Origin of the sequence: Neobacillus sp. PS2-9 (assembly GCF_030915525.1) — a bacterium.
Taxonomy (GTDB): domain Bacteria; phylum Bacillota; class Bacilli; order Bacillales; family Cytobacillaceae; genus Neobacillus.
In genome coordinates this window covers 2,155,550-2,202,500 of record NZ_CP133269.1, presented here as the reverse complement: position 1 = coordinate 2,202,500, position 46,951 = coordinate 2,155,550, and the positions used below count along the sequence as shown (strand labels likewise).

Annotated in this window: 51 protein-coding genes, 1 rRNA gene and 1 pseudogene (2 of these 53 cut by a window edge); 14 read left to right on the top strand and 39 right to left on the bottom strand. The window is 37.2% G+C overall.

Annotation, left to right across the window (positions count from 1 at the left end; genetic code table 11):
- Positions 1–551 (bottom strand): 16S ribosomal RNA (locus RCG25_RS11065) (it extends 984 nt beyond the left edge of the window).
- 346 nt (positions 552–897) lie between these two features.
- On the opposite strand from RCG25_RS11065, the gene RCG25_RS11060 reads away from it, so the two are divergent.
- Complete coding sequence (locus tag RCG25_RS11060; protein WP_308083719.1) at positions 898–1,035, top strand: hypothetical protein; 138 nt, start codon at positions 898–900, stop codon at positions 1,033–1,035.
- Positions 1,036–1,082: 47 nt separating this feature from the next.
- Here RCG25_RS11060 and RCG25_RS11055 read toward each other — a convergent pair whose 3' ends face one another.
- The 6 genes from RCG25_RS11055 to RCG25_RS11030 all read right to left on the bottom strand — a co-directional run bounded on the left by RCG25_RS11055 (position 1,083) and on the right by RCG25_RS11030 (position 5,951).
- The gene (locus RCG25_RS11055) at positions 1,083–1,853 is read right to left on the bottom strand and encodes a class I SAM-dependent methyltransferase (RefSeq protein ID WP_308083718.1); all 771 of its coding nucleotides are present in this window, start codon (positions 1,851–1,853) and stop codon (positions 1,083–1,085) included.
- A gap of 101 nt (positions 1,854–1,954) precedes the next feature.
- Positions 1,955–2,710: an exodeoxyribonuclease III gene (locus RCG25_RS11050; RefSeq protein WP_308083717.1), complete on the bottom strand. Its 756-nt coding sequence runs from the start codon at positions 2,708–2,710 to the stop codon at positions 1,955–1,957.
- Positions 2,711–2,841: 131 nt separating this feature from the next.
- Positions 2,842–3,630, bottom strand: a complete 789-nt coding sequence (locus RCG25_RS11045) for a divergent polysaccharide deacetylase family protein (protein WP_308083716.1) — start codon at positions 3,628–3,630, stop codon at positions 2,842–2,844.
- A 132-nt stretch (positions 3,631–3,762) separates the two neighbouring features.
- Positions 3,763–4,203 (bottom strand): peptidylprolyl isomerase, encoded by a 441-nt coding sequence (locus tag RCG25_RS11040; protein ID WP_308083715.1) that lies wholly within the window; start codon positions 4,201–4,203, stop codon positions 3,763–3,765.
- 241 nt (positions 4,204–4,444) lie between these two features.
- Positions 4,445–4,897, bottom strand: a complete 453-nt coding sequence (locus RCG25_RS11035) for a CBO0543 family protein (RefSeq protein WP_308083714.1) — start codon at positions 4,895–4,897, stop codon at positions 4,445–4,447.
- Positions 4,824–5,951 carry a DUF2515 family protein gene (locus tag RCG25_RS11030; RefSeq protein ID WP_308083713.1) on the bottom strand — a complete coding sequence of 376 codons (1,128 nt, stop codon included), beginning with the start codon at positions 5,949–5,951 and terminating at the stop codon, positions 4,824–4,826. The genes RCG25_RS11035 and RCG25_RS11030 overlap by 74 nt, the downstream gene beginning before the upstream one ends.
- 81 nt (positions 5,952–6,032) lie before the next feature.
- Between RCG25_RS11030 and RCG25_RS11025 the strand changes: the two genes are divergently transcribed.
- Positions 6,033–7,898: a terpene cyclase/mutase family protein gene (locus RCG25_RS11025; RefSeq protein ID WP_308083712.1), complete on the top strand. Its 1,866-nt coding sequence runs from the start codon at positions 6,033–6,035 to the stop codon at positions 7,896–7,898.
- A 39-nt stretch (positions 7,899–7,937) separates the two neighbouring features.
- Here the strand turns inward: RCG25_RS11025 and RCG25_RS11020 are convergent, their stop codons facing one another.
- Entirely contained in the window at positions 7,938–8,444 is a 507-nt protein-coding gene (locus tag RCG25_RS11020) for a mismatch-specific DNA-glycosylase (protein WP_308083711.1), read from the bottom strand.
- A 137-nt stretch (positions 8,445–8,581) separates the two neighbouring features.
- Here RCG25_RS11020 and RCG25_RS11015 point away from each other — a divergent pair, with 137 nt between their 5' ends.
- From RCG25_RS11015 to RCG25_RS11000, 4 genes are all read left to right on the top strand, one after another.
- Entirely contained in the window at positions 8,582–9,199 is a 618-nt protein-coding gene (locus RCG25_RS11015; RefSeq protein ID WP_308083710.1) for a stalk domain-containing protein, read from the top strand.
- A 14-nt stretch (positions 9,200–9,213) separates the two neighbouring features.
- A complete protein-coding gene (locus tag RCG25_RS11010; protein WP_308083709.1) occupies positions 9,214–9,462 on the top strand; it encodes a hypothetical protein in 249 nt (82 codons plus the stop codon).
- Between the two features lie 88 nt (positions 9,463–9,550).
- A complete protein-coding gene (locus tag RCG25_RS11005) occupies positions 9,551–10,360 on the top strand; it encodes an FAD:protein FMN transferase (protein ID WP_308083708.1) in 810 nt (269 codons plus the stop codon).
- A gap of 14 nt (positions 10,361–10,374) precedes the next feature.
- Entirely contained in the window at positions 10,375–10,818 is a 444-nt protein-coding gene (locus RCG25_RS11000) for a hypothetical protein (protein ID WP_308083707.1), read from the top strand.
- Between the two features lie 143 nt (positions 10,819–10,961).
- Here RCG25_RS11000 and RCG25_RS10995 read toward each other — a convergent pair whose 3' ends face one another.
- The 26 genes and pseudogenes from RCG25_RS10995 to RCG25_RS10870 form a co-directional block, all read right to left on the bottom strand.
- Positions 10,962–11,129, bottom strand: a complete 168-nt coding sequence (locus RCG25_RS10995) for an ATP-binding protein (RefSeq protein WP_308084154.1) — start codon at positions 11,127–11,129, stop codon at positions 10,962–10,964.
- The gene (locus RCG25_RS10990) at positions 11,072–12,184 is read right to left on the bottom strand and encodes a sensor histidine kinase (RefSeq protein ID WP_308083706.1); all 1,113 of its coding nucleotides are present in this window, start codon (positions 12,182–12,184) and stop codon (positions 11,072–11,074) included. The genes RCG25_RS10995 and RCG25_RS10990 overlap by 58 nt, the downstream gene beginning before the upstream one ends.
- Positions 12,177–12,855 (bottom strand): annotated as a pseudogene (locus RCG25_RS10985) (response regulator transcription factor). Before RCG25_RS10985 ends, RCG25_RS10990 begins: the two are co-directional and overlap by 8 nt.
- 125 nt (positions 12,856–12,980) lie before the next feature.
- Positions 12,981–13,559, bottom strand: coding sequence for a YitT family protein (locus tag RCG25_RS10980; RefSeq protein ID WP_308083705.1), 579 nt, complete (start codon positions 13,557–13,559; stop codon positions 12,981–12,983).
- Between the two features lie 115 nt (positions 13,560–13,674).
- Positions 13,675–14,970, bottom strand: coding sequence for a Na+/H+ antiporter NhaC family protein (locus RCG25_RS10975; protein ID WP_308083704.1), 1,296 nt, complete (start codon positions 14,968–14,970; stop codon positions 13,675–13,677).
- Between the two features lie 149 nt (positions 14,971–15,119).
- Positions 15,120–17,000, bottom strand: a complete 1,881-nt coding sequence (gene abc-f, locus RCG25_RS10970) for a ribosomal protection-like ABC-F family protein (protein ID WP_308083703.1) — start codon at positions 16,998–17,000, stop codon at positions 15,120–15,122.
- 345 nt (positions 17,001–17,345) lie between these two features.
- Entirely contained in the window at positions 17,346–17,480 is a 135-nt protein-coding gene (locus RCG25_RS10965; protein ID WP_308083702.1) for an RAxF-45 family protein, read from the bottom strand.
- 96 nt (positions 17,481–17,576) lie between these two features.
- Positions 17,577–17,990 carry a hypothetical protein gene (locus RCG25_RS10960; protein WP_308083701.1) on the bottom strand — a complete coding sequence of 138 codons (414 nt, stop codon included), beginning with the start codon at positions 17,988–17,990 and terminating at the stop codon, positions 17,577–17,579.
- Positions 17,991–18,035: 45 nt separating this feature from the next.
- Positions 18,036–19,484, bottom strand: a complete 1,449-nt coding sequence (locus RCG25_RS10955) for a S1C family serine protease (protein ID WP_308083700.1) — start codon at positions 19,482–19,484, stop codon at positions 18,036–18,038.
- 311 nt (positions 19,485–19,795) lie between these two features.
- Positions 19,796–21,226 carry an ATP-binding protein gene (locus RCG25_RS10950; RefSeq protein ID WP_308083699.1) on the bottom strand — a complete coding sequence of 477 codons (1,431 nt, stop codon included), beginning with the start codon at positions 21,224–21,226 and terminating at the stop codon, positions 19,796–19,798.
- A complete protein-coding gene (locus tag RCG25_RS10945; protein ID WP_308083698.1) occupies positions 21,198–21,899 on the bottom strand; it encodes a winged helix-turn-helix domain-containing protein in 702 nt (233 codons plus the stop codon). The genes RCG25_RS10950 and RCG25_RS10945 overlap by 29 nt, the downstream gene beginning before the upstream one ends.
- Before the next feature lie 424 nt (positions 21,900–22,323).
- Positions 22,324–23,319 (bottom strand): phosphotriesterase family protein, encoded by a 996-nt coding sequence (locus RCG25_RS10940; RefSeq protein WP_308083697.1) that lies wholly within the window; start codon positions 23,317–23,319, stop codon positions 22,324–22,326.
- Positions 23,320–23,399: 80 nt separating this feature from the next.
- Positions 23,400–24,374 (bottom strand): quinone oxidoreductase family protein, encoded by a 975-nt coding sequence (locus RCG25_RS10935; protein ID WP_308083696.1) that lies wholly within the window; start codon positions 24,372–24,374, stop codon positions 23,400–23,402.
- Between the two features lie 12 nt (positions 24,375–24,386).
- The gene (locus tag RCG25_RS10930; protein ID WP_308083695.1) at positions 24,387–25,166 is read right to left on the bottom strand and encodes an enoyl-CoA hydratase/isomerase family protein; all 780 of its coding nucleotides are present in this window, start codon (positions 25,164–25,166) and stop codon (positions 24,387–24,389) included.
- Positions 25,167–25,218: 52 nt separating this feature from the next.
- Positions 25,219–25,992 (bottom strand): SDR family NAD(P)-dependent oxidoreductase, encoded by a 774-nt coding sequence (locus tag RCG25_RS10925; RefSeq protein ID WP_308083694.1) that lies wholly within the window; start codon positions 25,990–25,992, stop codon positions 25,219–25,221.
- A gap of 50 nt (positions 25,993–26,042) precedes the next feature.
- Positions 26,043–26,777 carry a 2-phosphosulfolactate phosphatase gene (locus RCG25_RS10920; protein ID WP_308083693.1) on the bottom strand — a complete coding sequence of 245 codons (735 nt, stop codon included), beginning with the start codon at positions 26,775–26,777 and terminating at the stop codon, positions 26,043–26,045.
- 17 nt (positions 26,778–26,794) lie between these two features.
- Positions 26,795–27,871, bottom strand: a complete 1,077-nt coding sequence (locus RCG25_RS10915; protein WP_308083692.1) for a phosphotransferase family protein — start codon at positions 27,869–27,871, stop codon at positions 26,795–26,797.
- Between the two features lie 55 nt (positions 27,872–27,926).
- The gene (locus RCG25_RS10910; RefSeq protein ID WP_308083691.1) at positions 27,927–28,328 is read right to left on the bottom strand and encodes an acyl-CoA thioesterase; all 402 of its coding nucleotides are present in this window, start codon (positions 28,326–28,328) and stop codon (positions 27,927–27,929) included.
- A 123-nt stretch (positions 28,329–28,451) separates the two neighbouring features.
- The gene (locus tag RCG25_RS10905) at positions 28,452–29,018 is read right to left on the bottom strand and encodes a TetR/AcrR family transcriptional regulator (protein WP_308083690.1); all 567 of its coding nucleotides are present in this window, start codon (positions 29,016–29,018) and stop codon (positions 28,452–28,454) included.
- 125 nt (positions 29,019–29,143) lie between these two features.
- Positions 29,144–30,754 (bottom strand): long-chain-fatty-acid--CoA ligase, encoded by a 1,611-nt coding sequence (locus tag RCG25_RS10900; protein ID WP_308083689.1) that lies wholly within the window; start codon positions 30,752–30,754, stop codon positions 29,144–29,146.
- Positions 30,755–30,785: 31 nt separating this feature from the next.
- Entirely contained in the window at positions 30,786–31,538 is a 753-nt protein-coding gene (locus RCG25_RS10895) for an SDR family NAD(P)-dependent oxidoreductase (RefSeq protein ID WP_308083688.1), read from the bottom strand.
- 45 nt (positions 31,539–31,583) lie between these two features.
- Positions 31,584–32,792, bottom strand: coding sequence for an acyl-CoA dehydrogenase (locus RCG25_RS10890; protein ID WP_308083687.1), 1,209 nt, complete (start codon positions 32,790–32,792; stop codon positions 31,584–31,586).
- Positions 32,793–33,160: 368 nt separating this feature from the next.
- Complete coding sequence (locus tag RCG25_RS10885) at positions 33,161–33,355, bottom strand: hypothetical protein (RefSeq protein WP_308083686.1); 195 nt, start codon at positions 33,353–33,355, stop codon at positions 33,161–33,163.
- A 171-nt stretch (positions 33,356–33,526) separates the two neighbouring features.
- Positions 33,527–34,753, bottom strand: a complete 1,227-nt coding sequence (locus tag RCG25_RS10880) for a cell wall-binding protein (protein WP_308083685.1) — start codon at positions 34,751–34,753, stop codon at positions 33,527–33,529.
- A 145-nt stretch (positions 34,754–34,898) separates the two neighbouring features.
- Positions 34,899–35,876, bottom strand: a complete 978-nt coding sequence (locus RCG25_RS10875; RefSeq protein WP_308083684.1) for an alpha/beta hydrolase — start codon at positions 35,874–35,876, stop codon at positions 34,899–34,901.
- 12 nt (positions 35,877–35,888) lie between these two features.
- Positions 35,889–36,434, bottom strand: a complete 546-nt coding sequence (locus tag RCG25_RS10870; protein WP_308083683.1) for a helix-turn-helix domain-containing protein — start codon at positions 36,432–36,434, stop codon at positions 35,889–35,891.
- Between the two features lie 183 nt (positions 36,435–36,617).
- Here RCG25_RS10870 and RCG25_RS10865 point away from each other — a divergent pair, with 183 nt between their 5' ends.
- Positions 36,618–37,499 carry a VanW family protein gene (locus RCG25_RS10865; RefSeq protein ID WP_308083682.1) on the top strand — a complete coding sequence of 294 codons (882 nt, stop codon included), beginning with the start codon at positions 36,618–36,620 and terminating at the stop codon, positions 37,497–37,499.
- Between the two features lie 37 nt (positions 37,500–37,536).
- Here RCG25_RS10865 and RCG25_RS10860 read toward each other — a convergent pair whose 3' ends face one another.
- On the bottom strand, positions 37,537–37,812 hold the full coding sequence (locus tag RCG25_RS10860) for a hypothetical protein (protein WP_308083681.1): 276 nt from the start codon (positions 37,810–37,812) through the stop codon (positions 37,537–37,539).
- Between the two features lie 187 nt (positions 37,813–37,999).
- Between RCG25_RS10860 and RCG25_RS10855 the strand changes: the two genes are divergently transcribed.
- Positions 38,000–38,710: a class I SAM-dependent methyltransferase gene (locus RCG25_RS10855; RefSeq protein ID WP_308083680.1), complete on the top strand. Its 711-nt coding sequence runs from the start codon at positions 38,000–38,002 to the stop codon at positions 38,708–38,710.
- 124 nt (positions 38,711–38,834) lie between these two features.
- Positions 38,835–39,086: a sigma-G-dependent sporulation-specific acid-soluble spore protein CsgA gene (locus RCG25_RS10850; protein ID WP_308083679.1), complete on the top strand. Its 252-nt coding sequence runs from the start codon at positions 38,835–38,837 to the stop codon at positions 39,084–39,086.
- A 386-nt stretch (positions 39,087–39,472) separates the two neighbouring features.
- Here RCG25_RS10850 and RCG25_RS10845 read toward each other — a convergent pair whose 3' ends face one another.
- Positions 39,473–40,342 (bottom strand): YitT family protein, encoded by an 870-nt coding sequence (locus tag RCG25_RS10845; protein ID WP_374121073.1) that lies wholly within the window; start codon positions 40,340–40,342, stop codon positions 39,473–39,475.
- 1,252 nt (positions 40,343–41,594) lie between these two features.
- Between RCG25_RS10845 and RCG25_RS10840 the strand changes: the two genes are divergently transcribed.
- Both RCG25_RS10840 and RCG25_RS10835 read left to right on the top strand, forming a co-directional pair.
- On the top strand, positions 41,595–42,383 hold the full coding sequence (locus RCG25_RS10840; protein ID WP_308083677.1) for a GNAT family N-acetyltransferase: 789 nt from the start codon (positions 41,595–41,597) through the stop codon (positions 42,381–42,383).
- Positions 42,384–42,495: 112 nt separating this feature from the next.
- Entirely contained in the window at positions 42,496–43,749 is a 1,254-nt protein-coding gene (locus tag RCG25_RS10835) for an erythromycin esterase family protein (protein WP_308083676.1), read from the top strand.
- Between the two features lie 44 nt (positions 43,750–43,793).
- On the opposite strand, the gene RCG25_RS10830 is transcribed toward RCG25_RS10835, so the two are convergent.
- Together RCG25_RS10830 and RCG25_RS10825 are read right to left on the bottom strand one after the other, a co-directional pair.
- Positions 43,794–44,399: a hypothetical protein gene (locus RCG25_RS10830; protein ID WP_308083675.1), complete on the bottom strand. Its 606-nt coding sequence runs from the start codon at positions 44,397–44,399 to the stop codon at positions 43,794–43,796.
- A 119-nt stretch (positions 44,400–44,518) separates the two neighbouring features.
- Positions 44,519–44,857 carry a YmaF family protein gene (locus tag RCG25_RS10825; RefSeq protein WP_308083674.1) on the bottom strand — a complete coding sequence of 113 codons (339 nt, stop codon included), beginning with the start codon at positions 44,855–44,857 and terminating at the stop codon, positions 44,519–44,521.
- Between the two features lie 179 nt (positions 44,858–45,036).
- Between RCG25_RS10825 and RCG25_RS10820 the strand changes: the two genes are divergently transcribed.
- The 3 genes from RCG25_RS10820 (at position 45,037) to RCG25_RS10810 (ending at position 46,392) form a co-directional block, all read left to right on the top strand.
- The gene (locus RCG25_RS10820) at positions 45,037–45,240 is read left to right on the top strand and encodes a DUF1657 domain-containing protein (RefSeq protein WP_308083673.1); all 204 of its coding nucleotides are present in this window, start codon (positions 45,037–45,039) and stop codon (positions 45,238–45,240) included.
- 68 nt (positions 45,241–45,308) lie between these two features.
- On the top strand, positions 45,309–45,515 hold the full coding sequence (locus RCG25_RS10815) for a DUF1657 domain-containing protein (protein ID WP_308083672.1): 207 nt from the start codon (positions 45,309–45,311) through the stop codon (positions 45,513–45,515).
- A 16-nt stretch (positions 45,516–45,531) separates the two neighbouring features.
- Positions 45,532–46,392 (top strand): DUF421 domain-containing protein, encoded by an 861-nt coding sequence (locus RCG25_RS10810; protein WP_308083671.1) that lies wholly within the window; start codon positions 45,532–45,534, stop codon positions 46,390–46,392.
- A gap of 63 nt (positions 46,393–46,455) precedes the next feature.
- Here the strand turns inward: RCG25_RS10810 and RCG25_RS10805 are convergent, their stop codons facing one another.
- A protein-coding gene (locus RCG25_RS10805) for a DMT family transporter (protein WP_308083670.1) crosses the window boundary here: on the bottom strand, positions 46,456–46,951 show its 3' portion. Its footprint extends 473 nt past the window's final position; only the last 496 of its 969 coding nucleotides appear in the window; its start codon lies beyond the right edge, outside the window; the stop codon is at positions 46,456–46,458.

Here is a 46,951-nt window from a genome sequence, read left to right as displayed (position 1 = left end):
CCGGACAACGCTTGCCACCTACGTATTACCGCGGCTGCTGGCACGTAGTTAGCCGTGGCTTTCTGGTTAGGTACCGTCAAGGTACCGGCAGTTACTCCGGTACTTGTTCTTCCCTAACAACAGAGCTTTACGACCCGAAGGCCTTCATCGCTCACGCGGCGTTGCTCCATCAGACTTTCGTCCATTGTGGAAGATTCCCTACTGCTGCCTCCCGTAGGAGTCTGGGCCGTGTCTCAGTCCCAGTGTGGCCGATCACCCTCTCAGGTCGGCTACGCATCGTCGCCTTGGTGAGCCGTTACCTCACCAACTAGCTAATGCGCCGCGGGCCCATCTGTAAGTGACAGCCGAAACCGACTTTCAGCTTTTCCTCATGAGAGAAAAAGGATTATCCGGTATTAGCACCGGTTTCCGGTGTTATCCCAGTCTTACAGGCAGGTTGCCCACGTGTTACTCACCCGTCCGCCGCTAACCACCGAAGTGGTTCGCTCGACTTGCATGTATTAGGCACGCCGCCAGCGTTCGTCCTGAGCCAGGATCAAACTCTCCAAGAAAGTTGATTAGCTCATTTTGTTACGTTGGCTTAGTTTCATAAGAAACTAATAATTTTTGTTTGTTGACGTTTTTGTTTGTTTAGTTTTCAAAGAACAATTTCGCTTTTTCTATTAATCTATCAATCAGCGACATTTGTTATTCTAGCATAACAAATGCTGTAATGTCAACTTCTTTTGAATTGTTTTTTTACCTTTTTTTAAGTAAACTACATCAATTCGTAGCAGCGACAAGATTTATAATACTACCCCAGAGGCATATCGTCAACAATTAATTTCTATCATGGTTAGAAATTAATATATAGGAAAAAATATTTAGTAAATCATGTCGTAAAGGAGTGTTTCTATAATGAGTACGTATTCTCATAAAAAAGAAGAAGAAAGTGGATTTACGAATTCTTCAGACCAAGGTTCATTAGAGAACTCAACTCAAAGTGAAAAGTTACCTGAATTTGATGTAATCGGAACAGCACTTAACGACATTTAACCATTTAAAAGCCATTTGCAAGATCAGAAGCTTGCAAATGGCTTTTTTTATCTTTTAATTGCTTTTAAAACGATTGCTTCCCCTTGAAAAGAAACAACTTGATTTTCTTCAATAACAATTCGAAATTTATCTTTTACTTTCGGATCTGACCCTTGAATGTATTCAGATAGTTTATCTTTTTCATCTTGTGATAAATTCATACGATTGCACCAAGGGTCAAACCGAAATGTTTTTTCAAACCGATGCCATTCATATATTTCAAAACCCGCTAATTCAAGCATACGAAGCCATTCGCTTTTCTTCCAAGCTCTGAAATGGCTGTAATCTCTTCTTTTTTCAATAGCATTATAGAAATGATCAAAGAGATCCTCTTCCGGAACGACATTATCATCGAGTAAAAATTGTCCATTTGGTTTAAGTACACGATACACTTCTTCAATAAACTGATTTACATTTGGAAAATGGTGCGGTGCTATCCGACAGGTTACAATATCAAATGCTTCATTTGAAAATGGAAGGTTCTCCGCATCCGCTTGTAAGAACCGAACATTTTGATGTCCATTTCCCTTTGTAAAATTTTCTGCAGCAACAAGCATCTTTGGTGTCAGATCAACTGCTGTAATATTTTTTACTATCGAAGCAAAGGCATTTGCTGTGTGTCCACCACCTGTTGCCACATCAAGTAATTCTTCTTCTCCTGTGCAGGTCACCATTTGCAATAGTTTTTGCAGGTCTTTGCCCTCTTTGTGAATTGGGCTGCTTACATAAGCGTCGGCACTTTTGCCAAACTGCTGTTGCACATCTCTTTTAGTATCCATTTTTATACCTCCGTCATTTCCTTCTTAAATAGACTATAAAACACATACTCTATAAAGAAAATAACGGTTATTTTATGATTTGCAATAAGAAATTGTTATGATTATTCATGAATTTCTAATACTACGGGACAATGGTCGCTTCCCATAATATCTGAATGAATATCAGCCAGCCTTAATCTCTCTCGCAATGTGTCAGATACGATAAAGTAATCGATTCTCCATCCTATATTCCTTTCACGGACTTTATTCATGTATGACCACCATGTATAAGCCCCCTCTTGGTCGGGATAAAAATGGCGGTAGCTATCTACAAAACCAGCTTGAAGTAATGCAGTCATTTTCCCCCGTTCTTCATCTGTAAATCCAGAGTTACCAATGTTAGATTTTGGATTGCGCAAGTCAATTTCTTGATGAGCAACATTCAAATCCCCACATAAAATAACTGGCTTTACTTCGTTCAATTCCTTCAAATGTTGAAAAATGCGGTCCTCCCAATCTAAACGATAGGAGATTCTCGCAAGATCTCTTTGCGAGTTTGGTGTATATACATTTACCAAGAAGAAGTTATCAAACTCCAATGTAAGTATCCTTCCTTCCCCTTCACCTTCATCAGAACCTACCCCGTATCTTACAGTCAAGGGTTTCATTTTAGTAAACACCGCAGTACCTGAATATCCTTTTTTTATCGCATAATTCCAGTACTGATGGTATCCCTCTAACCCAAGGTCAATTTGACCTTCCTGTAGTTTTGTTTCCTGTACACAGAAGATATCTGCATCTACTTCCTGAAAATAGTCCAAAAATCCCTTTTTTACACAGGCTCTTAACCCGTTCACGTTCCATGAAACTAATTTCATATATAATTCCTTCTCCCTTGCTAGCTTATGTCATTGTAATGTTTGTAGATGTCATTTTACCAGCTTGGGTTGCTTAGGGAAAGAACTACGTATTGAAATATAAATAGGCACCTTTCAAGGGTGCCTTTCAATCATGGTAGAAAATACTGTTCAGTTAATTTACCAGAAAACAACTCAGAGACAGGGACTATTTTTATATTTCGTTTTTTAAATTCCTCAACAGAATTGAAAACACCAACAGAACATACCTTCCCCGTTACCCCAACGTGACCAATGGCAATGCCTTTACCTTGGATTTCGGTAACCCTAGCCAACCGGATCATTTGTTTATGCACATATGAAGATGAAGAAATATCATCTAAAAATACATCTCTTTTTAGAAGTGGTACACCAAGTTCCTTTGCAATCTCTGGAAATTTCGATTTCGGGCTTGTACCGCTATCAATTATATACAGTTTTCTTTCTTTTGCTACTTCAACAATTGCACGGACGATTTCTTCATTTTCAACGGCGAGCGAGCCCATATGATTATTAAGACCTACTGCATACGGTACACTCTTAGCCGCCTCTATTACCCTCTTCCGTACCTCTTTAGGTGAAAGATCGACCGTAATCGGCTTGGGACCAAGCCAAGACCTTTTTCCTCTTTTCGGTTCCATAGGTAAATGAATCATCACTTCAAAACCATTTTTATGAGCCCATTCGGCATGTAGCTTTGAGTTTTCAGTGAAAGGCATGACTGCTGCGGTTATTGGAATCTCTCCTTCTAAGAAATCCCGTACACCACCCGTACCTCCGCCAAAATCGTCAATAATAATTGACGCCTTGAATTGTTTCAGTGGTTCTTTATTTTCTGCTCGGGCATTTGAGTGAAACGTAAGAAATATGGCTGGGATAAGAACTAGAGCAAAATTTTTCATGACAACCCCCAAAAGTAAACTTTGAAGTTAATTTGCCCGTTCCTTTGTCTGCTTACCACAACTTTTGAAATTTTTCATGGTTTGATTTTTAGACAATAAAAAAGGAGGACTTGGATAGTCCCCCCTCATTATTTATTCTTCGTCATATACCTTAACTTCTACCATTTTATCGCCATTTCTCATTGCCTTTGCTGTTTCAAGACCTGTTGTCACTTGACCAAATACTGTATGAACACCATTTAAATGCGGCTGAGATTCATGAACGATGAAGAATTGGCTACCACCTGTATTTCTACCTGCATGAGCCATTGATAAAGAGCCAGGAACATGCTTGTGTGGATTTCCTTCTGTTTCACAGTTGATTGTGTATCCAGGACCACCCATACCAGTACCAGTTGGGTCTCCTCCCTGACTTACAAAACCAGGAATAACTCGGTGAAAGACTACATCATTGTAAAAGCCTTCGTTTGCTAATTTTTCAAAGTTAGCTACTGTGCCAGGAGCTTCGTTCGGGAATAAATCAAATTCAATCTTTTCTCCGTTTTCCATCAATATGTATCCTTTTTTAGCCATTAAAAAACACTCCTTTATGTAAAAATCATTTTTATCATACACTTTTTGAAAAATAAAAGAAAGTTTGGTACCTCATTTTCGCATCGCCTATTTATATTTTCAATTACTTTGTGTTAAAATATCATTACCCCTTCCGAACATTCGCTTGTTGCGGGACACTTAACCACTGTACGGACGGAAGGGGCTGGTGCCACATTTGTCGGCATCACAAAGGCCGGGACAATTGTTCCGGCCTTTGTATTTAATCTTTAGTTTTTTCTATCCAATCATGATAAAAAGAAATTACAGTTAAGAAAAACAAATAACCAAAAAATGTGTAAATGTGTTCCCACCTTGCTGAATGGACGAATAAACCTAATACTTCTGCTAATTTTTCAAATACAGACATCAACAAACTTACAAAAAGAATGATTCCTGCTCTCCCCCATTTATTTACCCGTGAAATAGATCGTAAAAAAATAATAACAAGGATAGGCAAACCAACTAATGTAAATACAATATTGATTGGAAAAATTTCTGGGAATGGTCTTATTGGGAATTTATACAACTGCTTTCCAACAAAATATAAATCCATGTAGGATCCAAGCAAAGAAGCAAACACTATGCATGCAAAATATTGCTTACTCCAAAAAGTGAATCGCTTTTTTGGCAAGAGCTGCAAGCTCGAGCCGTTCAAGTGTTTTACAGTATTCATCTTTAATCTCCCCGTTAATCATTTCATCTTTTTCCGTTAAATAATTTACCACTCGCCAATCAGTAAACCAATCACCCTTTTCCGCTTCATCATGATTTACATTTTTCCACGAATTTTCTAAAGAAGGGCTATAAATTTTCCTCGCCTTCGATTTGAGTTGGCAGGATTTTAAGCGAAGTTGATAGGCAAATCCAGGTATGCCCTCATTTACATTATTAAAGATATGAGGCCAATAATCTTTTCTTGAGCCTGTATGCGGATGATTTTTCGCCCATTCAACTGACTGTTTCAAAGTTTGTTCATTTCTAAAAAGTAAAGTATATAACTTTTTTCCAAGTAAAATCCGCTCATTCAGTGATTCGAACTGATGAAGGGTCTGTCCCAATAAATTTCTTTTTCCATATGGAAAGAGAATGTGGTTAAAGGAAAGCCAGTCCTGTAATAAAAATTCAAGTTTATTTAAAACACTTTTCTGATAGTATGGGTTTTGAACTACTCTTTTTTCTAGATAGCTTTGTTCATTTATTACCATAGCAATAGTAAGTGTCGAGGTTTCTTTTGTTCTCCAAAAATTATTCCAAATCGTTTCCATGAAGATGGAGATATTCAAATAAGAAAATAAATAAAACAATGGCTTATTTTGTTTCAAACCTTCCTCGTAAAGCAAAAATTGCGGATAAGCGTCTTGAAAAATAAGCCAATTCCCCCTTTCTAGAAAATTAAAAAACACATCTCTTTCTCTTTTTTGCATCAACCGAGGTAGAAATTCCCCTTGTAGGTCAGTCATATTCCATCCACCATTACGGGAGACCATGTGACCAAGGAACGCCCAATGTATTTCAGGATATTTAAGGTAAAAGTCAAGATAGGCCTTTGTTCTAGTCAAATTGTTGACATTCATTTCTTGTGTCTTGGTTCTAATTTTTTCTAAAAGGGCTTGATCGCTTTTTATTAGCTTATACGTAGAGTGCGGAAGATGCTTTTTCTTTTTTAATTCTTGGGTTATGCCTTCTATCACCGTTTTCTCTCGATTTCTTGTAAATAAAATATACATTACCTCCCTTACGAATTCTCTTGACAAGATGAGAATATGTATAAATTAGAAAAAATTTAGGGAGAGGAATGTGAATCAGTAATGACTGATATAAGTAAGGGCATAGACTGGATTGTTAGACAGCTTAGACAAGATCAATCTCCCAATGGCTCATGGAATTACCCTTTTGAGACAGGTATTTCAACTGATGCTTATACCATCATTTTATTACGGACACTGTCAATAAATGATGAAGAATTAATTCAGGGTTTGGTTAAGAGAATTATTAACAAACAAGAAAAAAATGGAGCCTGGAAACTTTTTTATGATGAAGGTGACGGGAACCTATCAGCAACGGTTGAAGCCTACTATTCTTTGTTATATTCGGGACTGATTGATAAAGAGGACAAACGGCTAATGACAGCCCAAAAATTCATATTATCTAAAGGCGGTTTAGAAGAAGTTAGTATGTTCACAAAAATAATGCTCGCAATAACGGGACAATACAAGTGGCCTGCCTATTCTCTACTCCCCATTGAAGTAATCCTATTACCCTTAAACTTTCCTATTAATTATTATTCCTTTTCAATTTTCGGAAGGGCTAACCTTACTCCAATCATGATATTAACAGATAAGCAGTTTTCAATAAAAACGCAGTACAGTCCCGACCTATCTCATTTATATTTACAACGAAATAGTAAAAACGAATGGAGCCGCTCACAAGACTATCGTTCTTTATACTCGTTTATTGAGGAAGGTGTGAAAAGTTTACTCGGCTTACCCGAACAGCTTCACCAATTGGCCCTTGATCGAGCGAAAAAGTATATGCTTGACCGAATTGAGCCTGACGGCACCTTTTATAGCTATTACAGCAGTACTTTTTTAATGATTTTTGCTCTATTGTCTCTTGGATACAAAAAGAGCGACCCAATTATTACAAAGGCAATAGCCGGAATTAAGTCGATGCAATGCGAAATTAATGGAAAGCCACATATGCAATATACAACTGCCAATGTGTGGAACACTTCTTTGATAAGCTATAGCTTACAATCAGCGGGGATTACCGTAAGCGACGCGATGGTTCAAAAGGCCAATCAATATCTTCTTGAACGACAGCAAGATAAATTCGGAGATTGGGTGGTCCATAACCCTAGAACCATGCCAGGGGGCTGGGGTTTTTCCGATGTAAATACAATTAATCCTGATGTCGATGATACAACAGCTTCTTTACGATCACTATCTAGAATGGTACCATCCGAAGGAGCGGCCTGGGACCGAGGAATTAATTGGGTCTTGTCCATGCATAATGATGATGGAGGCTGGCCAGCCTTTGAAAGGAACACCAATTCTAAACTACTACAGTTTCTTCCGATAGAGAAAGCAGAGTTTTTGATTGCTGATCCTTCAAGTGCCGATCTCACGGGCCGAACACTTGAATTTTTCGGAAATTATACAACCCTTTCCAACAACCACACTTCTATCAAACAAGGAGTTAACTGGCTGCTACGAAATCAGGGAAAGGATGGCTCTTGGTATGGTAGATGGGGGATTTGTTACATTTACGGAACGTGGGCAGCAGTTACGGGGTTATTATCCGCAGGGGTTCCTTCCAATCATTCTTCTATTGTAAGAGGTGTCACTTGGTTACATGAGATTCAAAATACGGATGGGGGTTGGGGAGAATCATGCCATAGTGATAGTAAGAAGACGTATATCCCATTAAATGCAAGCACATTAACACATACTTCCTGGGCACTAGACGCGTTAATTTCTGCCTCGAAAAAACCAACATCTGATATAAAAAGAGGGATCAACTATTTACTTGAATCACTCGAAAAAGAAGATTGGACTACTTCTTATCCAAAAGGACAAGGAATGGCGGGGGGGTTATATATTCACTACCATAGTTATCGCTATATTTTCCCACTCTTAGCCCTGTCACACTATCATAAAAAATTTGGCACCTAAAAATAAAACATCGACGGTAAACTATTTCCGTCGATGTTTTTATTTAACGATTAATTTAGTCAACTGTTTATAGATCTCTACAATTTCATCCATTTTCATTCTAACTAGTCCGCTCGAAGATGGAGCTACAAAATCAATTGTTCCTGGTACGACACACACCTTTTGAGCGCCCCATGGTACGGCCTTACAACCGCTATACTGCTGGTATACACCCTTTCCAACAAAGCAAACTAGTTTTGGTTTAAGTTGTTCGATTTTCCGTTTTAATATTTTTCTTCCCTCTTCGTACTCATCCTTCGTTATTTCATCCGCTGCTTTCGTTGGTCGTTGGACAATATTGGTTAACCCGTACCCAAATTCTAAAAGGTCTGCATCTTCCTCTGCCTCAAATTTCCGTGGGGTAATCCCCGCTTCGAATAAAATTCTCCAAAACCGGTTATTTGGATTAGCATAGTGGTGCCCTACCTCACTAGAGCGGATACTTGGGTTAAAACCTACAAACAGGATGCTTAATTCTTCCTTTAAGTGGTCACTAACAGGTTTCATTCTACTTCACCTTCGTCTTTTAATTATCTCTTCACTTCATTAAAAAATGGTTGTTTTTTTATTTTACCATACTGTTTTCAGTTTCTTTTCAGAGTCATGGACTAAACTGCAAACAAAGATAGAAGGAGGTATGGAATGTGAAAGAAAAATGGAGACATTTCACAATTTTACTTGCAGTCATACTACCATTACTTTCAATTGGAACAAGTGTCATAGCAGATGATGGCGAAGACCATGACGAGGAGGATAGACAAGAATATTATCAAGAAGAAGATGAAGATGAGGATGATAATAATGAGGATGAATGGGACGTCCCTATAAGTGAAAAACAACAAATAGAATTTTGGAATTTATGGTCAAGGCAACCAAGCAACAATCCTAATAAACCACTTCCTATTTCAGAGCCTACAGAGGTTCCTGTCATCATCAATCAAAACAAAATAGTAATTTATATGATTCCTCAAGATGGACAGATCCTAATTCCAGCAAATGAAATAGCAAAAGCAATTGGAGCAAAGGCTGCATTCTATCCATATAGTGAGATATCCGTTCTATCTAAAGGAAATATTGAGCTGATTGTTAAAGCAGGATCAAACGCAGTTTTTGAAAATAGGTTCAAAACTCCGATGCCAATTCAAGCTGTAGCCTATGAAAATACAGTTTATCTACCAATTTCCGTTGCTGCAAACGCCTTCGGCTATCGTATTAAATGGAACAATACTCAAAAAGTCATGGAATTACAACAAATTCAATAAGGAGCGTGACATAGGTGAATAAATCAAATCAATCAAAATGGGTCCTTGGGATTACCGGGACTGCCCTTTCAGCATTTGTAATCAGTCAAATAAGTGTCAATCAACCGAGTCAGGGGTTGCCAAACTCAGAAACAATCATCTATAAATCGATGAGCAATGAAGAAAAAGAATTTGCACAGCTAGATTGGTCCAATTTTTCAATTAATGGAGCAGTTGTCTCAGAAAGCGTGATGCAAAGTGATAGGAATACACGGAGATCATGAAGGGCTAGAAACATTGTCATTTGATGCTATGAACACAAATTTTTATTTTGCAATCTCTAATTGTAAGATTTCAACTTGGAAGATAGTAATGGAAGAATGGGTCCGCTATGTGGAATATGAATGGTCAAGGTTTCGAAAAGACAATGAATTGGATCGTTTAAACCAATTGAAGGTAGGTGAGGAAATGAGTCTATCTGACCCTCTATTCGACGTCCTAAAACAAGCAGAAGCTTTTCGCAAGAAAACGAGGGGACTCTTTTCTCCCTATCTTTCATTACAGATGCAATATCATGGGTATGAACAATCCTTTCCATTTGATGTAGGCTCCGAACAAAACCAATTATATTCTCTAGTTTCCGAAGAAGAACAGCCACCTTTCCTGATTAATTCGAAAAACCAAACTGTTTTGCGTGTAGCTGAAGGGCAAATAGACCTTGGTGGAATTGGAAAAGGATATACCGTTCAAGCAGCAGCTCAATGGTTAAAAAACATAGGTAGATCAGTAGCTGGAATAGTGGATGGTGGTGGGGATATTACAGTATGGTCTGATGGCAGTAGGGTTTGGAGAATTGGAGTGAGCGATCCCTATCATAATGAGGAGGAATTTGCCCATTTCAATATAAAAAATGGAGGCATCGCTACCTCCAATGTTATTTTTCGAGGCTGGATGCAAGGATCAATACGCAAACACCATATCTTAAATGGACAAACAGGTATACCTGCAGACAACGGTATTATACAAGCGACAGTTATTTCCAATAACCTCCTTGAAGCAGAGGTAGGTGCCAAAGTAAGTCTTATGGTGGATCAAGCTTTAATTAAGAATCATTTACAAAAATTAAATCTAAGCTGTTCTTATCTACTAGTAAGTAATCAAGGAAGAATACTGACTGGATAAAGGAGGACCGGGCAATGAGTGAATATCTCTCGGTTTGGGCGTTGATACGTGCTTCTGGGTTTTTAGCCTTTTATTTTCTTACTCTATCTCTAATAATTGGCTTATTTAGCTCCTATTCTATAATGAAAAAAAAGAAAGCTACTCTGCTATCGTACCATCAAACTAGTGGCTGGTACGGAATGCTAACTATTATTTTTCACATTATCCTAATTTGGCGTGATCAGTATGTTCCTTATTCTTTAAGTGAACTTCTCCTACCTTTTTACGCAAATAACAAACCTTTGTATTCAGCACTTGGAACACTTTCATTTTACCTATTTTTAATAGTATTAGGCTCCTCGGATTTTTTTATAAAAAAATCCGAGGAGCCGAAAATGGAAAAAAATCCATCTCGCAGTAATCCCTGCATGGATATTTATGCTTATGCATGGACTGACAATTGGGACCGATTCTTCTAAAAGCTGGGCATTAGTTATCTACCTAACTTCCAGTTCATTTGTTATCTTGCTTCTATTTATTAGAATCATGGAAGCAATTATGATTAAACAGACTCCTAAAACAAAGGATATGAAAAGATAAGACGGCAGAATTTGGCTGCCGTTTATTTTTTTTCCTCAAATATAACCGTAAACACGCTGCCAACACCCGGAGTACTGTTGGCATAAATTTTTCCGTTATGAGCGTGAACAATCGATTTCGCAATAGAAAGTCCTAACCCAGAGCCTCCCTTTTCTCTTGATAAATCTGCTCGATAAAAACGGTCAAAAATATATGGAGCATCCTCAGATGAAATGCCACTACCTGTATCCTCAACAGAATCCTTTTATTTCCTTCTATTTTTAAGGAAAGAGTAATCATTCCTTCTTTTGTATAACACAAGGCATTATCCAATAAAATGTAAAGCAATTGCTGAATTCGTATTGCATCACAAATGAGATAAACACTATTTTGGATATTTTGCACAAATTGAATTTGAGTAGTTATTTTTCTAGAAAACCTTGTATAAATAGAAAACAATAAATCAGACAAATGAACCCTCTTCATGTCTAAAATCAATTGGTTATTGTCACTTCTAGCTAACTCTAAGAGACTATTAATTAAATTGCTCATTAGGTTTGCTTCTGTTTTAACATCCTGGAGAACTTCTATACCATAGTTGCTTAAGTTTTTCTCTTCCTCTTTTAAAAGCAAATCAATTGAGCTATAAAAAATACTAAGTGGCGTCCTTAACTCGTGCGAGGCATCTGAAACAAATTTTTCTTGCTTCTGAAAGGCACTTTTTATTGGTTTTATGGCTTGTCCAGCAAAATAATAGCCTAGAAAGGCATATAAAAGACTAAACATTAGAGTTAACACAACCAAAGTCCAAGTAATATTTTGTATTAGGTGATTCTCGCTCGTAATATCCATACCAAGTATGATATATCCATAGCTTTCAAGTGGTTCTTTAATAAAAAGTAGGTGACGTTGTTTCCACGTTATTCTTTGAGAAAATGACTCTCCACCTATTCCTTTATTTTGATTAAGCCAATTGGAGAAGGTTTGAATGGTTTCCTCCCCAAATACAAACTCACCCTGTTTATTGTACACATAATAGAAGATTGATCGATTAGGTTCATATTCCAAGCCATGGTGGTCTCTTTCATATAGTTCCTCAATCATTTCTGCTTTCTCTTTGGCATAATAATTGGTAAGGTCTTTTCTTTGTTTTTCATTTATTTCATGTGAAATTAAAAGATATAACAAGCCAATAAACAAAATAAGTATGATGACGAGTGATAACGTATAACTAATGGTTAGTTTTGTTCGAACCTGCTTAAACATCCGAATGTCTCACTTTATATCCGATTCCACGAACGTTTTGGATAAATGAAGGTTTACCAGGCAAATCTATTTTTTTTCGAACTAACTTAACCAAAGCATCTAAAGCATTATCAGACACTTCTGTGTCATACCCCCACAGCTTTTCGAACAAAATTTCTCTTGTCATCACTTGATTTTGATTACGCATTAATAATTCAAGAAGATGGTATTCCTTTTTAGTTAGTTCAATTACGGTGTTACCTCGAATAAGTTCATGGGTATGTAGGTTTAAAGTGAAATCATCCATGGAAACGATCACTTCGAGAGGTTTATTTTTTCTTCGGCTAATCGCCCGAATTCTTGCTATTAACTCATTAAATTCAAAAGGCTTAACAATATAATCATCCGCACCTGAATCTAGACCCGAAACGATATCATTTTTAGCATCTTTAGCCGTAACAAATAAGATTCCACTTTGAACCCCTCTTTCACGCAATCTTTTACATACAGAATGACCATTTTCTCCAGGTAACATCCAGTCGAGAATCACAACATCATAAATCTCCATTCTGGCATGGTCATAAGCGTCTAGGCCATTTTTTTACCCAATCTACACGGTGGAACTCCTTTTTCAGTAAGTGGGACATTAACTTCCCTAGTCGAACATCGTCCTCCGCTAGCAGAATATTCAATACGTCACCCCATTTCGAGATATCCAATTATCTTAATCATATCAAGCTTTTCTGAAAATGGAGTGAAAAAAGCGTGAACAAACTGTATAGACTTATTATTGTCCTTTAGAGTGATTATCTGAATCCTAAAGTATATGAATTCTACGATAGGAAGTAATAATCGTGGCAAAAAGACCTACAATTGTAATGATAATCAACGAATAAAGAAGTCTAGCATTTTGGAGAAGAACAAGCCCAGTTAGAATGATCATGCCATCCATCAATACCATAATGATACCTACATTTACTTTAGACCACTTAGAAATTAATAGTGCAAGTAAATCCATGCCACCTGGACTAATATGGTTTCTTAGCATGACTCCCACACCTATTCCAATGATAATTGACCCAACAATTACACTACTTAAAATGGGTAAATGGAATATTCCATTTAAAGGAAAAAATAATTCAATCATAAATCCAGATAGGATTGCACCCAGTAATCCGTTGAAAAAATACATTCGATCGGATTTATAAGCAAACATATAAACAGGGATATTTAGAAGAATAAAAATAATTCCCGCTTTAAAACCAAATAAATACTTTATTAACAGGCTTACACCAAAGAGTCCTCCATTAATTAAATGAAAAGGAAGAATAAAACCATTAATACCTATTCCTAGCATAGTACTGCCGAATCCGATAATAGCCAATTTATTAATCATATAATCATTCCTTGTCCAAATTCTTTATTATCACTTATATGATAGGAACAGGGAAATCATTCAATCGGATTGAGACCTTTGATTAACAAAAAAACGAAGCCAATATGACCTCGTTTTAAATAGTTACAGCATTTTTTCCTTTACGTAAAAGGACTTGTTTCAAAAATGAGGATAAGAGGGTTAGAAATGGCAATCCCCATAAAAAGAATGCATATGGTAGGTATTCACTTAAGGGGATACCAACAATCGTACTACACATGATGGCAAGAACACTCCACGGGACCATCCCTGGAAATAACATCGTTGAATCACCCATCACCCTTACTAGCTCTTCTTTTCCATACTTATTTGACCAATGTGGTAAAAAAGATCTCCCAGTTAAGATGATTGGTAGTGTTTGATTAGCAGCTATTACACTGATTAGTAATGTTGCCAGAAGTGTTTTAACTGTATCACTCATCAATGAACGGGAAGACTGAAGCCACTGATCTAAGTAAGGCTGAATGACATTCAACTCTTCTAACAATCCATTATAAGCCCCCGCCAATACGAGAAATAGCAGTAATTCAAACATATGAGAAAATCCTCCACCCAGACCATCAATTCCGAACCAACAGGCTGAAGTTATCTTTGAAAAAGCAATCCCTTTTACTAAAGCAATAATTGCTGCTGATAGAATACTAGAAAGGAATGCATAAATAATACTTAAGCGACAAACCACAAATCCGATTAATACAAGAGGTGGAATAAAAGTAATTAAAGAAAGTTCACCCCAAACAAATGTATGGGATTTTATTACTAACTTGTTTGAATAAAGCAAGTCAAAAAGACCATATAAACTAAAACAAATTCCTATGGCTATAATCGTAGTCAATAGCATAGCTTTCCACTGTTTTTTTACCGGCACTTCAACAGTATGTGATAATAATTGATGACTGCTTGAAAACGGCGATGTTCGATCGCCAACAAAAGCACCAGACACCAATGCACCTGCGACTATTTCAATTGGAAGGTGAAGGACTGCAGCAGTGCCTAAAATAGGGATGCCAATCGCACTTAACGTACCAACTGTTGTACCAAGAAGCATCGAGAAAAACATGGCGACCAGGAATGATAGAAAAATGAAATGGTGTGGATTAATTAGGTAAAGTGCAATCTTAACCATCTGATCAATCGTGCCTGCTAAATACCATGAAGGTAGTAAAAGACTAACTAAAGAAAGGATAATAATGACAATTTTTGTTTTTTGGATTCCTGTTACACTAATTTGAAGTATAACTCTTAAAGAGTTATATTTTTTTCTTGCAAGTACGACTAATATTACATATCCCGGAAAAAAACCAGCAACAAGAGGGTAATGAAAACTGACAGACCAGATGACCCCTGAAATTGTAACAATAAGTAGTAACAAAACTTGCGTGACAGTAAATTTAGCTTCGATAAGATCACCGCTTTCATATAAAGAACATTACTAATTATAAGAAAAATTTCGGCAATCGAAAAGTCCCTATCAAAAAAAATAGAGCCGCATAAATTAGCGGCCCCATACATCCTAAAAGGTTACACAACTTCATCAAGCAAGGTGTATAGTTGGTCTCGTTCATTTTCCTTATTCTCTATTTCCAAATAAATTTTTTGCAGGGAATTGAGCTCGCTTTCTTCCTCAAGCATTTTTTTAAGCTGGTGTAGCTCCGATTCAATTTTCTCTATTCTCTCCTCGATGTCATCCACCTTCAGCGTATCCTTTTCTTCTCCTATTTTTCCTTGTAGAGGTGCTTTTGGAGTAATGGTGGGTGATTTATAAACTTGTTTTGTTTCAAATTCCAGCAATTTCTCTTTTGCCCAGTTGTAATTTCCATCAAAAAAGTGAATTTTACCATTCTGAAGCCAATAGATTTTGTTAAATAATTTATTAAGGAAATAACGGTCATGGGAAACAGCTAAAATCGTACCGTTAAATTGTTCAAGTGCTTCTTCAAGTACTTCACACGAATCAATATCTAAATGGTTCGTTGGTTCATCCAATATCAGCAGATTGATATCCTGATACATCAACTGCGCCAATCTTAGCCTCATTCTCTCACCACCGCTAAGCAGATTTACTTTCCGAAATACAGCCGGTCCGTAAAACAAGAATCGGGCTAAAATATGACGTGCTTCTCCTTCGTTTACCACAACTTCAGATCGAAAAACGTCAATTAACGATTCATCACCAATATCCCCAAAGACATGCTGTGATAAATAGCCCAATTTAACATTGCTTCCTACCTTGACAATTCCTTTATCTGCTTCCATTTGCTTTAATATCATTTTTAATAACGTCGATTTTCCCGTTCCGTTTTCACCGACAATCGCCACTCGGTCTTTATATTGAACAAACATGTTTACATTTTCGAAAAGGGTGCGATTACCATATGCCTTAGATACCTCCTCAAGGACGATTACATCTTTCCCGCTGCGGTCATTGGCCTCAAAGTCGATCGCCATTTTCTTCACATCAATCTTCGGACGTTCTAGTTTTTCGATTCGGTCAAGTGCCCTTTGCATATTGGTTGCACGTTTATGAAGTGCAGCACTCGGAGGATTGGATCGATTGGCCCAATCGCGAAGCCGCTTAATCGCTTCTTTCATTTTCTTAATTTTTCGTTGTTGTTCCTGATACTCCTGAAATTCTCTTAATAACCTCTCTTCTTTCTCCTTTACATAACCACTGAAATTCGTATGGTACAAATCAACTTCTCCATCTTCCATTTCCAGTACTTTATTAACTACTTCATCTAAAAAGTAACGGTCATGCGAGATAAGAATGATTGTTCCCTTAAATTCATTAAGGAATGTTCCCAGCCATTCAATTGCCTTAAGATCTAAATGGTTGGTTGGTTCATCAAGTAGTAGGAGATCGGGATTAATCAGTAAGCTTAAACCAAGACCAACCTTCGTTTTCTCGCCGCCGCTTAGAGATGAGAAGTCTTTGTCAAGGAGTCTGGTAATATTGAGGCCGTTTGCAATCCGCTCCAATTGAGCGTCCATTTCATAGCCGCCATTTACTATAAAATCATCCTGAAGTTTTCCATACTGATCCATTAGCCTTTGCAAATGAGGTGGAGCGATTTCCTGCCCCATTTCTATTTCTAATTGTTGAAGTTTTGTTTCAACATCTATTAATTGGGCAAAAGCAGTTTTTAAAACTTCCTTAACTGTTAGGCTTTTATAGTCAGGAATCTGTGCCAAATATCCAATTTTCAACCCTTTTTTCCGATGGATGACACCTTCATCCACTGTTTCTTGATTAGCTAATAATTTCATTAAGGTTGTTTTTCCGCCACCATTACGGCCTACGAGTCCAATCCGGCATCCTTCAAGAATCTCAAATGATACGTCTTTAAAAATCAGATTTCCACCATAGGATTTTGCTATATGATTTACGCTACAAATGATCATGTTCATTCTCCTTTTAATAGATAATTAAGATGAACACTCTCTTTATATAAAGGCTTTGTTGAATTTGTCTGTTGATTTCCGCTCCAGGCGCGAGCGGTTCGTGGGCGTTTCGGCGAGCCTCCTCGGCGCTCACGCCTGCGGGGTCTCCCCTGAACCGTACTCCCACAGGAGTCTTCGCGCCTTCCACTCCAATCAACAGGGTATAAAAATCAACAATGTTCTTTAACATAGCCTATATAAAAAGGCCACGGGCATCTAACCTTCCCGCGGCCTAAAAATAAGCATGAAAAAAGAGTGCGGGCGATGCACTCTCTTATACCTATTTATTGTGGGTAAAGAGATGTGTTATCGTTCTAAATTCATTATGCAGTTTCTATAAAAGGGCAGACTTCCCCCTTTGGAAACCACATCATGAAAAATCGCGCGACAAAAATAAAGCGCTTCAAGCCATTGCACGCGAACAAAAATAGAACGTTTCATCTCTTTACACCTCCGTTTCCAATCAAGTTAAATCTATTGTAAATTTTTTCCGTAATAATTGCAAGCCTATTTTTTCAGACTATTCCCGCAAAACTCCTAATGTAGATACCGTTTGTTTGCTCCAAACCTTCTCCGGTATACAAACTTTCTCAAGTCATCGTCCTTTAAGTTCCTATCGTAAATTAGAAATAACAATGATTGATATTCTGGATATTGCTGCTTTACGAAAAGGGCGAACTCCTTCCGTTCACCCTTTAGCATTTGTTTGAACTCCTTTTGGTTTACAATTTCTTCTAGGTTTTTTTCGTAAAATTCTTTCGTGTCTTCCCACTTTTCTTTTCGATTCTCTAAGATGTCACGGGCATATTCGGGCAATTTTCCAATAACATGATCGATATAGCCCTCCGACCACATAATCATTTTATCCTTTTCAGGGAGTTCAAAAACCATATTCATTAGCTCTAAATCATCGACTACTTCACTGATCGCGTATTTCCCGACCCTATTCATGTTTTCACCTCAAGACCCTTTTAATTGGTCTTATTTTACCTCTAATTATGCACCACTATTATTGACTAATTTTGCATGTAATGTGATAAGCTTCCCGTCACGATATACTTCAAATTTAATGGAATCACCTGTTTGAACCTTTGAGTACAGATATTTTCTTAAATCAGATGAATTCGCAATGGCATTTCCATTCATTGATACAATGATATCTTTTGGTTTGAATCCTGCCTTTGCTGCTGTAGAATTTGGATCAATGTTCATAACCATAACACCTTTTTTCACATTATTCGGTAGGTTTTGCCAATACATTTGTGGTACTTCCTCTAAATCTGCAAGTCCTACTCCTAGGTATGGTCGATCAATCTTACCATTTTTAATTAATTGATTCACAATAGGAATGAGATCATTACTAGGGATTGCAAAACCTAATCCTTCTACACCGCTCTCTGAGATTTTTAAGCTATTAATACCAATTACCTGTCCTTGTGGATTGATTAATGCACCTCCACTGTTCCCAGGATTAATCGCTGCATCAGTCTGAATAACATTTGTATCCCAATTTCCTGCTGAAGTAGTGACAGAAATACTCCGGTTAGTTGCACTAACAATTCCTTGAGTAACAGTTCTTGAGAGATTCAAGCCAAGTGGATTTCCAATCGCATATACCTGGTCACCTGGGCGAAGTGTAGATGAATCTCCAAAGTCTGCTGTTGAAGTGACATATTTGGCATCAATTTTTAATACTGCAAGATCTGTAAGCGCATCTGTTCCAACTACTTCTGCGGTTGTCTTTTCTCCATCATACAATGAAATTTCAAGTTTTGATGCTCCTTCAACAACGTGATTATTGGTAACAATATAAGCGATGTCTTTATTTTTTTGAAAAATAACACCCGAACCAGATCCACTTTCCACACTTTGGGATGAATTTTGGTTTTCGTAAAAGTTGTTCTGCTGTTGCTGGAAATTGACGATACCGACAATTGCTTTTGAAATCTTTTCTACTGTATCTGCTATAGAATTTGATGAAGCAGCAGTAGGTTGCGCAGTAACGGATTTTACTGATGAAACAGTATTTCCACTCTGCCCCGCAGTGTTTACTTGCGGATTTTCTACATCTGGATATAGGTTTTTTAAATAATCTGTATGTGGCAGAACAGCCAAGGTCAAAACAGATCCAACTATTCCTGCTGCCAGGGTAGAAGCAAGCCCTTTTACATTTCGTTTCTTACGATTTTCTCCCCTTGGTTGATTGGTAGGACGAGTCTGCTCGCTTATCGGGGGCATGACTTCATGGGCTTCATTTTCAGATTTTATTGGTTGTACATTTTCCCTCTCGTATTCGTTCCCCCTCGCACCAAAAGTCGCGTCAACCGCATTCGAATTTCCTTCTCTATTTTCAAATTCTGTAGAAACACTTGCATTTATATTTTCAGTCATCTCAGATGAGTTAGAATCATTTCTTTCGAATTCATTTTCATTCAAACGATCCATTACAATCGATCTCCTTTTCGAATATTAAATTCTTTTACCTTGTCTATACTTTAGCCGACAAATCTTAAGAAATTATTAACAATCTGTAACGGGTTTTGAAAATTTGTAAGAAAGAACAATGAATTTCAATAAGAAAAGCGCAAGCGCCTTGTTCAGCCCCGACAGGCAAATGTTCTTCGGCAAGAAAAGTCCGCCTTTTGACTTTTATTGTCGAAGGTTATTTGACCCGAGGGGCTAGGCGCTGGAGCTGGACAATTCTCGAAGTGGAATTTTATACATAAAAAAAGCTACAGACATGTCTGTAGCTCTCCTCAGTGTATTTTTTGAAAACGAATCACAAATTTGGTCCCTTTTCCTTTTTCACTAAACACTTCAATTTCGCCGTTATGCAACAATACCAATTGTTTTACAATCGAAAGACCTAAACCAAACTCCCCATATGGGTTACTTGTTCTTGAGATATCGGCTTTGTAAAAACGACGCCATATATTTTCTAATTCATTTGGGTCAATTCCAATCCCCGTATCTTCTACTTCAATAATAACCCAGTTCACATTCATTTTTCCTCTTAACCAAATAGTCCCATTAGTAGTAAATTGAATGCTATTTTTGGTAATGTTGATCAAGATTTGAACAAGGCGGTCATAGTCGGCATTCACCATGATATCCGGTTCTACATCGACAATGAGCTTATTATTTTTCTCTTCCGCCTGTAGTAATAATTGTTCTTGGATGATTTCCAATACTTCTAGAAGCTGTATGTCTTCTCTAAACAATTGGATTTGATTGGAACGAATTTTCTCAAAATCTAGGTTTTCATTGACAAGCCGAATTAATCTTTTGGCTTCGTGACTGACAAGATTAATACCCTTTTCTTTGTCTTTCTCAGGAATCATATTATTTCTCAATCCCTCAATTACTCCACTGATGGTCGTTAAAGGCGTCCTCATCTCATGAGAAACATCTGCCATAAACTGCCTTCTTCTGTTTTCAAGACTCTCGATTTCTTCCATTGACGTATTAATTTTATCCACCATATGATTAAAATCCTTTGCTAACTCACCAATCTCATCAAAATTGGAAGATTTTACATTAACATGATAATTTCCCGCTGAAACAAGTGATGTCGCTTCACGAAGACGTTTAATACGGTTTACATGTATTCTTGATAAAAACCAGCTTAATAACAACGAAACAGCAGAGGCAATTAAAATTGTATAGAGTAAAAATTTATTGATTTGACGAATCATATCGCTAGAACCACTAATAGGGGAAGTTAACAAAATTCCGCCAACAAATCTCCCATTATCATGATAAGGTAAGACAACAAATGTTACCCCCTCCTGTCCAAACCTTTTAAAATCACTTTGTACTATGAGTGTTTGTCCTTCGGTAATTTTCTTCCATTCCTTATCAGATAACCCTTTAATAGCTGGTCCGCGTTTCCCAACTAAATACAGATTACCATCCTCATCAAACATACTAAAACTCATTTTTCGTGCAGCTAATACTGTACTATATTGATTCATAATTTCCTTAGTCGCGAAAGGAGTTTCTTTCATATCTGTTAAAATGGCTTTGCCATACGAAATAAGTTCATCTGCCTTATTCTGATAAACTAAATTTTCCACATAATGAGCAAACAAGAGACTTAGAATTAAAAAGGCAACAATAATAATACTAATATGGCTAAAAAACTGCTGATAGAAATATTTAAACTTGATCGGTTTTGATGGACTCATCAAATTTATACCCTACTCCCCAAACAGTATGAAAGAATGGCTGTGAAGTGGTCTCAACCTTCTTCCGTAGCCTTTTAATATGAACATCAACCGTTCTTTCATCACCGTAAAACTGATATCCCCAAACACTTTCAAGCAACTGCTCTCTTGAAAAGACTTGCCGTGGATGCTCCACCATAAAGTACAGAAGATCAAATTCCTTTGGTGTTAAGTTGGTTATTGGTGTACCGTCAACAATCACTTCTCTAGTATCTTTATTGACATTAAAATATTCTGTTTGAACCATATTTTTCTGCTCCATTGGAATCTGCGTTTGGAATCTTCGCGTTACTGCCTTAATTCTTGCCATTAGTGTAAGAGGACTAAAAGGCTTTGTCACATAATCATCTGCACCCATTTCTAAACCTAACACTTGATCAGATTCACTATCCTTTGCAGTTAACATAATAATCGGAACTGTAAACTTCTCTTCGCGAATCTTTCTGCAAATAGTTACTCCATCCATACTTGGCAGCATCCAATCAACAATTAGCGCATCCCAAGTTTCACTTTTAAAGCGGTTATAGCCTTCTAGACCATCATTTACAAATTCTCCCTCAATTCCTTCTTTTGCAAAAAACATTTCAATCATCGAGCAAACACTCTTACTATCTTCAATCACTAATATTCTCAAAATGCTCATCTCCTAAATAAAAACGTGGAAATACCTTATTAAAGACAACTGCAATCCATTTAATATAGATAAATGATTCTTACTTTTTAGTTTATCTCAAATTTTATGCATATCAACAATTAAGAGCATTCTTCCCGACTAATTAATACTTTGTTCATAGTTTTTTAATATTTCATTTAAAAATTTGGGCTTTCTTAAAATTGTCTGTTGATTTCCGCTCCAGGCGCTTCGCTTTCCGCGGACGTTCCGGGGAGCCTCCTCGTCGCTTCGCTCCTGCGGGGTCTCCCCTGCCCCGTACTACCGCAGGAGTCTACGCGCCTTCCGCTCCAATCAACAGGTGTGTTAAATCAATATAATCTATAACAAAGCCAAAAGCATAAAAAAGAGGCTTGAATTAATATTCAAGTCCTCTTTTTGGAAAGTGTTAAAAAACTTTTGATGGTGCTCCAGTAAACAATGCTTCAGCGTTCCTGCCTAGCATTTTATCGATTTGTGTCTCTGTTACCCCATTCTCTCTAAGTGTTGGTAGGATGTTTTCAAAGATATGACCAGGGTGCCAATTCTCCATTATTTTCATCACTTGCTCGTTCATAATTGGAGGCCGTCCTAACCAAATATTAACGGAATCATGAGCTAGTAAAATTTGATCTTCGTAACCAGCATCCAACAAATCCATTAAAGTTGCCACTCTTTCTTGGTCGAATGGTGCTCCAACCATTCCTTGGATTCCAAACCGGTCAAACCCGATTCTGACTCCCTGGTCCATGACTTCCTTATGGTATTCAGGGTTAGTATTTCCGCACATATGACCAATAATAATCTTACTTGGGTCAGCACCAAGTTCAATTAACATTCTCGCCTGATCTGGACCCATTGTTCCTTCTTGTGTATGAGTTAAGATTACGATGCCAGTTTCCTTTTGTACCCTTGCTGCAGCCCGGAAGAACATTTTTTCATACTCAGTAATCTGGTCTTTGCTGGATGCTAGCTTAATAATGCCTGGTTTAACTCCTGTTCCGGCAATTCCTTCTGATATCTCTTTTTTATACATTTCATAAATTTCTTCTTCAGCAGTACCTAATGCCTGTCTGAACTTGAAGTATGGAGGAGCCCCCTCCCCTTCATAATAATATCCGGTCGCACAAATAATTTGTAATCCAGTTGCTTCTGAAACTTTTTTTAAGAATAGTGGATCTCTACCACATTCATTAGGAGTCGGGTCCACAACCGTTTGAACACCAAAACTCTGGATTTGTCTTGCTACAGCAATAGCTGCTTCTAAGAACTCTTCTTCCTTAAAAGGACCTAGAGTTACGTCACCTTGGAATCCTGGATATCCAAAAATAAAGTGTTCATGAATAAGTGTCTTTCCAAGTTTATCAACGGGAATTGGACCTGTAACTGTTTCAACATTTTTCATAAATTGGTTCACCCTTTCAATTTTCTACTAAAAATAAGAAAAATGGATAGATTAGTATGGGTAGACTAGGTGCTAACTGTTTATGGTTCTAAAATGAGTTTTCCTTGTGTTTTCCGTGATTGTAAAAGGGTATGGACTTGTGCTGCTTCCTCTAATGGGAAAACACCGCCTATTGTAAGTTTTAGTTTCCCTTCACCTAAATAGGTAAGAAGCTCTACTAAACTAGGTTGCAATAATTCTTGTTTTCTCATAATTTGTGGCAGAAAGAATCCGATCACTGATTGATTTCTTGCCATTAGTGAGGATGGATAGAAACGACTTTGTTCCCCGCTTGCGGCACCAAAGATGACAAGTCGACCAAATGTGGCAAGACACCTCACGGTTTTATTGAAAACTTCCCCGCCGACCATTTCTAGGGCAACGTTTACACCTCTACCATCTGTTGCCTCGAGAACCTGTTGTTCCCATTCAGGCTCTGTATAGTTGATAAGTACATCTGCTCCCATTTCACGAGCTAACGCTAATTTTTCATCGGAGCTTGCGGTAGCAATTATTTTTCCTGCACCGAACAATTTAGCAAGCTGTACAGCGATGGTACCTACGCCGCCTGCAGCCGCATGAACGAGGACACTTTCCCCCTTTTCTAAACGACCCATTGTTTTTAAAATATGATAAGCACTTAAACCTTGGAGTGGTAGGGCAACTGCTGTATGAAAATCTAATTGTTCAGGGATTGGAATTAGAGCACGTTCATCGGCTAGAGCAAATTCAGCATATCCTCCCGATTCAATTAACGTAACAATTCTGGTCCCTGGCTTTACTTTTGTTACATTTTCTCCCACTTCAGCGACAATTCCCGCAATCTCAGCACCGGGTATGAACGGAAGAGGTGTTTTTACCACATATTGTCCTTCTCTTCGCGCTGTATCAGCATAGTTCACACCAATAGCCTTGATTTCTATCAGTACTTCGTGACCTTTAGGAACAGGTCTTTCAATATCCACTAGATTTAATACTTCCGGTCCACCATATTCCTTTAATTGTACTGCTTTCATACCATTCATCTCCTACTTCCCTTTAAAAGCTGGTTTTCTCTTTTCTTTAAATGCTGCAATGCCTTCTTGGTGGTCCTCTGTCTGTACCATCAGTGTCTGGATCAGACGCTCCTGTTCAAGAATGTCCGCCAGTGAGGATGTGAATGCTTGATCAATTAACTTCTTTTGCTTTCCGTATGCTTTTCCAGGACCATGTGCTAATTTCAGAGCAAACTTCGTTGTTTCCTCCTGAAGCTTTTCAACTGGAACAAGGTAATTAATAACACCCAGCTGATATAATCTTTCTGCTGGAATTGGTTCAGCTGTAAACAAGAATTGCTTTGCTAAATGTGGTCCAATCAACCTTGGTAGTAAATACGAACCGCCCCCATCGGAAACCAGCCCTACCTGTGAAAAGCTTAAGGCAAATTTACTTTCTTCAGCAGCCACAATTAAGTCACAAGCGAGGGCTAAGTTGACACCGGCACCAGCAGCAAACCCATGTACTGCCGCAATAATTGGTTTTTCCGTATCTTTCATTAGTAAGATGAGTTCATTAAGCCTGCCGATATGATCGTATACTTGAACACCTTTAGCCTGCCCCATGGTTTTAACATCGCCACCCGCACTAAATGAACGGCCAGCTCCTGATAAAACAATGACCTGCACGTCCTCATCCTGTTGTGCACTATAAAGAGCATCCTTTAATCCTATTATCATTTCTGGACTAAAAGCGTTTAAGCTTTCTGGTCGATTTAAGGTTAGAGAAAGTACCGGTCCTAATTTTTCAACAATTAAATGTTCTTGAGTCATATACATCTTCCTTTCATATCAAATAATATAGTTAAATGGTTTCTAATCACGTTTATTTAATGAGCCAACCACCGTCAACTAAAAGATCCGCTCCTGTCATATAGGATGCTTCAGGTGAAGCAGCAAAAGCGATGACACTGGCAATTTCTTCAGGATTACCCACACGCTGTAAAGCTGTGTTTCTTTGTATTGCTCTTACGAATCGATCATTTTTTAAACCTTTTTCTGTTAGAGGAGTTTCAACAAATCCGGGTGACACAGAATTGACTCGAATGCCAAAAGGTGCTAATTCTAAAGCAAGTGATCGTGTGAAATTAATGACCCCGGCTTTAGCTGCACTATAATGAGGTATTTCTACACCTGCCTGATGTCCTGACAACGAGGCGACGTTTACAATTGCTCGGCTTCGTTGTTCTTCATGCTTTGCCCCTTCTATCATGATTTTCCCTAGCGCCTTTGAAACTAAAAACACACTTTTTAAATTAGCATCCTGGACATAGTCCCAGTCCTGTTCTGTTATCTCCAAAATTCTTGAATGTCGAGAACCGCCTGCATTATTTACAAGAACATGTAGGTCTCCATATTGCACTTGAACATATTCGGCTAATTCCGCTACATCCTCTGAATCTGTACAATCAGCCGTGAATATTTCAGCGAGCGGGATCTTACTCGTGCGATTGATTTCCTCCGCTGTTTTTTCGAGTTTCACCCTTGTCCTTCCAACTAAGATGACCTTGGCACCTTCGTTTGCAAGGCGAATAGCAGAAGCCCTGCCAATTCCGCTTCCAGCCCCTGTCACTACTGCAATCGATTGCGAAAACCTCATCTTCCCCACCCCCCTCATGAAAATTATTTACTTCGGAACTAGAGCTTTCTTCAAACAAAGATGGTATCAATTACTACTCTTCCATTCTTTAAAACGGGAACAATTGAAGCGCTTCCTTTTGATGCTGCCAATGTCAAATCTGTTTGTTGATTATATTTTTCAAGTAATTTACCAACATAGGAATCTTGCAGTATTTCATATGAATCATCCTGGCCTCTATAAAAATACAATGCTGCTTTAGCTGCATCTGTTAAGTCAAACTTCCCATTTTTCAACAAGCAATCTATGAAATGTCCAGCACCATAAAAATCTTCAAGACTTATTTCTCCTGAATTTCCGGAACAGATAACAAGAATGGTTTGATTATCGTTACATTTTTGAAGGGCATTGGCAACAGCAGGATTATTCATTATTGAAGCGATATATATTTTATCTGCATATAGTGATTTTCTTAAAGCAACAGTTCCATTCGTAGTAGATAAAATTAATGTCCTACCAGCGATGGCTTCTCCAATTAAGGTTGGACTCGGATAAACAAACCCTTCAATGGGGTTAGCATTCAACTCACCTGCAAGAACATATTCACCTTGTTTATATCTTTTTGCGAGTTCTAAGGCTTCATTGCTGTTTAAAACGGGAATGACTTCCTTAGCACCCTCCTTTAATGCAGATACGATTGTTGTTGTTGCCAAAAGCACATCTAAAACAACGGCAATTTTATTTCCTTCTGCCAATTTCTCTTCTTTAATTTCTTCTTTCTTCATGAGAAGGTGAACTTTTGTCATGCACTTTCAGCTCCCCTTTAAACCTTTTGATCAGCCACATGTGCTGCGTGCAGGATGAGATTTTTTACAAAATGGTTAAAATTAGCAAAACGCATATCATTTGTCTGACCTTTTTTAAAGCGATAATAGATTTGTTGTCCAATCACAGCCAGCTTAAAGTAAGCAAAGGTCAAATAGAAATTAAAGTTGGAAATATCGCGTCCACTTTTTTGGGCATAAAGCTCAATAAATTGATTTCTGGTGAAAAATCCATCATAAACTGCCGTGACTGGCTCCCTTCCAAGTCCTTTAATCAACAGGTCGGAATCATCACTTTGATTCCAATAGCTCATAGCAACGCCAAGGTCCGCCAGTGGGTCTCCAACTGTGGTCATCTCCCAGTCAAATAAACCTACCATTTCTGTAAATTGCTCATTATACATGGCATTATTGAACTTATAATCATAATGAATAATTGTAGATTCATGTTCTCTAGGAATATGGTCAACTAGCCATTTTTTCAAGGTATCAACAACAGCTATTTCATCCGTTTTAGCCCTTTCATACCTGCTAATCCAACCGTGTACCTGTCTTTCCATGAAGCCTGCTGGCTTGCTAATTAATGATAGACCGGTTTGTTTATAGTCGATGGCATGTAGTTCTACCAATTTCTCAACCATAACTTCAGATAGGTGTTGACAAAGTTCTTTTGTCACTTGAATTCCATCTGGGAAGGAAGTGTCAATCACGATCCCATTTTTTCTTTCCATGAGGAAAAATGAGCTACCCACAATGTCGATGTTATCTGAAAAAAGAAGGGGCTTGGGCGCCACTGAAAAAAACGGATTTAACTCAGAAAGTATTTTATATTCCCGTTTCATATCATGAGCCTTCGGTGCAACTGGGCCAAGTGGAGGACGTCTTAAAACCGCTTCCCACTCACCCATTTTTAGTTGATAGGTTAAATTTGAATGACCAGCAGAGAATTGTAAAATCTCAAGTGGCCCGGCTGGCATCGTTTCAAACGTTTCACGTAAGAACTTTTCCAATACTACTAAATTCAACTCTTCTCCTTTTCGAACAGGAATTGTATCCTTATTCATTTGGCGCGACATATGTTTCCTCCTTTCTTTTCAGAAAATTCAGTCTCTTTAAAATGAAATGTCATGTCTAACAGTGAACAAAAAAGCTTTTAAGTTCTTCTTTTAACAAGTCAGGCAGCAGTTCACTTTTTTGTTTCTCAAAGTCAAAGTAAACCATGATTGCATTTCCCTTAGCTAAAAGTTGGTTAGTTTTAGAACAGATAATATCATGTTCTAATTGAAAACTCTTGTTTCCTATTTTCGACACATAGGTATTAATCAGTAGGCTTTGATTAAAATAGCCTTGGCTGATAAAATCGCATTTGGTTGACGCAAGAATAAAATTCCAATTCCCACTATCCATCTTATAACCTAATGCTTCAATAAAGCGGATCCGTGCTTCCTCCAAATAAATGAAGTAACTTGTATTATTAATATGACCCAACGCATCAGTTTCCCCGAATCTTACTTGTACCCGTATCTCATGCATCCTGTTGATATTCACCTCACACAACAATGTAGATATAAATACGTTTAATACTAACCGGTTGGTATTTATTTTTTAAAAAAAGAGGGGGTATGTTTATTTAAAGAACCCTCTCTCATTTTTTCTTCAATTTTCTTGAATTCCCTTTAAAATCATTTCGACAAAAATCTCTGCGACTTCACGATCAGAGACCATGCCATTTGGATTAAACCATTGATAGCTCCAATTGGTAATACCTAGAATACCCATAGTAACAATACGTGCATTTAGATCTTGCCGAAACTCCTTTTTGGAAATGCCATCGTTAATAAGTGCTTCAATATTTAAACGAAATTGATCCCGTTTAGGAACAATCAACGCCAGACGCTCAGAGCTTAGATTTTTCATTTCTCTAAAAAAGATCTTTGCTGCTGCTCCCTGCCGTTGAATATTCGTTATAAGCATATTCACAATCTCAAATAATTTTTGCTTACAATTTTTTGATGTATCATTTAATATTTGTTCCTGGTGGACAAGCAGCTCATTAATATACCCTAGATGGATGTCCATGAGCAGTTCCTCTTTACTTGAAAAGTAATAGTAAAAAGTCCCCTTTGTTACACCTAGCGAATCCACTATATCCTGAATCGAGGTTTCACTAAAACCCTTCTTTTCAAATAATTGGATGCTTTGTCCTGTGATTTTTTCCTTCACCGTTCTGTCCCCGCAATCTGTAAAAAATATCTAATAGAAATTATACCATACTATCAAACGCTCCTTTAATGAATGAATAAATATTTGTCATTGTGCTTTTCACTCTCTCAATATAACGTCATCTATCATTGTTTGACTTCGTCTCTCAAGGCCCGGCGAAGGATTTTTCCCACACCTGTTTTAGGCAATTGCTCACGAAATTCAACCAAACGAGGCACCTTATATGCCGCAAGGTTCTGCCTACAGAATTGAATTATGTCTTCTTCAGTAGCCTTTTTACCAGCCTTCAAGACTATTACAGCCTTCACATCTTCTCCCCTGTATGGGTCGGGAACTCCAATGCAAACAGCTTCTTGAACAACAGGATGTTCATATAACACCTCTTCGATGTCGCGAGGATAAATATTGAAGCCGCTAGCAATAATCATATCTTTTTTTCGATCGACGATGTATAAATAACCATCTTCATCTATTTTGGCAATATCGCCTGTATAAAGCCAACCATCCCGTAATGTATTAGCAGTTTCTTCAGGCATATTCCAATAGCCCTTCATAATTTGCGGACCTTTAATGATGACCTCCCCAAGTTCACCTACAGATACCTCTTTCGTACCCGTTGCTAAATCGACAATTTTATATTCAGTAGAAGGCATTCCAATACCTACACTACCAGGTTTCCGCTCTGCAAATGGAGGATTACAATGTGTGGTTGGTGAAGCCTCAGACAGACCATAGCCTTCTAAAATCTTCGAACCTGTTTTCTTTTCGAAGCTACGGAGCAACTCAACAGGCATTGGTGCACTACCACTGTTACAGGTTCGAATACTATTAATTCCATATTCCTCTGCCTTAGGGTGACTCGTAATCGCCACATACATGGTTGGAACTCCTGGGAACATTGTAGGTTGTTCATTTTTTATCGTATTAAGGACTTCTTCTAAATCAAAACGAGGAAGCATGATTGATTCCCCTGCTGTGTATATAGAAAGATTCATGCAAGAACTCATTCCAAATACATGGAAGAGTGGAATTACGGTTAAACATTTTTCCTTTCCAACTTCCAAATCATGTTTAAAAAATTCATAACACTGGATCACATTAGCTAACACGTTTCGGTGAGTCAGCATAGCACCCTTAGACCGACCTGTAGTACCTCCAGTATATTGAAGCACTGATACATCATGTTCCGGTTCAAATTCAATTGGGACCACATTCCCGTTACCTTCTGTTAGGAAATTTTCAAAGCTCCTATCCGGCGCAAAATCTTGTCCTGAGGACTGTAAGCTAACAACAATAATATTCTTCAAATTTGTTTGAGATTGAACACTTTTCACCCTTGGATATAATGCATCAAGTACCACAATAGTTTCAGTACCTGAATCATTTAGGATATACTCAAGTTCCCGTTCAACTGACATAGGGTTCACCTGGGTAACAATTCCCCCAGCATTAAGGATTCCATAATAGGAAATGACATATTGCGGGCAGTTAGGAAGCATGATGGCTACCCGGTCCCCTTTTTGAACCTCATTTTGTTGAAGTGCTGAGGTAAAATCATGTGCTAAGGCTTGAAGTTGACCATAGGTGATCTTTTTTCCATAAAAAGACAGGGCAAAATTGTTAGGGAATTTTGAGGCAGTATCATGAAGAATTTGTCCCATTGGTTTATTCGGAATGGTTACATTTTTTTCTATTGTTTCAGGATAATGTGCCAACCAGGCTTTGTTCTCGCTCATCCGTTCCCCTCCATATGGTAATCATATTAAATTAAAACGTAAGTCCTCCACCGTCAACTGAAAGAGTGGTTCCTGTAATAAATGAGGCCTCATCTGACGCTAAGAATAAAACCGCATTTGCTACTTCCTCTGGTGTGCCAATTCTTCCAAGTGCATTGGCACGAGAAATGATTGGCCACTTACGCTCGTTCTGTTTCCAGTTTTCAATTATTTTTGTATCGATCACACCTGGAGCAATCGCATTCACCCTAATATTGTATTTTCCATACTCAAGTGCAGCGTTTTTTGTCAGTACAACTACTCCTGCTTTAGAGGCATTGTAAGCAGCCATATACTTTTGACCCTTCAGTCCAAGTAAACTAGAGGTATTAATAATTGAACCGCCGCCTGATTTGGATATCTCAGGGACAGCATATTTAATCCCAAGAAATACGCCTTTCAAGTTAATATCAACTACTCTGTCCCATTCCTCTTCTGCCAAATCCACACTCCGTACTTCGGAATTACCAATACCTGCATTGTTGAACATAATATGTAAGCCGCCAAATGTATTGGATGTAATCTGAATTAACTGCTTGATTTGTTCTGAATCGGCTACATCCGTTTTAACAAAAACAGCCTCTCCCCCTGCCTCTTTTATGATGCTGACGGTCTCTTCACCCATGATAGAATTAATATCTGCTACCGCAACCGTCGCTCCTTCTTTGGCAAAACGGACGGCGGCTGCACGTCCGATGCCGCTTCCGCCGCCTGTTACAATTGCAATCTTTTTATTTAATCTCATAGGTACCAACCCTTCTCTATCTAGTTCACAATTTAGCTATCGTTTTTATTGATATTTACGTAGTTCGAGTTTTGCCAGCTGAGCACGATGAACTTCATCAGGACCGTCAGCCAATCTCAATGTCCTTGCATTTGCCCATTGAGCTGCTAATGTAAAATCATTAGAAACCCCAGCAGCACCTAATGCTTGAATTGCACGGTCAATCACACGCAATGCCATCGATGGTGCAACCACCTTAATCATGGCAATTTCTGTTTTTGCTTCTTTATTACCAACAGTATCCATCATGTAAGCAGCTTTTAAAGTTAGCAACCTAGCTTGTTCAATTTCAATCCTTGAATCAGCAATCCACTCCCCAATTACACCTTGGCGAGAAAGCGGCTTTCCAAAAGCGGTCCGACTTTGAACACGCTTACACAATTCCTCAAGTGCTCGCTCAGCTGCACCGATTAATCTCATACAGTGATGGATTCTTCCAGGACCCAGTCTACCTTGAGCAATAGCAAATCCCTTTCCTTCTCCCCAAAGGATATTGTCGGCAGGAACTCTTACATTTTCATACGTAATCTCACCATGTCCATGTGGAGCATGATCGTATCCAAACACTGGCAGCATCCGTTCAATTTTTACCCCAGGGGTATCAAGAGGAACTAGAATCATAGATTGTTGTTCATGACGGTTAGCATTCGGATCTGTTTTCCCCATAACAATTGCTATTTTACAGCGAGGATCACCGGCACCAGATGACCACCATTTTCGTCCATTAATGACGTATTCATCACCGTCGCGTTCAATTCGTGCTTCTATGTTGGTCGCATCAGAGGAGGCAACCGCTGGTTCTGTCATCGAGAAACATGACCTAATTTCCCCTGCCAGCAGTGGTTTCAGCCATTCTTCCTTATGCTGTTCCTTACCATAACGAACAATGACTTCCATATTACCTGTATCAGGTGCACTACAATTAAACACTTCTGGTCCAATTAACGAACGCCCCATTATTTCGCAAAGAGGAGCATATTCCAAATTGGTTAGACCTGCACCAAATTCACTTTCAGGTAAAAACAAATTCCATAAACCCTCTGCTTTTGCCTTTTCCTTTAGTTCCTCCATGATTGGCGGGACTGCAATCCAACGACTCTCCTGTTCATTTAATTGCTGTTCGTACACAGATTCATTTGGGTAAACATAAGCCCCCATGAATGCTGTTAACTTTTCTTGCAAATCTTTAACCTTTTGAGAATATGAAAAATCCAATCTCTCCACTCCCTTCTCCATACTAACCAGTTAGTATGTTATAAGTTTAATTATACTCCCAAAACTTAAATATTCAAATTCTTTTCTAAATATTCTAATAAATTTAATATACGTTTACAATCCATTTAATAGTCTTGTTTTAAAAAAAGGCTTTGTTAAAGTTGTCTGTTGATTTCCGCTCCAGGCACTTCGCTTTCCGTGGGCGTTTCGGCGAGCCTCCTCGGCGTTCACGCCTGCGGGGTCTCCCCTGAACCGTACTCCCACAGGAGTCTTCGTGCCTTCCACTCCAATCAACAGAGTATAAAAATCAACAATGTTCATTTACACAGCCTAAAAAAAAAGGCCGAGAAGTTCTCGAACCTTTTCCATTAATATCTCTTAAAAGATTTTTTCTGCTTATTCATCACTTCATACGATTTTTCTATTATATCTGTTAACACATCACCCTTATAAATTCTACCAAGCTTTAGTCCTTGTTGATAATACTCGACAATTTCATCAAGTTTTCCTGAGGTTTCTTTGGTGATTCTTACATTTAGTTGAATTCTTTCGTTTTCAGTCATGTTAGCATCTCCTATAAAACTATTATCTCATTGCTAGCATTTATCTACATATTATAACACTGCTACTATACTATATTTCTACAAATTTTTCATTACTTTCATAAAAATATAAAAAGTACTGGTTCACCCAGTACTTCCTAATTCAAAGTAAGTTTCTAGTTGTTTCATCTACTAATAATTACCGAATTCGCTTTCAGGTGTTTGAATTATGACAGGCAGTTTACTAGGATCTACCCATTTAAGAATGGACAGGACATTATTTTGTACCGTTCCTGTACATCCCAGTGTATAACTACTTGCCACATGGAAAAAGATTGCAGAACCAGCCCCAGGAATTCTCTCCACCGTATTATAATTAATAACAAATCCATAATTATAGGCTGGAATATTCATTTTTTCCGCACTTGTCCATCGACTATTATTTTCTGATTGTTTTTGCCAAGTATTATATAGCGAAGATGCCGGGTCATCGACCCATACATCGTCATTTGTAATTTGCCGATATGGCAGTTTTGTTCCAGGGTTTTGATAACGTCCGAATGCGGTTCCTATCGAAAATTTCCCTCTTGGAGACTTTTTTGCCCCTTCTTTCATTATGGTAGCAAAGCCTTCTTTTCCAATAAAACCTGATATATTTTGTTTTTCATACCACTTGCTATCCACTTTTTCAAAGGTTCGTATTTTTGCAACATTAGTGGAATAACCTGATGTCGTAACGAGGATTAACTGATTATTATCATCTATGGTAGTAAACTGATCCGCAATTGTACTAGGAATCCAGCATCCATTACGATTAAAGTAATACCATCTATCTAAATAAATCCAGCCAACTTGCATCGCTCCAGATTGATTTAAATAATACCAACGGTCATTTTGTAATATCCAACCTTTTTGCATTTCACCGTTTTTACTAAGGAAGTACCATTTCCCATTATCAAGTATCCAACCTTGCTGCATTGCACCATTATCCGCAAGGTAATACCACTTCCCTGCTGAATAGATCCAGCCTGTTTGCATTTTTCCTGAAAGGTCAAGATAATACCTTTTACCCCCGTTAAAAAGCCAACCTCTTTTCATTGACCCACTGCTTTCAAGGTAATACCATTTTTCGTCATCTTTTAACCAGCCACGCTGCATTACCCCATTATTATTCATAAAATACCATTTGCCATTATCATATAGCCAACCTTTGTGAAGTGTTCCATCACTGTGGTTAAAATAATACCAATTGTCTCCAAGAGCTACCCAGCCCTTCACAACTAGATTGTCTTTGTAATAATACTGTTTTCCGTTCTCTTCATACCAACCATTGTTCGTAACTTCTTCATTTGCAAATGTTGGTAATGGATGCAGTACTATTACTGTTAAAGTAAGTAAAAGAAAAATCCTTAATTTCAAGTCTTTTTTAACCTCCTTTGACAAAATACAACAGTAAATACTATTCTATAGGAATATCGGTTTCTATTAAACCTACCAAATTACCATTTTATCAAGAGCAAAAAAAATCGCCCATCAAATGTTGGGCAAGCTCTAATATATTTAACTATATGGTTATTGAATGTTTTGCTGGAGTGTTTATATAGTGATCTTGAAGCCATGCTTCTAGCTGATTCTTTAATTCAGGATGGATTGGAAGATCTCCTTGTGCCACAATGTCTTTTTTCATCGTAAAAATAGTTGAGTTATATGTGACAAGTTTACAAGAGTGTGCCATATTTTCGATTACCTTAAATTGTGCATCTCCTTTAACGTAAAGAGGTAAATCGTTCAGGACTGCTGGATTCGCCTGAACGTCGCGTGCTCCAGTTATGGCAAGAACTGGACATGTTACTTTTGATAAATCCTCTCTAACATTATAATTAAAATGTTCTCGCATCCATTTCGCATTTGTTTTAACAAAGTTTACTTTCATCACATCATCCGTTGACTGAAGTACCTTATTAATGGCTTTTTGCGCCTGTTGTTCCACTTTATTATGTGTACCAAATAGACGTAATAAAAATCCTTGAAATCCCTTTGCATGTTTGATGTCATCTACTGCAATATCCCTCTGCCGTTTTAATGCTTCGCTTATTCTTTCAACAGCACCTGAAAGTAGAATTAACCCGCCAAGACTTTCCCGTGCTGCAACAGCAGCTCCAATAGTACAGCCTTCGCTATGCCCAAGGACAATAACACTTTTCGAGTCTACTTCAGGAAGACTTTTCAAAAAATGAACAGCGGCCTGTGCGTCATCCACCAAATCCCATAATCCTGTTGTTAAAAAGTCTCCTTCACTTTCCGCAACACCTCGTTTATCATATCTAAGGGTAATATATCCAATAGATGTTAAATATTCAGCCAATTGACGATATAGTTTAAGATCCAATTTTTTGTTTACTTTTCCATTACGGTCTATTTTTCCAGAACCCACTATAATTAAAATCGCTGGACTTTTTTCAATCCTCATTTCTGGCATACTTAATGTTCCTTTAAGTGCTACGTGGCCTTGAATGGTGACATCTTTTTCTTTAATTTTCATTAAAAAATCCCCCTATTGCTCTTTAATTTTCTCTGGAATAATTACTGTTGCAAGCGTTCTTCTTTTTCTATCCTTTTTTGGCTTATTTTGAGTAACCTTTAAATAGACTGAAACCAGTTCCTTTATAAAATCAGCATACTCCTCATCAGTTAAATAAACTGACGTTTGCCGAAAAGATACACCATCAACTGCTAAATCAATTTTTTCTTGATGTAAATACCTCTCGTATTCCCCCATTAAATTCGCCATGAATTTTATAAATAAACCCATATGTTCATCCTTTGAGAGTTTGTTTAATTCCTCAATTCCTAAAGTCATCTTGTTTGGGTCATTGATTGAAAACACCTTTTCAACCGTACCTCGGTTTGGTATTTCATCAATGATATGAATAACCTCTGCATCAACAAGCTTTTTAATATGACGATACAAGGATGCTTGAGGAATATCAGGAAGTAGATCTTTTATTTGCTGTACTGTTATTTGTTGGTTTATTAAGGATTGGATTATTCTCATCCGTACCGGATGTAGGATCACATCAACCGTTGATTCTTTTATCATGAATTTCTTCTCCTGTTTTTTATTATCATTATCAATAATGATAATAATACATATTCTTTTATTTGTAAATACCAAAATGGATAATTAATGCAAGTTTTCCTTTTTTACCTATATTGATTTCTTTCTTACTTTTTACATGGATTGGCAATCTTCTACTTATATTATAATGAGGAGGGTTACGATATGATGTTGTCTTGGATATTTAGTGTTTTGATGGTGGCCCAATCAGTAGTTTCCCCAGACCACTTAGAAATTACAAAGGACGGCTACAATATAACAACTTTAAACCGGATGGATTTTTCTAATCCCAATACTGATTTACCAATAATCGATAATGGAAAATATAATCAGTTTTTAGATCAACTCGATAAACAATTTACTACTCAGCCTAAAAATGCATACATAAATCAACATGGAACCATAATTGCAGAACAGGTAGGTTTTCGTATTAACCGCCAAGCCTTTACAGAACAATTTTATTCTTACTTTTTTTCACGTCGTCGCGGTACATTAGAAATTCCTATGCTCCCAGCCTATGCAAAAGTGGATAGTGAATTACTTGAAGAGATTCGAAGCTTACGTATTGGACGGTATGTAACCACATTTAATCCTAGTAACATAACGAGAACCACTAATATTCAGTTAGCAGTAAAAGCGATTAATAATACTGTTGTTTTTCCTGGGGAAATCTTTTCTTTTAACAGAGTCGTTGGTAAAAGAACTGTTGCAAAAGGCTATTTACGAGCACCTGTGATTATCAGAGGAGAATATTCGGAAGATATCGGGGGAGGGATCTGCCAAGTATCCTCCACTTTATTTAATGCTGTTGATAACGCTGGTTTAAAAATTGTTCAGCGTTTTTCTCATAGCAAAAAAGTTCCCTATATCCCACCTGGGCGAGATGCCACTGTTAGTTGGTATGGTCCCGACTTTGAATTTAAGAACATGTATAACCAACCTATTTTAATTCAGGCAAGGACAATAGGGCATCTGTTGATAATTAAACTATATTCATCGGAAAATATACAATATATCCCACGCAAAGTACCAGGTCCACCTTATTAAGCAAATGAAAAAGTCCGCATAGTTAGCGGACTTTTTCTTATTCCTTATTATTATTATTATTTAGGGCACTTGTTAGTAATTCTTCAGAGAATTCGGTTAGTGCCGCATTGTCCATTAAATTAATGTTTGCCTTAGGTGTGAAAGTTCTTACAGCATTTTGAATCGGACGTGTAATGTCACTATGTTTTCCTCTTTTCATTCCAAAAACAGCAGCACTTATTCCTAATCCTAAAAGTGAGGCCCACATAGTTCCTCTACTCTTCCGTTTAGGCATGAACAAATTGAGAAACGGCATTTTATTCATTTTTCGCATGAGTAGCACTCCTTAAGAATGGTATGGAAAGTAAATATCTCCCCTCCATTTACTTAATTTGTGCTTAATAAATTTGAATATGCCTAGGAAACAATTCGTTCTTTGTCATTTCTTGGCACGTTAAAGTTAAAGAACCTCTATCCCCTTTTATACATAGAATGCAAAAAAGATAAATTGGGTGGTGTCTATGGGAGGCTTAACTTATTTTGATTTCTTAGCTAAATTTGGCGTTGGAGGAGCCCATCCTGGTGGAATCCTTTTAACAAAAGATATACTTTCTGGAGAAAATATTACAACTAACTCATTTATATTAGATGCTGGATGTGGTACTGGCCAAACGGCTGCCTATTTATATCAGCAATACAAAGCTAAGGTGTTTGGATTGGAGATTAATCCAATAATGGTTGAAAAAGCCAAAAGCCGTTTTCAGTCCTTAAAGCTTCCTATTCAGTTAATTCAAGGATCCATTGAAGAAATCCCCTTTGAAGATGATTCCTTTGATTTTATTTTATCTGAATCAGTTTTAGCCTTTGTCAATAAACCGAAGGCCTTAAAGGAATTCTATAGAGTATTAAAAAAAGGTGGTCGCCTAATTGCAAATGAAATGACCATTAACTCAAAATTAAGTCAGCAGGAAGAATCCGAAATTAAAAAATTTTACGCAATAGATTCATTATTATTAGAAGATGACTGGAAAAATTTATTAGAAGCCGCAAATTTTAAAAATATCTTATTAAAAACGCAAAAACAGCCTCTTAGTCACGGAAACCATGCACCAGAATTTAATTTCTCTGCAAACTTCGAGCCTGAACTTTTTCACATTCTAAATGAACACGGAAGCATAGTTATTAAATATCAAAATATTTTGAGTTATCGAATTATTAGTTGTACTAAATAAAATATACTGTAGGACCTCATTTCACAGAAGATTGAGGTCCTTTTTATTTTGTTTGCTTCCTTCTTCTAACGTATATTATTATCGTTACGTCAAAAAATAAAGTTGTGAAGGGATGGATGAATGCATGGATCAAACTTTAGGATACCTAAGAGAAATATTATCGAATTATACTGACGACCATTCAGAGGGAAGACATATTTACCGTAAACTCATGGAAGGTAATTATCGTTCTGAAGGTTCTTTTGTTCAAGCTTTAAGTCAAAGGGAGATTGCTTTTTTAAATAAGATGCTGCCAAAAGAAATTAACTACGCCAAAGAGGAGCAGGATGAAAAAAGAGCATCCCAATTAAACGAGGTTTTTGAATTATTATTTTAATTAAGAAAAGCGTAGGTGCCTTGGTCAGCCCCGACAGGCAAATGTTCTTCAGCAAGAAAAGTCGCTCTTTGACTTTTATTGCTGAAGGTTATTTGACCCGAGGGGCTAGGCGCTGGAGCTGGACAGTTCTCAAAGTCGAATTTTATACTTTCCTTTAATGTAAAAAGGATGGCAGAAAAACTCTGCCATCTTTTTAGGAAATATTTCATTTTTCGCGCAACTATTTCCTAGGTAAGCGCATAGTACGACAAAACATGAACTTCAAAATAGAATCTTTTCCCTAATAACCGACATGAAATACATAAAAACTACAATAGTTGGTATATGATTCGTTATTCCTCTACCTTGATACGACAAAATTCAATTTTAGTTCATAATTCATTTCATTAGTGAATGTCTCTTTTCTTAAATCGTCCACCCCGAACCTCAGCAATATCAGCTACTGCCAAAAAGGCACTATCATCATTTTCTGTGACAATTTCTTTTAATTTTGCTTCTTCTAGCCGATTAATCACACAAAAGATAACTTTTTTATCATCGCCCGAATAAGCGCCTTCACCATTAATATAGGTTACACCTCGACCAAGTCGATTCAAAATCGCATCGCCAATTTGCTTCGCGTTGTCACTAATAATCCATACCGATTTGGATTCATCGAGTCCAGTAATAGTAATATCAATAGTCTTGTAAGCAACAAAATAGGCAATGAGAGAGTACATTGCACGATCCCAAGAAAACACAAAACCGGCACACCCCAAGATAAAGAGATTAAAGAACATAATAATTTCGCCAACGGAAAATGGGAGTTTATTATTAAAGAGTATGGCAAGAATTTCTGTGCCATCCAGCGAGCCACCGTATCGAATAACCATTCCTACTCCCATACCAAGTACAATCCCACCAAATACTGTAGCTAGGAGGATATCTTGTGTGAAGGCTGGAACCGGATGAAGCAAGGTTGTTCCAATTGAAAGGACTATAATCCCATAAAGAGTGGACAATGCGAAGGTTTTTCCAATTTGTTTATAGCCTATAAAGAAGAAAGGGATGTTAAGAATAAAGATAAATACCCCTAGTTTCCATCCTGTAATATAAGACAGCATGATGGAAATACCCGTAATTCCACCATCGATTACATTATTGGGAACCAGAAATATTTCTAGACCTACTGCCATTAAGGCAGCACCAAGTGTGATTAATAGTATTCGTTGAAATATCTTTCTTTTGGTTAATCTTCGGTGTTCAATTTTTGCCATTATCGCTTCCTGTTGTTCAATAATATTCAATTCTTGAATACCTGACATTATCTTTCCCCTTTCAGATTTATTTTCTATTTACATTATAACGAATTTTCTCCACTAATTATATTTTACTGCCTCTAATTCCCATGCACTATATATTACGAAACAGGAAAAATGCCTGAGTTTAGCCAGTTTAAATTCCTTTTCTAAACTATTTCCCCAAATATACCCTATAGTATTCTTTCATTAAGTCCTGTTATTCATCCGTTGGTTTTTGCTCAATCTCTAAAAAACAAATCAAATAAAAAGAAGCTGCCTCCTTTTGAAGCAACTCCTTAATGTGAATAACACCTTAGGGGACCCAACCATGACATTAGCAAAACTACATCAACTTTTTCATTTCCTTCCATTCATATTATTGAACTAAAGGAAAATTGAAGAGTCAGCAAAATGTGTGTTTGTTCCGTTGAAGGAATTAATTCACATGTAATGGAATTCAAATTCCTAAAAAGAAACAAATTCTCGGTTTTATACCGATGGGACTCATTATTCATTATTCTCTCAATTAAAATTACGGCCTCTTGGCAATAGTTTTTAAAAAGATAAAAGCTGTTTTAGTGTTACTGGGTTTAATGGTTCTTTTTTCGAAAGAATACATTTTGGTGTGAGCTGTATTTCTACGTATTTTTTGAATGGCTCTGTTAAAATTGTCTGTTGATTTCCGCTTCAGGCTCAAGCGGTTCGTGGGCGTTTCGGCGAGCCTCATCGGCGCTTGCACCTGCGGGTCTCCCCTGAACCGTACTCCCACAGGAGTCTTCGAGCCTTCCGCTCCAATCAACACTGTTCTTTAACCAAGCCTTTTAAATAAGTAGAAAATGTTTCTCATTTCCAGGAAACCAATAACACTTGCTCTTAAATACTAATGATTTAAGGTAAGTTACGATTTAGCTTTTTCTTCTTAAGATTCCTTCGCTCCACCTACCAATTGATTGAATAGGAATAACCTTACTACTCGTTCGCGAACGGAACGAACACGTATGGTTGAGTCTCCTAAGATGTTATCTTTGTATTTTCTTTACAATTTGATTATAACATTGAATTTTTAGAATTTACGGAAACTTTGTGACGAACTAGTGAACCTTTAAGAGTTATTGTTTCTATAAGAAGGTACTTTTCCCTTTATGGTGCAAACATTTACGATTATTTAAAAAAGTCTTGAAATTCATCAATCATTTCATTAATCTAGGTAAAAACAAGGGGGATTCATATGATTAGAAAGCTTACTAAAAATGATGAAGAACAGGTCCTCACCTTTTTAAGTGTGGAACCTTCAATAAATTTATTTATTTTAGGTGATATAGAAGCATTTGGCTTTGGAACCGATTTTCAAGAACTTTGGGGTGAATTTGATCATGATGGAAGAATTAAAGCCGTCCTTCTTCGTTTTTATCAATCCTTTATACCGTATACAAATGGAGAATTCGATGTCAGTGGCTTTGTTTCTATCATAAAAAGTTATTCACAACCTATTTTTCTCTCTGGAAAATCGGATATCATAGAAAAATTCGAACAATTTGAGGACCTTAACCTTGGAGAAAAAAAAATAACCTATTTTGCTGAGTGTCGTACAGACATCCATCTAAACTTAAACACCGTTGAGCTAGAAATAAAAAAAGCTGGTTTAGACGATGTAGATCAAATAATTGATCTTCGCTCTACAATTAAGGAGTTTCATATTAGAAGTGACGCACGAGATATGCTAGTAAAATCAATGGAAGCTAATACTGCTAGAACCTATTATACAGAAGAAAAGGGAGTTTTTACTTCTTGTGTATCAACCACTGCAGAAAATTCACATTCGGCCATGATTGTTGGGGTATGCACACGAAACGATTATCGACGAAAAGGCCTTGCCACAGCTATTATGAAAAAGCTTTTTAAAGATGTATTAGCTGAGGGAAAGGTCCTCTGTCTTTTTTATGATAATCCAGAGGCTGGACGTATATATAAAAGACTTGGTTTTAAGGATATTGGTATGTGGACAATGCATAGGTAGGTTAATAATCCCCCTGTTAGGGGGTTTTTTCAATTTTCATTGGACTATAACCAATTTAAAAAGGGAACATTATTTGAAATCAAAAATAAAAGAAAAGAGGACCATAACATAAATGCTTAAATCAATAAAAAAATATGCTAAGCCTTTCAAATCAGTTGATGATCTAAATCCATTAATAGATGCGATTGGTGATGCAAAATATGTTCTTCTCGGTGAATCTTCACATGGAACTTCTGAATATTACTCACTTCGTGCCGAAATATCAAAACGATTAATTATGGAAAAAGGATTTTCATTTATAGCAGTTGAAGGTGATTGGCCATCATGTCAGAATATCAACCAATATGTAAAGGGATTTAATCATGAAGTTAAAGATGTTAAAGAAGTACTTGAGGCTTTTAATCGTTGGCCAACATGGATGTGGTCAAATCAGGAAATCACTGGTTTGATTGAATGGTTAAAGGATTATAACCAGCAAAATATCAGCAAGCAAAAAGTGGGCTTTTACGGATTAGATGTATATAGCCTTTTTGAGAGTATGGATGAAATAGTTAAATATTTAGAAAAGACAAATTCAACTGAACTAGCTGTAGCAAAAAAAGCATTCTCCTGCTTTGAGCCATATAACCGCAATCATGAATCCTATGCTGTTTCTGCTGGCTACTTATCTGAAAACTGTATAAAAGAAGCAATGGACCTCCTTGCATCCATAAGAAAAAATAAATGGAAATTTGATGCCGAACCTGAAAGCAGCTTGAATATGGAAGTAAATGCTCTAGTTACAGCAAATGCTGAGGATTATTATCGTACAATGGGGACAAGTGACTCAGAATCTTGGAATATCCGCGACAAACACATGGTCGAAACTCTTAATGCAATAATGAGTTTTTATGGTGATGATGCTAAGGTAATCATATGGGAGCATAACACTCATATTGGGGATGCGCGAGCAACAGACATGAAGGATGATGGTATGGTTAATGTCGGTCAATTAATTAGAGAGGCACACGCTCATGATTCTGTTTATATTGTTGGATTTGGGACCTATAGCGGAACGGTAATTGCCTCCACAGAGTGGGGAGAAGATTTTCAAATAATGAATGTTCCTCCAGCCCAATATGGAAGCTGGGAATCCTTAATGCATAAAAGTGAGCCTGTGAATAAATATTTGATATTTACAGACGAGAATCGCCAAGAATTCACTACAACTATTGGTCATAGAGCAATTGGTGTTGTTTACCGACCCGAGTATGAGCATTTCGGAAATTATGTTCCCTCGAATATGGGACAGAGATACAATTCATTTATTTTTATCGACCAAACGAATGCCTTGCATCCACTAGTTCTAGAGCCAACTAATATGTAAAATCAAAAAGGTCATCCAACTGTCCGAGTGAGATGACCTTTCCATTAATCTATTATTGGATTTTTAAAATTATCCACCACAGTGATTTTATTATTTTTAATTATTTCCTCTATTTTAAATTTATGTTCCGCAAGCTTATCATCATAAGAAATCGTGACCATTGTTCCGTCTGGCATTTCAAATTTATATTGATAGAGTCCTATTGTACCTGAATGATTCCTGTATACAATATGAACCTTATCTATCTTTTCCCAACTATACTCCTTTTCCTCTATTCCATTCAAAGCATTGTAATGGATACCTGCATCATCCAAATAATAATAATTGGTTAAACTGCAAATAAAGGCAGGAATACTGACAAGAAGTAAAAAAACAGTAATCCATTTAAACTTAACTCCCTCCCACTTCTGCCTAAAAATTAGATAAAGTGTGATAATAATTGCAATGTAAAGCATCCCACCCATAAAAGTTATGTAAGCAGAGAAGGGTGTTGAAAAAAACCAATACGTCCGCGAAAAATAGACCATACTTTGATAAGATGAAACTAACACAAATGGTGCGATGAAACTACATATGTATAATATAATTGTGTAAGCAACAAGTTTAGCTTGACTTTGTTCATCATCCATTTTCTTTCTTGAAAAAATCACCAAATCACTCCAAAATAAAATTTACTCTTATTTTACCTCAAAATTCTTACTATTTGTAACCTTTTATTTACATTTTTAGAAAAAACTAAAAAACCAACCTTAAGATTGGTTTTTTAAAATTATTTTGATCCTGGTGCAGGCTGGTCAACTCCTTTTACATGATGGCTATGTCCGTTATCTTCTGATGTATAAAAATCATAGTAATGGACATGCATACCATTTCCTACTGGAATGGCTGGACCTGAGTAAGCACGATAGTGATGTGTGTGACCATTTTCAAATAATACATACCCCTCAGTATAATGCACATGTCCCCCATCCTGGGTCATAATAGGTGGTGATGTGACATCTAAACATTGATGTACATGACCAGAGCTTAAACCAGTATAATCTACAGAACCGTGATTATGATTAGCCACAAATCCTTGGACAAAATCATCTTTGCTATTTTGCCTCATGCAATTCACCCCTCACTTTTGAAATTATTAATGTTACAACTATATGCAGGAGTAATAAGTACTTTTCATTAATTGGAAAATTTTTAAGTCTCATGATACTAAGTTAAAGTACATAAGCAATTAAAAAATTCACATACTATTTCTGTAACTCAATTACTACCACGAAAGAAGGATTAAACATGACAGTAGGAACACAAGTAAAACAAGCTTTGGCAGGGTTAAAAAGTGCTCAGGCAAGCTTTGAAACCTTTGCTTTAGCTACAGACAACCAAAATGCAAAGCAGCTATATCAACAAGCAGCTCAACAAACACAATCAGTCCTTGACAGTCTAGAACCACGCCTTCAAGAGATTGTTACTGAAGAGCCGCAATACAATCAATAAGGTAGAAAAGGTTGGCATATCTGCCAACCCCTTTTTCATTTTTTTATTTTTGAAAGGAAGTTGTTCATGTGACCATTGCTTCAAACGTTAAACAATGTCTTTCAACCATGAAAGGAATTGAGGCACAATTATCTTCCATGGCGTTAAATTCACTTGATACAGAAGCACAAGTTATTTTTCATGAAGCTACGATAACTATTGAAGAAATAAGGAAGGATCTTCAGTATCGAGTTTTGGAGCTTGAACGAAATGAGCCTCAGTACAGCGGATCCTAAAATGAGGTGATAAATTATGCCAGATGGGCTTTTTATTATAGGGCGTTCATTATTCTTCTTGCTGCTTTTATTTATCACTACAAAAGTACTTGGAAAGAAGCAAATATCTGAGCTTTCTTTCTTTGAGTATGTTGCTGGTATTACAATAGGAAGTATTGCGGGTGAAGTAGTTACTGGACTTGAAAGTAACATGTTTCATGGTGTATTGGCACTCATTGTTTTTGGATTTGTTACCTTTTTAGTGAATTATTTGGCAATAAAAAGTAAAAAATTCAGTGATTTTGCAGAAGGTAAAGGCACTGTCGTAATTAAAGATGGAAAGATCTTAGAGGAAAATCTAAAAAAAGAGAAATACACTATTGATGAATTATCTGCTCTACTTCGACAAAAGGATATTTTTAAAATTGCTGATGTTGAATTTGCCGTTCTAGAACCACGAGGAAATTTAAGCACCTTATTAAAACGAGAAAACCGACCTTTGACACCTAAAGATTTACAAATGAAAATGCCAAATGAAAAAGAACCACAAACAGTCATTATGGACGGGAATATTGTTGATGAACCTTTAAGATGTGCAGGGAAAGGCAGAGGCTGGTTATATACTGAGTTAGAAAAACTAGGTGTGACTCTTGATAATGTTTTTGTTGGTCAGGTGGATTCCTACGGTGAACTGACGGTTGATCTATATGATGATAAGATACAAGTGCCAGAACCTGCCCAGCGTCCTTTATTACTGGCAACCTTAAAAAAAGCACAGGCTGATTTAGAAATCTTTTCACTTGAAACTAATTGTACAAAATCAAAAGCGATGTACAAAAAAAATGCAGCTCTCTTACAAGCGACAATTGATAAACTCACCCCTTATCTTAACGGTTAATAGCAGGAAGTATAAAAATCCTTATCAATTCAAATTGATAAGGATTTTTATGAGATACCTAACTTATGCGCTAACGGTTTGGTCTTTAGATAATTCTTTTCTTTGTGACACATAGCTGTGAAGTAACATTCCACCCATGACTAACAGAATGCCAATCCACGATAACTTAGTTGGAAGTTCTGAATTTAGTATGTACACCTCTCCAAGAAGTGCAAATAAAACCTCCATAGATTGTGTAGCCTCAACAGCGGCAAGCCTTTGCATATTCCCTCTCACCAGGTCTGTTGCTTGAAAGAATAGTATTGTTGCAATGACTCCAGAGGTAATAGCAACCAGCCCAGACTGAATGGTTTGCCCCATGCTTGGCAATCCACCATCTATGACTCCATAAATGGATAAGATAATCCATAAAGGTAGACTGGCTATTGTCATTCCTAACACGCGTTGAAAAACATCTAGACGACCACCACATACCTCCATCATTTTCCTATTTCCTAATGGGTAGGCAAACGATGCAATTAACACAGGAACAACACCTAAGCTTACTGTAAGAAATGAT

Bases quoted from the DNA above. Each gene is read 5' to 3' on its own strand.
- RCG25_RS10990 (WP_308083706.1), bottom strand. From the start codon at position 12,184: ATGTTTAAGCAGGTTCGAACAAAACTAACCATTAGTTATACGTTATCA.
- RCG25_RS10865 (WP_308083682.1), top strand. From the start codon at position 36,618: ATGATGTTGTCTTGGATATTTAGTGTTTTGATGGTGGCCCAATCAGTA.
- RCG25_RS10915 (WP_308083692.1), bottom strand. From the start codon at position 27,871: ATGTCGCGCCAAATGAATAAGGATACAATTCCTGTTCGAAAAGGAGAA.
- RCG25_RS10900 (WP_308083689.1), bottom strand. From the start codon at position 30,754: ATGAGCGAGAACAAAGCCTGGTTGGCACATTATCCTGAAACAATAGAA.
- RCG25_RS10845 (WP_374121073.1), bottom strand. From the start codon at position 40,342: ATGGCAAAAATTGAACACCGAAGATTAACCAAAAGAAAGATATTTCAA.
- RCG25_RS11000 (WP_308083707.1), top strand. From the start codon at position 10,375: ATGAGTGAATATCTCTCGGTTTGGGCGTTGATACGTGCTTCTGGGTTT.
- RCG25_RS11030 (WP_308083713.1), bottom strand. From the start codon at position 5,951: ATGTATATTTTATTTACAAGAAATCGAGAGAAAACGGTGATAGAAGGC.
- RCG25_RS10895 (WP_308083688.1), bottom strand. From the start codon at position 31,538: ATGAGATTAAATAAAAAGATTGCAATTGTAACAGGCGGCGGAAGCGGC.
- RCG25_RS10980 (WP_308083705.1), bottom strand. From the start codon at position 13,559: ATGATTAATAAATTGGCTATTATCGGATTCGGCAGTACTATGCTAGGA.
- RCG25_RS10825 (WP_308083674.1), bottom strand. From the start codon at position 44,857: ATGAGGCAAAATAGCAAAGATGATTTTGTCCAAGGATTTGTGGCTAAT.
- RCG25_RS10810 (WP_308083671.1), top strand. From the start codon at position 45,532: ATGCCAGATGGGCTTTTTATTATAGGGCGTTCATTATTCTTCTTGCTG.
- RCG25_RS10860 (WP_308083681.1), bottom strand. From the start codon at position 37,812: ATGCGAAAAATGAATAAAATGCCGTTTCTCAATTTGTTCATGCCTAAA.
- RCG25_RS11025 (WP_308083712.1), top strand. From the start codon at position 6,033: ATGACTGATATAAGTAAGGGCATAGACTGGATTGTTAGACAGCTTAGA.
- RCG25_RS10855 (WP_308083680.1), top strand. From the start codon at position 38,000: ATGGGAGGCTTAACTTATTTTGATTTCTTAGCTAAATTTGGCGTTGGA.
- RCG25_RS10965 (WP_308083702.1), bottom strand. From the start codon at position 17,480: ATGAAACGTTCTATTTTTGTTCGCGTGCAATGGCTTGAAGCGCTTTAT.
- RCG25_RS10870 (WP_308083683.1), bottom strand. From the start codon at position 36,434: ATGATAAAAGAATCAACGGTTGATGTGATCCTACATCCGGTACGGATG.
- abc-f (WP_308083703.1), bottom strand. From the start codon at position 17,000: ATGATCATTTGTAGCGTAAATCATATAGCAAAATCCTATGGTGGAAAT.
- RCG25_RS11020 (WP_308083711.1), bottom strand. From the start codon at position 8,444: ATGAAACCTGTTAGTGACCACTTAAAGGAAGAATTAAGCATCCTGTTT.
- RCG25_RS11040 (WP_308083715.1), bottom strand. From the start codon at position 4,203: ATGGCTAAAAAAGGATACATATTGATGGAAAACGGAGAAAAGATTGAA.
- RCG25_RS10920 (WP_308083693.1), bottom strand. From the start codon at position 26,777: ATGACAAAAGTTCACCTTCTCATGAAGAAAGAAGAAATTAAAGAAGAG.
- RCG25_RS10910 (WP_308083691.1), bottom strand. From the start codon at position 28,328: ATGCATGAGATACGGGTACAAGTAAGATTCGGGGAAACTGATGCGTTG.
- RCG25_RS10935 (WP_308083696.1), bottom strand. From the start codon at position 24,374: ATGAAAGCAGTACAATTAAAGGAATATGGTGGACCGGAAGTATTAAAT.
- RCG25_RS10950 (WP_308083699.1), bottom strand. From the start codon at position 21,226: ATGAGTCCATCAAAACCGATCAAGTTTAAATATTTCTATCAGCAGTTT.
- RCG25_RS10955 (WP_308083700.1), bottom strand. From the start codon at position 19,484: ATGGATCGTTTGAATGAAAATGAATTCGAAAGAAATGATTCTAACTCA.
- RCG25_RS10875 (WP_308083684.1), bottom strand. From the start codon at position 35,876: ATGAAAATTAAAGAAAAAGATGTCACCATTCAAGGCCACGTAGCACTT.
- RCG25_RS11045 (WP_308083716.1), bottom strand. From the start codon at position 3,630: ATGAAAAATTTTGCTCTAGTTCTTATCCCAGCCATATTTCTTACGTTT.
- RCG25_RS10925 (WP_308083694.1), bottom strand. From the start codon at position 25,992: ATGAGGTTTTCGCAATCGATTGCAGTAGTGACAGGGGCTGGAAGCGGA.
- RCG25_RS11055 (WP_308083718.1), bottom strand. From the start codon at position 1,853: ATGGATACTAAAAGAGATGTGCAACAGCAGTTTGGCAAAAGTGCCGAC.
- RCG25_RS10930 (WP_308083695.1), bottom strand. From the start codon at position 25,166: ATGACTCAAGAACATTTAATTGTTGAAAAATTAGGACCGGTACTTTCT.
- RCG25_RS10850 (WP_308083679.1), top strand. From the start codon at position 38,835: ATGGATCAAACTTTAGGATACCTAAGAGAAATATTATCGAATTATACT.
- RCG25_RS11005 (WP_308083708.1), top strand. From the start codon at position 9,551: ATGGAAGAATGGGTCCGCTATGTGGAATATGAATGGTCAAGGTTTCGA.
- RCG25_RS11060 (WP_308083719.1), top strand. From the start codon at position 898: ATGAGTACGTATTCTCATAAAAAAGAAGAAGAAAGTGGATTTACGAAT.
- RCG25_RS10960 (WP_308083701.1), bottom strand. From the start codon at position 17,990: ATGAATAGGGTCGGGAAATACGCGATCAGTGAAGTAGTCGATGATTTA.
- RCG25_RS10820 (WP_308083673.1), top strand. From the start codon at position 45,037: ATGACAGTAGGAACACAAGTAAAACAAGCTTTGGCAGGGTTAAAAAGT.
- RCG25_RS11050 (WP_308083717.1), bottom strand. From the start codon at position 2,710: ATGAAATTAGTTTCATGGAACGTGAACGGGTTAAGAGCCTGTGTAAAA.
- RCG25_RS10840 (WP_308083677.1), top strand. From the start codon at position 41,595: ATGATTAGAAAGCTTACTAAAAATGATGAAGAACAGGTCCTCACCTTT.
- RCG25_RS11035 (WP_308083714.1), bottom strand. From the start codon at position 4,897: ATGAATACTGTAAAACACTTGAACGGCTCGAGCTTGCAGCTCTTGCCA.
- RCG25_RS10835 (WP_308083676.1), top strand. From the start codon at position 42,496: ATGCTTAAATCAATAAAAAAATATGCTAAGCCTTTCAAATCAGTTGAT.
- RCG25_RS10885 (WP_308083686.1), bottom strand. From the start codon at position 33,355: ATGACTGAAAACGAAAGAATTCAACTAAATGTAAGAATCACCAAAGAA.
- RCG25_RS10940 (WP_308083697.1), bottom strand. From the start codon at position 23,319: ATGAAAAATGTTGAAACAGTTACAGGTCCAATTCCCGTTGATAAACTT.